This is a genomic window from Agromyces intestinalis (genome assembly GCF_008365295.1).
In the GTDB taxonomy this organism is placed as follows: Bacteria; Actinomycetota; Actinomycetes; order Actinomycetales; family Microbacteriaceae; genus Agromyces; species Agromyces intestinalis.
Genome location: NZ_CP043505.1, coordinates 3640353 through 3698023, shown reverse-complemented (window position 1 = coordinate 3698023; position 57671 = coordinate 3640353). Strand labels below are relative to the sequence as shown.

At 71.4% G+C, this 57671-nt stretch carries 54 protein-coding genes (2 of these 54 cut by a window edge); 3 read left to right on the top strand and 51 right to left on the bottom strand.

Annotation, left to right across the window (positions count from 1 at the left end; all coding sequences use genetic code 11):
* The 43 genes from pyk to FLP10_RS16660 form a co-directional block, all read right to left on the bottom strand.
* On the bottom strand, positions 1-58 hold the 5' end (the start) of the coding sequence (gene pyk, locus FLP10_RS16870; RefSeq protein WP_149161915.1) for a pyruvate kinase. The gene continues 1358 nt to the left of window position 1, outside the view; only the first 58 of its 1416 coding nucleotides appear in the window; the start codon lies at positions 56-58; its stop codon lies beyond the left edge, outside the window.
* Positions 59-129: 71 nt separating this feature from the next.
* Entirely contained in the window at positions 130-1587 is a 1458-nt protein-coding gene (locus FLP10_RS16865) for a glutamate synthase subunit beta (RefSeq protein ID WP_149161914.1), read from the bottom strand.
* A complete protein-coding gene (gene gltB, locus FLP10_RS16860; protein WP_149161913.1) occupies positions 1580-6157 on the bottom strand; it encodes a glutamate synthase large subunit in 4578 nt (1525 codons plus the stop codon). The genes FLP10_RS16865 and gltB overlap by 8 nt, the downstream gene beginning before the upstream one ends.
* A gap of 109 nt (positions 6158-6266) precedes the next feature.
* The gene (gene lgt, locus FLP10_RS16855; RefSeq protein ID WP_425457621.1) at positions 6267-7277 is read right to left on the bottom strand and encodes a prolipoprotein diacylglyceryl transferase; all 1011 of its coding nucleotides are present in this window, start codon (positions 7275-7277) and stop codon (positions 6267-6269) included.
* Positions 7278-7333: 56 nt separating this feature from the next.
* On the bottom strand, positions 7334-8116 hold the full coding sequence (gene trpA, locus FLP10_RS16850) for a tryptophan synthase subunit alpha (protein ID WP_149161912.1): 783 nt from the start codon (positions 8114-8116) through the stop codon (positions 7334-7336).
* A complete protein-coding gene (trpB, locus tag FLP10_RS16845; protein WP_149161911.1) occupies positions 8113-9324 on the bottom strand; it encodes a tryptophan synthase subunit beta in 1212 nt (403 codons plus the stop codon). The genes trpA and trpB overlap by 4 nt, the downstream gene beginning before the upstream one ends.
* A complete protein-coding gene (gene trpC, locus FLP10_RS16840) occupies positions 9324-10097 on the bottom strand; it encodes an indole-3-glycerol phosphate synthase TrpC (protein ID WP_149161910.1) in 774 nt (257 codons plus the stop codon). Before trpC ends, trpB begins: the two co-directional genes overlap by 1 nt.
* A gap of 2 nt (positions 10098-10099) precedes the next feature.
* Positions 10100-10333: a DUF6704 family protein gene (locus FLP10_RS16835; protein WP_149161909.1), complete on the bottom strand. Its 234-nt coding sequence runs from the start codon at positions 10331-10333 to the stop codon at positions 10100-10102.
* Between the two features lie 73 nt (positions 10334-10406).
* Positions 10407-11120 (bottom strand): Trp biosynthesis-associated membrane protein, encoded by a 714-nt coding sequence (locus FLP10_RS16830; RefSeq protein ID WP_149161908.1) that lies wholly within the window; start codon positions 11118-11120, stop codon positions 10407-10409.
* Positions 11117-12640 carry an anthranilate synthase component I gene (locus tag FLP10_RS16825; protein ID WP_149161907.1) on the bottom strand — a complete coding sequence of 508 codons (1524 nt, stop codon included), beginning with the start codon at positions 12638-12640 and terminating at the stop codon, positions 11117-11119. Before FLP10_RS16825 ends, FLP10_RS16830 begins: the two co-directional genes overlap by 4 nt.
* Entirely contained in the window at positions 12637-13038 is a 402-nt protein-coding gene (gene hisI / locus FLP10_RS16820; RefSeq protein ID WP_149161906.1) for a phosphoribosyl-AMP cyclohydrolase, read from the bottom strand. The genes FLP10_RS16825 and hisI overlap by 4 nt, the downstream gene beginning before the upstream one ends.
* A complete protein-coding gene (gene hisF, locus FLP10_RS16815) occupies positions 13035-13796 on the bottom strand; it encodes an imidazole glycerol phosphate synthase subunit HisF (protein ID WP_149161905.1) in 762 nt (253 codons plus the stop codon). The genes hisI and hisF overlap by 4 nt, the downstream gene beginning before the upstream one ends.
* Before the next feature lie 10 nt (positions 13797-13806).
* Entirely contained in the window at positions 13807-14646 is an 840-nt protein-coding gene (gene hisG / locus FLP10_RS16810; protein ID WP_149161904.1) for an ATP phosphoribosyltransferase, read from the bottom strand.
* Positions 14647-14695: 49 nt separating this feature from the next.
* Positions 14696-14959 (bottom strand): phosphoribosyl-ATP diphosphatase, encoded by a 264-nt coding sequence (locus FLP10_RS16805; protein ID WP_149161903.1) that lies wholly within the window; start codon positions 14957-14959, stop codon positions 14696-14698.
* Entirely contained in the window at positions 14956-15648 is a 693-nt protein-coding gene (gene rpe, locus FLP10_RS16800; protein WP_149161902.1) for a ribulose-phosphate 3-epimerase, read from the bottom strand. Before rpe ends, FLP10_RS16805 begins: the two co-directional genes overlap by 4 nt.
* 10 nt (positions 15649-15658) lie before the next feature.
* The gene (locus FLP10_RS16795) at positions 15659-17167 is read right to left on the bottom strand and encodes an RsmB/NOP family class I SAM-dependent RNA methyltransferase (protein WP_149161901.1); all 1509 of its coding nucleotides are present in this window, start codon (positions 17165-17167) and stop codon (positions 15659-15661) included.
* Positions 17164-18090: a methionyl-tRNA formyltransferase gene (gene fmt / locus FLP10_RS16790; protein ID WP_149161900.1), complete on the bottom strand. Its 927-nt coding sequence runs from the start codon at positions 18088-18090 to the stop codon at positions 17164-17166. The genes FLP10_RS16795 and fmt overlap by 4 nt, the downstream gene beginning before the upstream one ends.
* Before the next feature lie 29 nt (positions 18091-18119).
* Positions 18120-20078, bottom strand: coding sequence for a primosomal protein N' family DNA-binding protein (locus tag FLP10_RS16785; protein WP_149161899.1), 1959 nt, complete (start codon positions 20076-20078; stop codon positions 18120-18122).
* Position 20079: 1 nt separating this feature from the next.
* A complete protein-coding gene (metK, locus tag FLP10_RS16780) occupies positions 20080-21273 on the bottom strand; it encodes a methionine adenosyltransferase (RefSeq protein WP_149161898.1) in 1194 nt (397 codons plus the stop codon).
* A gap of 46 nt (positions 21274-21319) precedes the next feature.
* Positions 21320-22576, bottom strand: a complete 1257-nt coding sequence (gene coaBC, locus FLP10_RS16775) for a bifunctional phosphopantothenoylcysteine decarboxylase/phosphopantothenate--cysteine ligase CoaBC (protein ID WP_149161897.1) — start codon at positions 22574-22576, stop codon at positions 21320-21322.
* Positions 22577-22590: 14 nt separating this feature from the next.
* Positions 22591-22848, bottom strand: coding sequence for a DNA-directed RNA polymerase subunit omega (gene rpoZ / locus FLP10_RS16770; protein ID WP_149161896.1), 258 nt, complete (start codon positions 22846-22848; stop codon positions 22591-22593).
* Between the two features lie 49 nt (positions 22849-22897).
* The gene (gene gmk, locus FLP10_RS16765; protein WP_149161895.1) at positions 22898-23827 is read right to left on the bottom strand and encodes a guanylate kinase; all 930 of its coding nucleotides are present in this window, start codon (positions 23825-23827) and stop codon (positions 22898-22900) included.
* Positions 23820-24692, bottom strand: a complete 873-nt coding sequence (gene pyrF, locus FLP10_RS16760; RefSeq protein WP_149161894.1) for an orotidine-5'-phosphate decarboxylase — start codon at positions 24690-24692, stop codon at positions 23820-23822. The genes gmk and pyrF overlap by 8 nt, the downstream gene beginning before the upstream one ends.
* Positions 24689-27979 (bottom strand): carbamoyl-phosphate synthase large subunit, encoded by a 3291-nt coding sequence (carB, locus tag FLP10_RS16755; protein WP_149161893.1) that lies wholly within the window; start codon positions 27977-27979, stop codon positions 24689-24691. The genes pyrF and carB overlap by 4 nt, the downstream gene beginning before the upstream one ends.
* Positions 27979-29136: a glutamine-hydrolyzing carbamoyl-phosphate synthase small subunit gene (carA, locus tag FLP10_RS16750; RefSeq protein WP_210418436.1), complete on the bottom strand. Its 1158-nt coding sequence runs from the start codon at positions 29134-29136 to the stop codon at positions 27979-27981. The genes carB and carA overlap by 1 nt, the downstream gene beginning before the upstream one ends.
* A complete protein-coding gene (locus FLP10_RS16745; protein WP_210418435.1) occupies positions 29133-29684 on the bottom strand; it encodes a PH-like domain-containing protein in 552 nt (183 codons plus the stop codon). Before FLP10_RS16745 ends, carA begins: the two co-directional genes overlap by 4 nt.
* Complete coding sequence (locus tag FLP10_RS16740; RefSeq protein WP_149161892.1) at positions 29684-31042, bottom strand: dihydroorotase; 1359 nt, start codon at positions 31040-31042, stop codon at positions 29684-29686. The genes FLP10_RS16745 and FLP10_RS16740 overlap by 1 nt, the downstream gene beginning before the upstream one ends.
* Positions 31039-31992 (bottom strand): aspartate carbamoyltransferase catalytic subunit, encoded by a 954-nt coding sequence (locus FLP10_RS16735; protein WP_149161891.1) that lies wholly within the window; start codon positions 31990-31992, stop codon positions 31039-31041. Before FLP10_RS16735 ends, FLP10_RS16740 begins: the two co-directional genes overlap by 4 nt.
* Positions 31992-32531, bottom strand: coding sequence for a bifunctional pyr operon transcriptional regulator/uracil phosphoribosyltransferase PyrR (gene pyrR, locus FLP10_RS16730; RefSeq protein WP_281286441.1), 540 nt, complete (start codon positions 32529-32531; stop codon positions 31992-31994). The genes FLP10_RS16735 and pyrR overlap by 1 nt, the downstream gene beginning before the upstream one ends.
* A 164-nt stretch (positions 32532-32695) precedes the next feature.
* On the bottom strand, positions 32696-33208 hold the full coding sequence (locus tag FLP10_RS16725; protein ID WP_210418434.1) for a DoxX family membrane protein: 513 nt from the start codon (positions 33206-33208) through the stop codon (positions 32696-32698).
* A 241-nt stretch (positions 33209-33449) separates the two neighbouring features.
* Positions 33450-33863, bottom strand: a complete 414-nt coding sequence (gene nusB, locus FLP10_RS16720; protein ID WP_149161889.1) for a transcription antitermination factor NusB — start codon at positions 33861-33863, stop codon at positions 33450-33452.
* Positions 33863-34426: an elongation factor P gene (gene efp, locus FLP10_RS16715; RefSeq protein WP_149161888.1), complete on the bottom strand. Its 564-nt coding sequence runs from the start codon at positions 34424-34426 to the stop codon at positions 33863-33865. Before efp ends, nusB begins: the two co-directional genes overlap by 1 nt.
* Before the next feature lie 75 nt (positions 34427-34501).
* Positions 34502-34942, bottom strand: coding sequence for a type II 3-dehydroquinate dehydratase (locus FLP10_RS16710; protein ID WP_149161887.1), 441 nt, complete (start codon positions 34940-34942; stop codon positions 34502-34504).
* A 35-nt stretch (positions 34943-34977) separates the two neighbouring features.
* The gene (gene aroB, locus FLP10_RS16705; protein ID WP_149161886.1) at positions 34978-36057 is read right to left on the bottom strand and encodes a 3-dehydroquinate synthase; all 1080 of its coding nucleotides are present in this window, start codon (positions 36055-36057) and stop codon (positions 34978-34980) included.
* Complete coding sequence (locus tag FLP10_RS16700) at positions 36054-36563, bottom strand: shikimate kinase (protein ID WP_342780547.1); 510 nt, start codon at positions 36561-36563, stop codon at positions 36054-36056. The genes aroB and FLP10_RS16700 overlap by 4 nt, the downstream gene beginning before the upstream one ends.
* Before the next feature lies 1 nt (position 36564).
* Complete coding sequence (aroC, locus tag FLP10_RS16695; protein ID WP_149161885.1) at positions 36565-37785, bottom strand: chorismate synthase; 1221 nt, start codon at positions 37783-37785, stop codon at positions 36565-36567.
* Between the two features lie 67 nt (positions 37786-37852).
* Complete coding sequence (locus FLP10_RS16690; RefSeq protein WP_149161884.1) at positions 37853-38707, bottom strand: shikimate dehydrogenase; 855 nt, start codon at positions 38705-38707, stop codon at positions 37853-37855.
* On the bottom strand, positions 38697-40151 hold the full coding sequence (gene mltG, locus FLP10_RS16685) for an endolytic transglycosylase MltG (RefSeq protein WP_168209226.1): 1455 nt from the start codon (positions 40149-40151) through the stop codon (positions 38697-38699). Before mltG ends, FLP10_RS16690 begins: the two co-directional genes overlap by 11 nt.
* A 347-nt stretch (positions 40152-40498) precedes the next feature.
* On the bottom strand, positions 40499-40990 hold the full coding sequence (gene ruvX / locus FLP10_RS16680; RefSeq protein ID WP_149161882.1) for a Holliday junction resolvase RuvX: 492 nt from the start codon (positions 40988-40990) through the stop codon (positions 40499-40501).
* Between the two features lie 15 nt (positions 40991-41005).
* Complete coding sequence (alaS, locus tag FLP10_RS16675) at positions 41006-43663, bottom strand: alanine--tRNA ligase (RefSeq protein WP_149161881.1); 2658 nt, start codon at positions 43661-43663, stop codon at positions 41006-41008.
* 76 nt (positions 43664-43739) lie between these two features.
* Positions 43740-43934 (bottom strand): hypothetical protein, encoded by a 195-nt coding sequence (locus FLP10_RS16670; RefSeq protein WP_149161880.1) that lies wholly within the window; start codon positions 43932-43934, stop codon positions 43740-43742.
* 150 nt (positions 43935-44084) lie between these two features.
* A complete protein-coding gene (gene rpsD, locus FLP10_RS16665; protein ID WP_149161879.1) occupies positions 44085-44708 on the bottom strand; it encodes a 30S ribosomal protein S4 in 624 nt (207 codons plus the stop codon).
* A 196-nt stretch (positions 44709-44904) separates the two neighbouring features.
* Entirely contained in the window at positions 44905-46389 is a 1485-nt protein-coding gene (locus tag FLP10_RS16660; protein WP_149161878.1) for a replication-associated recombination protein A, read from the bottom strand.
* Positions 46390-46515: 126 nt separating this feature from the next.
* Here FLP10_RS16660 and FLP10_RS16655 point away from each other — a divergent pair, with 126 nt between their 5' ends.
* The 3 genes from FLP10_RS16655 (at position 46516) to FLP10_RS16645 (ending at position 49330) form a co-directional block, all read left to right on the top strand.
* The gene (locus FLP10_RS16655) at positions 46516-47304 is read left to right on the top strand and encodes a peptidylprolyl isomerase (RefSeq protein WP_149161877.1); all 789 of its coding nucleotides are present in this window, start codon (positions 46516-46518) and stop codon (positions 47302-47304) included.
* Between the two features lie 114 nt (positions 47305-47418).
* Positions 47419-48651, top strand: coding sequence for a DUF349 domain-containing protein (locus FLP10_RS16650; RefSeq protein WP_149161876.1), 1233 nt, complete (start codon positions 47419-47421; stop codon positions 48649-48651).
* A 91-nt stretch (positions 48652-48742) separates the two neighbouring features.
* Positions 48743-49330 (top strand): hypothetical protein, encoded by a 588-nt coding sequence (locus FLP10_RS16645; protein ID WP_168209225.1) that lies wholly within the window; start codon positions 48743-48745, stop codon positions 49328-49330.
* Here the strand turns inward: FLP10_RS16645 and FLP10_RS16640 are convergent.
* The 8 genes from FLP10_RS16640 to FLP10_RS16605 form a co-directional block, all read right to left on the bottom strand.
* Complete coding sequence (locus FLP10_RS16640) at positions 49309-51564, bottom strand: RelA/SpoT family protein (protein ID WP_149161874.1); 2256 nt, start codon at positions 51562-51564, stop codon at positions 49309-49311. The two genes, FLP10_RS16645 and FLP10_RS16640, sit on opposite strands and share 22 nt — an antisense overlap.
* Positions 51565-51645: 81 nt before the next feature.
* Positions 51646-52662, bottom strand: coding sequence for a protein translocase subunit SecF (secF, locus tag FLP10_RS16635; RefSeq protein ID WP_149161873.1), 1017 nt, complete (start codon positions 52660-52662; stop codon positions 51646-51648).
* Positions 52662-54386, bottom strand: coding sequence for a protein translocase subunit SecD (secD, locus tag FLP10_RS16630; protein ID WP_246150065.1), 1725 nt, complete (start codon positions 54384-54386; stop codon positions 52662-52664). The genes secF and secD overlap by 1 nt, the downstream gene beginning before the upstream one ends.
* Positions 54387-54451: 65 nt before the next feature.
* Positions 54452-54802: a preprotein translocase subunit YajC gene (gene yajC / locus FLP10_RS16625; protein ID WP_246150064.1), complete on the bottom strand. Its 351-nt coding sequence runs from the start codon at positions 54800-54802 to the stop codon at positions 54452-54454.
* Between the two features lie 97 nt (positions 54803-54899).
* Entirely contained in the window at positions 54900-55970 is a 1071-nt protein-coding gene (gene ruvB / locus FLP10_RS16620) for a Holliday junction branch migration DNA helicase RuvB (RefSeq protein ID WP_149161871.1), read from the bottom strand.
* Positions 55967-56590 carry a Holliday junction branch migration protein RuvA gene (gene ruvA, locus FLP10_RS16615; RefSeq protein ID WP_149161870.1) on the bottom strand — a complete coding sequence of 208 codons (624 nt, stop codon included), beginning with the start codon at positions 56588-56590 and terminating at the stop codon, positions 55967-55969. The genes ruvB and ruvA overlap by 4 nt, the downstream gene beginning before the upstream one ends.
* Positions 56587-57204, bottom strand: coding sequence for a crossover junction endodeoxyribonuclease RuvC (gene ruvC, locus FLP10_RS16610; RefSeq protein ID WP_210418433.1), 618 nt, complete (start codon positions 57202-57204; stop codon positions 56587-56589). The genes ruvA and ruvC overlap by 4 nt, the downstream gene beginning before the upstream one ends.
* A 10-nt stretch (positions 57205-57214) precedes the next feature.
* Positions 57215-57671, bottom strand: partial view of a YebC/PmpR family DNA-binding transcriptional regulator gene (locus FLP10_RS16605; protein WP_149161868.1) — the 3' portion only. The gene runs 299 nt beyond the window's last position; the window shows 457 of its 756 coding nt (coding positions 300-756); its start codon lies off the right edge, out of view — the gene reads right to left on this strand; it ends in the stop codon at positions 57215-57217.

Here is a 57671-nt window from a genome sequence, read left to right as displayed (position 1 = left end):
TCTGTTCATAGCTCGATGTCGCCGGCCCGAGGGTGGCGACGATCTTCGCTCGTCTCATGTGGTGTGTACTCCCAGGGTGTTCCGCCCGCAGTCTCGCGGGTCGGGGGTTCAGGTGGACGCCTGCGGGCGTCAGATCGCGAACGCGCGGGCGGTCGCGGGAATGGGACTCGGAAGGCGTGTCTCGCCTTCAAGGTACCGGTCGACGGCCGCGGCCGCAGCCCGGCCCTCGGCGATGGCCCAGACGATGAGGGACTGCCCGCGGCCGGCGTCGCCGGCGACGAACACGCCCGGCTGGGCCGTGGCGTAGTCGGCGTCGCGGTCGAATGCACCCCGTGCGGTCACGCCGACCTCGAGCTGCGGCTCGATCGTGTCGGTCTCGGGCCCGGTGAATCCGAGCGCGAGCAGCACGAGGTCGGCGGGGATCTCGCGCTCGGTGCCCGCCTTCGGCACGCGGCGGCCGTCAAGGTACTCGGTCTCGGCGACCCGGATGCCACGGACCTCGCCGTCCTCGTTGGCGATGAACTCGACCGTCGAGGCGAGGTACTCGCGCTTGCCGCCCTCTTCGTGGGCCGACTGCACCTCGAACAGCGTCGGATGCATCGGCCAGGGCTGGTCGGCCGTGCGCTCGGCGCTCGGCTGCTTGCCGATGGCGAGGTTCGTCACGGTGAGCGCGCCCTGACGGTGGGCGGTGCCGATGCAGTCGGCACCGGTGTCGCCGCCGCCGAGGACGACGACGTGCTTGCCCTCGGCGGTGATCTGGTCGAAGACCTCGTCGCCGGCGAGCTGGCGGTTCGACTGCGTGAGGTACTCCATCGCGAAGTGCACGCCCGCCAGGTCGCGGCCCGGGATCGGCAGGTCGCGCGGCACCATCGCGCCGGTGGCCACGACCACGGCGTCGTACCGTGCGCGCAGTTGGTCCCAGGTGATGTCGGTGCCGATGTCGACGCCGGCACGGAACCGCGTGCCCTCGGCGGTCATCTGAGCGAGCCGCTGGTCGAGGTGGCGCTTCTCCATCTTGAAGTCGGGGATGCCGTACCGCAGCAGGCCGCCGATGCGGTCGTCGCGCTCGAACACCGCGACGGTGTGGCCGGCGCGCGTGAGCTGCTGCGCGGCGGCAAGCCCCGCGGGCCCGGAGCCGACCACAGCGACCGTCTTGCCGGTGAGCCGCGCGGGCGGCTGCGGCTGCACCCAGCCGTTGCCGAACGCCTGGTCGATGATCGAGACCTCGACCTGCTTGATCGTCACGGCGGGCTGGTTGATGCCGAGCACGCACGCCGACTCGCACGGGGCCGGGCACAGCCGGCCGGTGAACTCGGGGAAGTTGTTCGTCGCGTGGAGACGCTCGATCGCGGCACGGCCCTCGCCGCGCCACATCAGGTCGTTCCACTCGGGGATCAGGTTGCCGAGGGGGCATCCCTGATGGCAGAACGGCACGCCGCAGTCCATGCAGCGGCCGGCCTGTCGGCGCAGCTGCGCCGGATCGCCCTGCTCGTAGACCTCTTTCCAGTCCATGAGCCGAACCGGAACGGGGCGACGCTTGGGCAGCTCCCGCTCGGTGACCTTGAGAAATCCCTTCGGGTCAGCCACCCGTCACCTCCATGATGCGTCCCCACACGACATCGCCGTCGGGGTCCAGTCCTTCTTCGACCGCGCTCTGGCGGGTGCGGAGCACCGCCGCGTAATCGCGCGGCAGCACCTTCGTGAACCGATCGAACGCGGCGTCGCCCTCGTCGAGCAAGCGTGCGGCCACGGCCGATCCGGTCTGGGCGACATGCTGTTCGAGCAGGTCCCGGACGATCTCGCGGTCGGCGCCGCCGAGGCCGAGCAGTTCGAGCTCGCCGCCCGCGAGCGACTCGCGGTTGATGCGCGACTCGCGCAGTCCGAGGACGTACGCCGTGCCGCCGGACATCCCGGCGCCCAGGTTCCGGCCGGTCTCGCCGAGGATCAGCGCGAGCCCGCCCGTCATGTACTCGAGGGCGTGGTCGCCGACGCCCTCGACGACGGCGGTCGCACCCGAGTTGCGCACCAGGAAACGCTCGCCCACGATGCCGCGGATGAACATCGAGCCGCTCGTGGCGCCGTACCCGATGACGTTGCCGGCGATCACGTTCTGCTCGGCGACGAACCCGGCGGACTCGACCGGGCGCACGATGATCTGTCCGCCCGAGAGACCCTTGCCGACGTAGTCGTTCGCGTCGCCCGACAGCCGCAGCGTCACGCCCGACGGCAGGAACGCGCCGAGCGACTGCCCGGCCGACCCGGTCAGGGCGACGTCGATCGACCCAGCGGGCAGGCCCTGCTCGCCGTGGCGCAGCGTGACCTCGTGCCCGAGCATCGTGCCCACCGCCCGCTCGGTGTTGCGGATCGGCAGCTCGACCTCGACGCGACCGCCGTGGTCCAGCACCTGGCGCGCGCGACGGATGAGCTCGTTGTCGAAGTGCTCCTGCAGCTCGTGGTCCTGCGCGCGGGCGTTGCGTCGCGGTTCGGCGTCCGAGAAGTCGGGGCCGACGAGCACGGGCGCCAGGTCGAGGCCGTCGGCCTTCCAGTGCGAGACTGCGCGGTCGACGTCGAGCAGCTCGCGACGGCCGATGACCTCGTCGAGCGAGCGGAAGCCGAGCTCGGCGAGGTACTCCCGCACCTCCTGCGCGATGAACTCGAAGAAGTTCACCACGAACTCGGGCTTGCCGGTGAAGCGCTTGCGCAGCTCGGGGTTCTGCGTGGCGACCCCCACTGGGCACGTGTCGAGATGGCAGACACGCATCATGACGCATCCCTCGACCACGAGCGGAGCGGTCGCGAAGCCGAACTCCTCGGCGCCGAGCAGGGCGCCGATGATCACGTCGCGGCCGGTCTTCAACTGGCCGTCGACCTGCACGACCACCCGATCGCGCATGCCGTTCAGCATGAGCGTCTGCTGCGTCTCGGCCAGGCCGAGCTCCCAGGGCGTGCCGGCGTGCTTGAGCGAGTTCAGCGGGCTTGCGCCGGTGCCGCCGTCATGGCCCGACACCAGGATGACGTCCGCGAGCGCCTTGGCCGTGCCCGCCGCGACGGCGCCGATGCCCGACTGGCTCACCAGCTTCACGTGCACCCGGGCGCCCGGGTTGGCGCGCTTCAGATCGAAGATGAGCTGCTTGAGGTCTTCGATCGAGTAGATGTCGTGGTGCGGGGGCGGCGAGATGAGCCCGACGCCGGCGGTCGCGTGCCGCGTGCGCGCCACCCACGGATAGACCTTCGCGGGCGGCAACTGCCCGCCCTCGCCGGGCTTGGCGCCCTGCGCGAGCTTGATCTGGATGTCATCGGCGTGCGTGAGGTACATGCTCGTCACTCCGAACCGACCGGAGGCGACCTGCTTGATCGCGCTGCGACGTTCGGGGTCGAGCAGGCGGTCGAGATCCTCGCCGCCCTCGCCCGTGTTCGACTTGGCGCCGAGCCGGTTCATCGCGATGGCGAGGGTCTCGTGCGCCTCCTTCGAGATCGAGCCGTAGCTCATCGCGCCGGTCGAGAACCGCTTCACGATCGATGCGACCGACTCGACCTCGTCGATCGGCACCGGCGGTCGAGTGCCGGTGCGCAGCGTGAACAGGCCGCGGAGCGTCATCAGCTGCTCGGCCTGGTCGTCCACGAGCTTCGTGTACTCGCGGAAGACGTCGTATCGGCGGTTGCGCGTCGAGTGCTGCAGCCGGAACACCGTCTCGGGGTTGAACAGGTGCGGCGAGCCGTCGCGACGCCATTGGTACTCGCCGCCGGTCGCGAGCCGCTCGTGCGCGCGCACCGCGACGTCGGCCGGGTACGCCGAGGCGTGGCGCTCGAGGTTCTCGGTCGCGATGACGTCGAGTCCGACGCCGCCCAGCTTCGAGGTGGTACCGGTGAAGTACTCGTCGATGAAGTCCTGCGCCAGACCGACGGCCTCGAACGCCTGTGCGCCGCCGTACGACGAGATCGTCGAGATGCCCATCTTCGACATGATCTTGAGCACGCCCTTGCCGAGCGCCTTGATCACGTTGTGCACGGCCTGCTCGGGGGTGATGCCGGTGATCACCCCCGAACGCACGAGGTCCTCGCAGGTCTCCATCGCGAGGTAGGGGTTCACGGCGGATGCCCCGTAGCCGACGAGCAGGGCCACGTGGTGCACCTCGCGCACGTCGCCCGCCTCGACGATCAGCCCGACCTTCATGCGGTTCTCGGTGCGGATCAGGTGGTGGTGCACCGTCGAGAGCATGAGCAGCGACGGGATCGGAGCGAGGTCCTTGTCGGAGTCGCGGTCGCTCAGCACGATGAAGGCGACGCCCGCCTCGATCGCTTCGTCGACCTCGTCGCAGATCGCCCGGAGGCGGTTGCGCATCGCGTCGCGCCCCTCGTCGAACCGGTACAGGCCGCGGATCGTCGCGGTGGTGCGCGAGCCCGAGCTCGGGTCGATGTGGACGATCTTCGCGAGCTCGTCGTTATCGATGACCGGGAAGTCGAGCGCGACCTGGCGGGCGTGCTCGGGACCCGCCGAGAGCAGGTTGCGCTCGGGCCCGAGCGACGTGCCGAGCGAGGTGACGACCTGCTCGCGGATCGAGTCGAGCGGCGGGTTCGTCACCTGCGCGAACTGCTGGGTGAAGTAGTCGAACAGCAGGCGCGGGCGCTGCGACAGCACCGCGACCGGCGTGTCGGACCCCATCGCGCCGATCGGCTCCTGACCGGTCTTCGCCATCGGGGTGAGGAGGATCTTCACTTCTTCCTCGGTGTAGCCGAACGTGCGCTGGCGACGGTTCACCGACAGCGGCGGGTGCACGATGTGCTCGCGCTCGGGCAGCTCGCCGAGCCGGATTCGACCCTGCTCGAGCCAGTCCGCGTACGGCGCCTGGGCGGCGAGGTCGGCCTTGATCTCGTCGTCCTCGATGAGTCGACCGGCCTCGGTGTCGACGAGGAACATCCGCCCGGGCTGCAGCCGCCCCTTGCGCACGATGCGCGACTGGTCGATGTCGAGCACCCCGATCTCGCTCGCGAGCACGACGAGTCCGTCGTCGGTGACCAGGTAGCGCCCCGGACGCAGTCCGTTGCGGTCGAGCGTCGCGCCGACGAGCGACCCGTCGGTGAACACGATCGCCGCGGGGCCGTCCCACGGCTCCATGAGCATGGAGTGGTACTCGTAGAACGCGCGACGGGCGGGGTCGATCTCGGTCTGGTTCTCCCACGCCTCGGGAACCATCATCATGATCGCGTGCGGCAGGCTGCGCCCGGCGAGGGTCAGCAGCTCGACCACCTCGTCGAACGACGCCGAGTCGCTCGCGCCCGGCGTGACGATCGGCAGGATCGGCGCGAGGTCGCCGAGCAGCTCGCTCTCGAGCTGCGACTGGCGCGCGCGCATCCAGTTGCGGTTGCCCTGGATGGTGTTGATCTCGCCGTTGTGGGCGATCATGCGGAACGGCTGGGCGAGCGGCCACGACGGGAAGGTGTTGGTCGAGTACCGCGAGTGCACGAGCGCGAGCTTGGACGCGAAGCGCTCGTCGGACAGGTCGGGATAGAACGGCTCGAGCTGAAGCGTCGTGACCATGCCCTTGTAGACCATGGTGCGGCTCGACAGCGAGGCGAAGTAGAGGTCGAGCTCGCGCTCGGCTCGCTTGCGCAGCCGGAACGTCAGGCGGTCGAGCTCGATGCCGGCGGCCGAACGCCCTTCGTCGTCGACCGACGTCGCACGCACGTACAGCTGGTGCACGGCCGGCATCGCCGCGCGCGCGAGGGTGCCGAGCTCGTCGGGGCGCACCGGCACCTCGCGCCACCCGAGCACCGTGAGGCCCTCGGCCGCGGCGATCGCCTGCAGCTGCTGCTTCACCGCGCTGCGCGCGGTGGGGTCGATCGGCAGGAACGCGTTGCCGACCGCGTACGCGCCGGCCGCGGGCAGCGGGAACCCGACGACCTCGCGCAGGAATGCGTCGGGCACCTGCGTGATGATGCCCGCGCCGTCGCCCGTGCCCGCATCGGACCCGACCGCGCCGCGGTGCTCGAGGTGGCGCAGCGCGTCGAGGGCGTGCTGGATGATGTCATGGCCGGCGGTACCGCGCAGCGTCGCCACCATGGCGAGGCCGCACGCGTCCTTCTCGGCGGCAGGGTCGTAGAGTCCCTGAGCCTCGGGAACCGAGCTGAATCTCGCGAAGGGTGGGGTGGGCGACACGTGGACCGTCCTCGTCGTCTAGGTGGCAGCTTGGGGACGTCGTCGGCCCTGCGGAGGGGAAGTCGCGGCACGTGATGCGGTGCCGCGTCGGAGCGCGCGAAGCGGGAAGTTACTCGGAGACGGGACGACCTGGGCTTGTGGCTGCCGTCGCGCCTTCTGCGGGCTCGCCCTCGACGCCGTCGTCGAGAGAGTCTGAGTCGGACTCGGTGTCGTCCGAGTCTACCTCAGGGTCGGGGCGCACCCACTCGCGCCCCGGGACGTAGACGCTCGGCTCGAGCCCGGGGTGGCGATGACGCTGCACGAGGATCAGCACGATGCCGATCACGACCGCCGCCCACGCCGCCCAGACGTTGACCCGGATGCCGAGGAACATCTCGCTCGGATCGACCCGGATCGACTCGAAGAACGAGCGACCGAGGCCGTACCAGATCAGGTACACGCCGAACGCCTTGCCCCAGCGCAGGCTCATCCGACGCTCGAGCAGGATGATCACCGCCGCACCCGCGAGGTTCCAGATGAGCTCGTAGAGGAACGTCGGATGGAACAGCGTGCCCTCGGCCAGGCCCTGCGGCCATGCCGCGTTGTCCGAGGGGATCTCGAGCCCCCACGGCAGGTCGGTCGGGGCACCGAACAGCTCGTGGTTGAACCAGTTGCCGATCCGCCCGATCGCCTGCGCGACGAGCAGGCCGGGTGCGAGCGCGTCGGCGAACGACCAGAACCGCAGGCCCGTCAGCCGGCAGCCGATGAGCACGCCGACCGCACCGCCGATGAGCGAGCCGAAGATGGCGTTGCCGCCCTCCCAGATGTTCCAGATCGCGCCCGGCTGGAAGGGGTTCCAGATGTTCGCGCCTTCGTAGAAGTAGTCGGCGGGGTGGGTGAGGACGTGGTAGAGCCGCGCGCCGATGATGCCGAGCGGCACGGCCCAGAGCGCGATGTCGAGCACGACGCCGGGTTCGGCGCCGCGCCTGGTGAGTCGGCGCGACGTGATGACCACGGCCAGGATGATGCCCAGCAGGATGCACAGCGCGTACATGTGCAGGTTGATCTGCCACCCGAAGAGGTTGATCTCGAGGATCTGCCACGCCTCATCGGGGCTCGGAATGCTGAACGGTGCTGACACGCTCGGCTGCTGCCTTTCTCGTGGGATGCCCGTGAACGGGGCTCGATGAGCCTACTTCACGCGGCGCGGGTGCCGCGTGCGAGGTCGGACGCGAGCCGGCCGACCCCCTCGACCCCTCCGTCGCCGAGCGCCTTGACGAGCGCCGAGCCGACGATCGCGCCGTCGGCGTACTCGAGCACCTCGCGCACCTGGTCGGCGCTCGAGATGCCGACGCCGACGCAGGTGCTGTCGCAGCCGTGGGCGCGCAGGCGCTCGACCACGCCGCGGGCGGCCGCGTCGACGTCCTGGCGGGCGCCGGTGATGCCCATCGTCGACACGGCGTACACGAAGCCGCGGCTCTGCGCGACGACCCGTTCGAGACGCTCGCCGGTCGACGAGGGCGCGGCGAGGAAGACCCGGTCGAGCCCGGTGCGGTCGGAGGCCGTGATCCACTCGGATGCCTCGTCGGGGATGAGGTCGGGCGTGATGAGCCCGGAACCACCCGCGGCGAGCAGGTCGTCGGCGAACCGGTCGACGCCGTACTGCACGACGGGGTTCCAGTAGGTCATCATGAGGATCGGCACCTCGATCTGCGAGGTGATCTCGCGCACCGCGGTGAAGCCGTCGCGCAGTCGGAACCCGTTGCGCAGCGCCTGCTGCGTGGCGGCCTGGATAACCGCGCCGTCCATCACGGGGTCGGAGTACGGCAGGCCCAGCTCGATCGCGTCCACGCCGTTCGACGCGATCGCCACGGCGGCGTCGATCGACTCGGCGAGGGTCGGGAATCCGACCGGCAGGTAGCCGATCAGCGCGCCCGAACCGGCGTCGACCCGCGTGCGGATGGTGTCGCGCACGCTCATGCCTGCGTCGCCCCTTCGTCGATGAGGCCGAACCAGCGTCCGGCGGTCTCCATGTCCTTGTCGCCGCGGCCCGACAGGCTCACGAGGATGACTCCGTCGGGGCCGAGCTCGCGGCCCAGCTCGAGCGCGCCGGCCAGGGCGTGCGCCGACTCGATGGCGGGAATGATGCCCTCGGTGCGGCTGAGCAGCCGCAGCGCGTCCATCGCGGCCGCGTCGGTCACGGGCAGGTACGTCGCGCGACCGATCGAACTCAGCCAGGAGTGCTCGGGGCCGACTCCGGGGTAGTCGAGCCCCGCCGAGATCGAGTGCGAGTCGCGGGTCTGGCCGTCCTCGTCTTGCAGGAGGAAGCTCCGTGCGCCGTGCAGCACGCCGGGGCGGCCGAGTGTGATGGTCGCCGCGGTGCGGGGCGTCTCGTGCCCCTCTCCCCCGGCCTCGAACCCGTAGAGCGAGACATCCGCGTCGTCGAGGAACGCGTGGAAGATGCCGATCGCGTTGGATCCGCCGCCCACGCACGCCGCGACCGCGTCGGGAAGCCGACCGGTGAGGGCGAGCACCTGCTCGCGAGCCTCTTCGCCGATGATCTTCTGGAAGTCGCGCACCATGGCCGGGAACGGGTGCGGCCCCGCCGCCGTGCCGAAGATGTAGTTGGTGTGCTCGACGTTCGTGACCCAATCGCGCAGCGCCTCGTTGATCGCGTCCTTCAGCGTGGCCGTGCCGTGCTCGACCGCGATCACCTCGGCGCCGAGCAGGCGCATTCGGGCGACGTTCAGCGCCTGGCGCTGGGTGTCGACCTTGCCCATGTAGATGGTGCAGTCGAGCCCGAACAACGCTGCCGCGGTGGCGGTGGCGACACCGTGCTGGCCGGCGCCGGTCTCGGCGATGACGCGCGACTTGCCGATCCGCTTGGTGAGGATCGCCTGGCCGAGCACGTTGTTGATCTTGTGCGAGCCGGTGTGGTTCAGGTCTTCGCGCTTCAGGATGATCCGGGCGCCGCCGGCGTGCTCCGCGAACCGCGGCACCTCGGTGATGATCGACGGCCGACCGGCGTAGTTCACGAGCAGGTCGGTGAGTTCGCGCGCGAACTCGGGGTCCTGCTTCGCGAGCTGGTAGGCGTCGGAGAGTTCGTCGAGCGCGGCGATGAGCGACTCGGGAACGAACCGGCCGCCGAAGTCGCCGAAGTACGGTCCGGCTTCGGTGCGCAGGGACATCAGGCCTCCAGGAATCGTCGGAGGGTGGACTCGGGGTCGCCGTCGGTGACGAGCGCCTCGCCGACGAGCACCACGTCGGCGCCGGCGTCGCGGTAGTGGGCGACGTCGGCGGCATGCTTCACCGCGGACTCGGCGACGCGGATGGCGTCGGCCGGGATGCGTCCGGCGAGACGGCCGAACAGGTCGGCGTCGAGCTCGAACGTCGTGAGGTCGCGGGCGTTCACGCCGATGAGCTTCGCGCCGAGGTCGGCCGCACGCTCGACCTCGTCGGCCGAGTGGGTCTCGACGAGCGGGGTCATCCCGAGCTCGAGGATCAGCGCGTGGAGCTCGGCGAGCACCGGCTGGTCGAGCGCGGCGACGATGAGCAGCACGAGGTCGGCACCGGCAGCACGGGCCTCGAAGACCTGGTACGGCGTGGCGATGAAGTCCTTGCGCAGCACCGGCAGCGAGACCGTTTCGCGCACGAGTTCGAGGTCGGCCAGCGACCCGCCGAACTTGCGCCCCTCGGTGAGCACGCTGATCGCGCTGGCACCGCCCAGCTCGTAGCTGCGAGCGAGCGCGGCCGGGTCGGCGATCGCCGCGAGCGACCCGCGCGACGGGCTGGAGCGCTTGATCTCGGCGATGATCCTCACCCGATCGGCGGGCGCGAGCGCAGCGAGCGCATCGATCGCCGCGGGCCGTGCGAGCGCCGCGCGCTCGACCTCGGCGATCGGGCGGCCGACCTCACGGGCGCGCGCGTCCGAGACGGCGTTCGCCGTCAAGTCGGCGAGCACGCTCAGTGGACCTTCGGGGGCGCGACCTTGGCACCGCCGACACCGTAGCCGGCGCGCGCCAGCACCCAGCCGACGAGCAGGCCGACGACGAGCAGGCCCGCCGACGCCCAGACGAGCCAGGGCAGTTCGAAGAAGAACGCGACCGTGCCGATGACGAACGCGATGAGCATGATGGTGACGGCGGTCCACGCCGCGGGCGAGTGTCCGTGGCCGGGGTCTGCGGTCTCAGTGCTCATGATGCTCCTTCATAGCGGGGGTCGGGTGCCAGTCTAGCGGGCGGGTTCAGGTCGGAACTGCGGGTCAGGCGGGTCAGGCGGTCGGGTCGTCGCCGCGGCTGAGTTCGTCCCAGTCGTCGATCGCGCGATCGCGCGCCGGGCGCGAGTCGGGTGGCCCTTCGGGCGAGGTCGCGTCGGATGCCTCGGCCTCGGGGTCGTCCGCGCGCGAATCCAGCTCGTCGGCGAGTGCGCGCTCGGCGTTCGGCTCGTCGGCCGGGTCGGTCGTCGGCGCGAGCCGGCCGCCGCCGCCGTATCGCCGCGAGCCGCCGGGCCAACGATGCCCCGTCGCGAGCACCAGCGCGCCGGCTGCGGCGACCACGATGCCACCGGCCAGCCCGACCCAGGGCCAGGCGGTCGCTGCGGCATCGTCGAGCAGGGCGGCGACGGGCTCGGTACCGGTCACGCCGGTGGCGTCGGTCACGGCGGGAGCGACCGAACCGACGACATCGCCCAGGCTCGTCGAGACCGCGAGCACGAGGCATCCGCCCAGCACGACCGCGAGGATGCCCAGCAGCACCCGGATGCCGGGGCCGGCGATGGCGAGCGCACCCGCCAGCGCGAGGCCGGCGAGCGCGAGCGCGGCGAGCGCCGGGCTGGCGACGTCGCCGCCGACCGCGAGCGGCGCGCCGGTGCCGGCGCCGGCCTGCAGCCGCACCTCGAACCAGGGCTGGCTCCACGACAGCAGGGCCAGGCCCGAGCCGGCGATGACCGCGAGGATCGCCGGCAGCTTCATGCGTTCGGGCGTCATCGGTCGACCCGACGCAGCGCGTTGGCGATGGCGACCGCGCGCAACGGGGCGGCCGCCTTGTTCTGGGATTCGTCGAACTCGCTGTCGGGGTCGGAGTCGGCGACGAGTCCGGCCCCGGCCTGCACGTGCGCGACGCCGCCCGCGATGGTGGCGGTGCGGATGGCGATCGCCAGGTCGGCGTCGCCGCCGAAGCCGAAGTAGCCGACCACTCCCCCGTAGACGCCGCGCTGAGCTGGCTCGAGCTCGTCGATGATCTCGAGCGCGCGCGGCTTGGGTGCACCCGAGAGGGTTCCGGCCGGGAACGTCGCCCGGAACACGTCGACCGCGTTGCGGCCGGGCGCGAGATCGCCCTCGACGCTCGAGACGAGGTGCATGATGTGACTGAACCGCTCGACGCGCATGAACTCGGTCACCTCGACCGTGCCTGCGGTGCACACCTTCGCGAGGTCGTTGCGGGCGAGGTCGACGAGCATGAGGTGCTCGGCTTGCTCCTTCGGGTCGGCGATCAGGGCCGACTCGAGGTCGGCGTCGTCTTCGGGGGTCGCTCCGCGCGGCTTCGAGCCGGCGATGGGGTGGGTGTACACCCGGCCGTCCTCGACCTTGACGAGCGCCTCGGGCGACGACCCGACGATGAAGTACGGTTCGGCGCCCGGGGTCTCGAGGTGCAGCAGGTACATGTAGGGGCTCGGATTGAGCGTGCGGAGCACCCGGTAGACGTCGATGGGGTCGGCCGTGGCGGGCTGCTCGAACCGCTGCGAGAGCACGACCTGGAAGATGTCGCCGTCGCGGATGTACTCCTTCGACCGCTCGACGGCGGCGAGGAAGTCGGCGCGGTCGGTGCGGTGCACGGGCGTCGGCACCGCGGACAGGTCGATCTCGGCGAGGTGCGCGTCGGCCGGCCGGGCGAGCGCGGCCTGGAGGCGGTCGAGCCTCGACTGCGCGTCGGCCCACATCTCGCCCGGTTCGACGTCGCCGTCGTTCAGCACCGAGGCGATGAGCTGCACCGTGCCGGTGCGATGGTCGACGACGGCGAGCTCGGACACGAACGCGAACGCCTGGCCGGGCAGGTCGATCTCGGCGGGTGGCCGGTTCGGCAGGTGCTCGATCTGACGGATCGCCTCCCAGCCGATGAATCCGACCAGACCTCCGGTGAGCGGCGGCGCGCCGGGCACGTCCTCGGTGGCCCAGCGGCGGTGCAGCGCTTCGAGGGCGGCGAGGGGGGCGAGATCGGATGCCTCGCCGAGGGCGCGCTCGGCCGACACGCCGTGATCCTGCCACTCGACCACTCCGTCGCGGTCGGTCAGCACGCCGTAGCATCCGGCGCCGACGAACGAATAGCGCGACCAGATACCGCCCTGCTCGGCCGACTCCAGCAGGAAGGTGCCCGGCCGGCCGGCCGCGAGCTTGCGGTAGATGCCGACCGGCGTCTCGCCGTCGGCGAACAGTTCACGTACGACCGGCACGACACGCCTGCCCGGCAGCAGTGCGGCGAACGCGTCGAAGCCGGTGGTCGCGCTCATCCGCGTTCCCCGGCGACGACGGCGAGCGGGTCGCCGTCGAAACACGTTCGGGTGCCGGTGTGGCAGGCCGCGCCCACCTGGTCGACGCGCACGAGCAGCGCATCGGCGTCGCAATCGAGCGCGGCCGACTTCACGTACTGCACGTGGCCCGACGTATCGCCCTTGCGCCAGTACTCCTGCCGCGAGCGCGACCAGAAGGTGACCCGGCCCTCGGTGAGGGTGCGCCGCATCGCCTCGCGATCCATCCAGCCGAGCATCAGCACCTCGCCGGTGTCGTGCTGCTGGATGATCGCCGGCAGCAGCCCGTCGGCGTTGAACGCGGCGCGGGCGAGCGGGTCGCCGTCGGGAGCCCACGGCTCGTCGTCGCGTTCGAGCTCTTCGTCGCCCGGCTCGCTCATCGCACGATCCTCCCGTCTGCCCGCAGGGCCTGCTTGACCTCGCCCACCGTCAGTTCGCCGTTGTGGAACACGGATGCCGCGAGCACGGCGTCGGCGCCCGCCGCCACTGCCGGGGGGAAGTGCTCGACCGCGCCGGCACCGCCCGACGCGATGACCGGCACGTGCGACAGCTCGTGCATGAGGGCGACGAGTTCGAGGTCGAAGCCCTGCTTGGTGCCGTCGGCGTCGATCGAGTTCACGAGCAGCTCGCCGGCACCGAGCTCGATGCCCCGCCTCGCCCACTCGAGCGCGTCGAGGTCGGTCTCGGTGCGCCCGCCGTGGGTGGTCACGACGAAGCCCGACTCGGTGCGGTTCGAGCGCTTCACGTCGAGCGAGAGCACCAGCACCTGCGCGCCGAAGCGGTCGGCGATCTCGGCGATCAGCTCGGGGCGCGCGATCGCCGCGCTGTTCACGCCGGCCTTGTCGGCACCGTGACCGAGGAGCCGGGCGACGTCCTCGGGCGAGCGGACTCCCCCGCCGACGGTCAACGGGATGAACACCTGCTCGGCGACGCGCTGCACCATGTCGTAGGTGGTCGCGCGGTCGTCGACGGTCGCGGTCACGTCGAGGAAGGTGAGCTCGTCGGCGCCCTGCGCGGCGTAGCGCGCGGCGAGTTCGACCGGGTCGCCGGCGTCGCGCAGGTTCAGGAAGTTGACGCCCTTGACCACGCGGCCGGCGGCCACGTCGAGGCATGGGATGACACGGACTGCGAGGCTCATCGCCGGCCCCCTACAGTCGTGCCGCGTGGATGGCGCTGACGAGGATGGCACGGGCGCCGAGCTCGTACAGCGTGTCCATGATCTGGTTCATGCCGATGCGCGGGATCATCACGCGCACCGCAGCCCACTCGGGGTCGTGCAGCGGCGAGACCGTCGGCGACTCGAAGCCGGGCGCGGCAGCCGTGGCCGCGTCGAGCTTGTCGACCGGCACGTCGTAGTCGAGCAGCACGTAGCGGCGCGCGAGCAGCACACCCTGCAGGCGTCGCAGCAGCGTCTGCGTGCCGGGCCGCTCGACACCAGACCCGATGAACACCGCCTCGGACTCGAGGATCACCGGGCCGAACATCTCGAGGCCGGCCTGGCGCAGCGTCGTGCCGGTCGACACGACGTCGGCCACCGCGTCGGCGACGCCGAGGCGAACCGCCGACTCCACGGCGCCGTCGAGCTTGACGAGGTGCGCGGTCACGCCGTGCTGGGCGAGGAAGTCGCCCACGAGCCCGGGGTAGCTCGTCGCGACACGCACGCCCTCGAGGTCGGCGAGCTCGGCGTACGCGCCCGGAGGGCCGGCGAAGCGGAAGGTGGAGTCGCCGAAGCCGAGCGCGGCGATCTCGGTGGCCTCGGACCCGGAGTCGAGCAGCAGGTCGCGACCCGTGATGCCGACATCGAGGGCGCCCGAGCCGACGTAGGTCGCGATGTCGCGCGGGCGGAGGTAGAAGAACTCGACGCCGTTGCGCGGGTCGGAGACGAAGAGCTCCTTGGCGTCCCGGCGGCCGGTGTACCCGGCCTCGTACAGCATCTCGGCGGCGATTTCTGCGAGCGAGCCCTTGTTGGGCACGGCGATACGGAGCATTCCCTGGCTTTCGTGTCGACGGAACTGATCGGTCATGGCGGAGGCGCGATCAGAGATGTCGGTACACGTCGGCGGGCGTGAGCCCCTTGGCGAGCATGAGCACCTGGAGGTGGTACAGCAATTGCGAGATCTCTTCGGCCGTCTCGTCGTCGCTCTGGTACTCGGCGGCCATCCAGACCTCGGCCGCCTCTTCGACGATCTTCTTGCCGATGGCGTGCACGCCGGCGTCGAGCTGGCGCACGGTGCCGCTGCCCTCTGGGCGGGTGCGGGCTTTGTCGCTGAGCTCGACGAAGAGGTCGTCGAAGGTCTTCACCCTAGAAGCCTACCGGTGCGCGGCGCGTCGTCGTGGCGGTGGGCGGCCACCGCCGCCCGCAGCGCCGCGATCTGCTCGGCGGGTTCGCCGCGGAACACCGCGGAGCCCGCGACGAACGTGTCGGCGCCGGCGTCCGCGGCGATGCCGATGGTGTCGACGGTGATGCCGCCGTCGACCTGCAGCCACACGTCGACGCCGCGGGCGGCGACCGCGTCGGCCACCCGCCGCAGCTTCGGCATGGTCTCGGGCATGAACGACTGCCCGCCGAACCCCGGTTCGACCGTCATCACGAGCACCTGGTCGAACTCGTCGAGCAGATCGAGGTAGGCCGTGGCATCCGTGCCCGGCTTCAGGGCGATGCCCGCCCGCGTACCGATCTCGCGAAGCCGACGAGCCAGCCGCACCGGGTCGGCGGCGGCCTCGACATGGAACGTCACACTCGCCGCACCGGCCTCGGCGTAGCCGGGCGCCCAGCGGTCGGGGTCGTCGATCATGAGGTGCACGTCCAGCGGCACCGGACTGACCTGCACGAGCCGTTCGACCATCGGCAGGCCGAACGTGAGGTTGGGCACGAAGTGGTTGTCCATGATGTCGACATGCACCAGGTCAGCGGTCGCGATGCGCCCGAGCTCGTGCTCGAGGTTGGCGAAGTCGGCGGCGAGGATACTCGGGTTGATGCGCGTCGTCATGGGCGGCAGCCTATCGAGCGGCGGCCGCGCGCTCGGCGACGGATTCGGCCCCGCGCCGCCTGCGCACGAGCGCGATGAACATCGCGTCGGTGCCGTGCCGGTGCGGCCAGAGCTGCACGGTACGTCCGTCGCCGCCGAGGTCGAGCGGGCGGGCGGCGATGCCCCGCACGACCGCTGCGGTGTCGAGCTGCTCGGCCGCCTCGCCCCAGCGCTTGAGCGCGGCGGCGATCGTGCCGTGCGTCTCGGCGGTGTGCGGCGAGCAGGTCACGTACGCGAGGATGCCGCCCGGCGCGAGCGCCGCGAACGCGGCATCGACGAGCCGCGCCTGCACCGCCGTGAGCTCGGCGACATCGGCCGGCTGTTTGCGCCACCTCGCCTCGGGCCGGCGCCGCAGCGCGCCGAGGCCCGTGCACGGGGCATCGAGCAGGATGCGGTCGAAGCCGTCCGGCGCACCCAGCTCGGCGGGGTCGAGCTCGGTGCCGTCGCCCACGCGCACGTGCACGTCGAGCGGCACCGCGGCGATCGCGCGTCGCACGAGCTCGGCACGAGCCGGCACGAGTTCGTTCGCGACGAGCACGGCGCCGCCGGCGAGCGCTTCGGCGGCCAGCAGCGCGGTCTTGCCGCCCGGCCCGGCGCACAGGTCGAGCCAGCGCTCGCCAGGCTCGATCGGCCGCGCGCGGCTGAGCGCCAGGGCGGCGAGCTGCGAGCCCTCGTCCTGCACGCGGACGCGGCCCTCGTGCGCCGCGACCAGGGCGAGCGGATGCTCCGCCGTGAAGCCGACCGGCGAGTACGCATCGGGGGCGCCGAGCGAGGCGGGCTCGGCGTCGCCGAGACCGGGCAGCGCGATCAGGTTGACGACCGGCGAGACGTTGTCGGCCTCGAGCAGCGCGTCGAGCTCGCCGACGCGCCCCTCGTGCTCGAGGGCGGCGCGTAGCGCCCGCACGATCCAGGCCGGATGCGACCGGGTGACCGCGAGCCGATCGGTGTCGTCACGGGCGGCATCGGCGAGGCGGCGCACCCACTCGTCGGCATCGGTGCGCGAGACCTGCCGCAGCACCGCGTTCACGAAGCCGGCCGCGGCGGGCGCGACCCGATGGGCGAGCGCGACGGTCTCGTTCACGGCCGCGTGCGTGGGCACGCGGGTCGCGAGCAGCTGGTGGGTTCCGAGTCGCAGCAGGTCGAGCACCGGCGGGTCGATGCGGTCGGTCGGTCGGCCCGCCGCCTCGGCGATCACCGCATCCCACGTTCCGAGCCGGCGCAGCGTGCCGTAGGTCAGCTCGGTCGCAAGACCCGCGTCGGCGCCCTCGAGCCCGGCCCGTTCGATGCGGGCGGGCAGCAGCAGGTTGGCGTACGAGTCACTCGTGCGCACCGCCTCGAGCACGTCGTAGGCGACCGCCCGGGCGGCTGAGACCGACCGGTCGCGGCGGGTGTCGCGCCAGCCGCGCGACGCTGCGCCACGCGAGCCTCCCCCGCTCGAACGGGATGCACGCCGGTTCGGGCCGCCGTCGTTGCCGCTCATCGGGCGACCGCCTCGTCGACACCCAGGCCCCGCCACCAGTCGGCGGCCGCCATCGAGGTGCGCCCGGCCGGCTGCACGCGCACGAGTCGCAGGGCACCGTCGGCGGTCCCGACGAGCACGCGCTTGCCCACGAGCGCCACGCGGCCCGCCGGCAGGTCCGGCGCGTCGGCCACTGGCTCGGCGTCGAGCACCTTCAGGCGCACGCCGGCGACCTCGGTGAACGCGCCGGGTTCGGGGGTGACGCCGCGTCGGCGGGCGTCGACCTCGGCGGTGGGCCGGGTGAAGTCGAGCCTGGCGTCGTCGATGGTCAACTTCGGCGCGAACGTCGGCTCGCCGTGCTGCGTGGTTGCGACGGCGGTGCCGCCGGCGACGCGGTCGACGACGTCGGCGAGCAGCCCGGCGCCCAGCTCGGCGAGTTCGTCGAGCAGGTCGCCGGCGGTGCGCCCCGGTGCGATCGGATGCCGCAGCTCGCCGTACACGTCGCCGGCATCGAGTTCGGGCACGAGCCGGAACACGGATGCCCCGGTCTCGGCGTCGCCCGCGATGATCGCGTGCTGCACGGGCGCGGCGCCACGCCAGGCAGGCAGCAGCGAGAAGTGCAGGTTGATCCACCCGTGCACGGGCGCCGACAGCAGCGGCTCGCGCACCAGCCCGCCGTACGCAACGATCACGCCGAGGTCGGGCCGCAGGGAGGCGATCCGCTCCCCCGCGTCTGCGTCGAGCCGGGCCGCCTCGATGACCGGCAACCCGAGCTCGCCGGCGGCCAGGGCGACCGGCGACGGCGTGAGCACGCGCTTGCGCCCGAGGGGCGCGGCCGGTCGCGTGACGACGGCCGCGATCTCGTGCGGGCCGCGGGCGAGCCGCTGCAGGGCGGGCACGGCGGCGGCTGGGGTTCCGGCGAAGACGAGGCGGAGGGCTGGCACACTCCATTCTCCCCCGGATCCTCACCGGATCAGGGCACCGACGGGTCGTCGAACCGCAGCCGCAGCACCGGGGGCCGCTGCGGGCGGCGCCCCGCGACGGGTTTCCGCCGTTCGGTCGCCGTGCGCACTGCCTCGGCCCGCAGTGCTCCGGCGACCGCCTTGCCGGCCGCGTAGTCGAATCGCACGATCGCCCGGTCGAGGCCGTCATCGAGGTGCACGGGGCCGAGCAGATCGACCCCGGGCGCGGCCCGCCGTGCCGCATCGCTGGCGGCGGCGACCCGGTCCGGCGCGGCGGTCACCGATGCGACCCGCACCGCCGGCGGGAACCGCAGCGCGCGGCGGGCCTCGAGCTCGGTCACCGCCCAGTCGGGCTGGCGCCAGGTCGCGAGCGCGGTGCCGAGCGCGCCGCCCACCCCGACGAGGTGCACCGGCGCACCGGGTGCCGCGAGCGCCGCCGCATTCGACCACCACCGCAGGCAGTCCTCCGCGACGCGCAGAGACTCGCGCAGCAGCATCCGCTCGCCGTCGAGGAGCAGCACCGCCCGGTAGCCGCCGTCGGCGACCGGTTCGGCACCGCGCGTCGCGATCACGAGCGCCGGGCCCGAACCGACCCGCATCACCTGGCGCTCGCCGTCGGCGAGCACGACCTTGGCGCGCGGGAACGCGCGACCCAATTCCTCCGCCGTGCGCGTGGCGCCGATGGTCGCGGCGCGCAGCGACGTGCCCTCGCAGACCGGGCAGCGCCAGCCCGACGTCGTCGTGCCGCAGAGCGTGCACGTGGCCGGGCCGCCGTCGGCGGGCACCGCGATGGTGCCCCCGCAGGCGGCGCAGTGCGCCGTCTCGCGGCACCGGGCGCAGGTCATCAAGGGCACGCGCCCGGGCCGGGCCACCTGCACGAGCACCGGCCCCTCGGCGACCGCCCGCTGGGCTTCGCGCCACGCCGTCGACGGGATGCGCGCCGAGCCCGGCTCGGCGGCCTCCTGTCGGCCGGTGAGCACGATGCGCGGACGCACGGGCCTGGCCGGCGCCAACTCGTGCACCCACCCGAGCTCGACGAGCCGCTGCACGTCGACGCTGCGGGTGTGCCCGGCGAACACGAGCGCGGCACCCGACTGCTCTCGGCGCACGAGCGCCGCGTCGCGTGCGTGCACCCCCGGCGCGAGGGGTTCGGCGTGCAGCGGATCGCCGTCGTCCCAGATCGCGATCAACCCGAGCCGCGAGGCCGGCGCATAGACGGTCGACCGGTTGCCCACGACGATGCGCGCCGCGTCGCCGGTCGCGTCGAGGAACGATCGGTACCGCTCGGCGCCCGACTGCCGGGCGTCGGCCCGCAGCACCCGCCGCGGATCGACCAGGTCGGCGAGTGCCGCCTCGACCTGCTCCTGATCGCGGTGGTCGGGCACCGCGATCAGGACCGAGCGGTCGGACGCGAGCACATTCACCGCCGCCTCGGCGAGGGTGGCCGCCCACGCGCCCACCCATGCGCCCGACGGGGTGCTGCGCATGCCGGGGTCGACGCGCAGCGCGATCCGCTCGCCGCGGGCGAGGGCCCCCTCGAGCAGTCCCGGTGCGAACCCCGAGATCGGCGGTGGCGCGGCCGGCAGGTCGCCCGTCTCGCCCGGTGCACTGCGCCACGACTTCTCGACGCGCACGTACCGCGGCGGGATCGCGAGCCGCAGCACGTCGCTGGCGTTGCCCGCCGCGCGGTCGGCGACCGCACGAGCGAGCGCCCACACGTCGGGGGTCAGCACGGGAACGGTGCTCACCGCGTCCTCGACCTCGCTCAGCGTGCCGGCGTAGTCGCTGCGATCGACGAGCTCGACGACCCATCCGTCGGCGATGCGACCGCCGGTGCGCAGCGGAACCCGCACCCTCGCACCGGCCTGCACCGCACCGGCGAGCCGATCGGGCACGCGATAGTCGAACAGGTGATCGAGCTGCGGCAGCGGCGAATCGACGAGCACCCGGGCGACGGCGCCGTCGACCATCTCAGACGCCGGCGGCCTGGCGCAGGTCGTCGACGCGGTCGAGCCGCTCCCACGTGAAGTCGGGCAGCTCGCGGCCGAAATGCCCGTAGGTGGCGGTCTGCGCGTAGATCGGGCGGAGCAGGTCGAGATCGCGGATGATCGCCGCCGGCCGCAGGTCGAACACCTCGCGGATGGCACGGATGATCTGGTCGTCGGGCAGCGCGCCGGTGCCGAACGTCTCGACGTAGAGTCCGACGGGCGAGGCCGCGCCGATGGCGTACGCGACCTGAAGCTCGAGCCGGTCGGCGAACCCCGCAGCGACCGCGTTCTTCGCCACCCAGCGCATCGCATACGCGGCCGACCGATCGACTTTGGACGGGTCCTTGCCGCTGAACGCGCCGCCGCCGTGCCGGCTGGCGCCGCCGTAGGTGTCGATGATGATCTTGCGGCCGGTGAGGCCCGCGTCACCCTGCGGGCCGCCGATCTCGAACCGCCCCGTCGGGTTGATGAGCACCTTCAGGTCGTCTCGGGTGAGCTCGACGGTGTCGAGCACGGGCCGGATCACGACCTCTTCGACCTCGGCGCGAAGCTGCTCGGTCGACACCTTCGGCGAGTGCTGCGTCGACAGCACGACCGTCTCGATCGTGCGCGGCGTCTGCCCGTCGTAGCCGACGGTGACCTGGGTCTTGCCGTCGGGGCGCAGGTAGTCGAGGTCGCCGGCCTTGCGCACGGCGGCGAGTCGCTCGCTGAGCCGGTGTGCGAGCCAGATCGGCACGGGCATGAGCTCGGGCGTCTCGCGGGTCGCGTAGCCGAACATGATGCCCTGGTCGCCCGCGCCCTGACGGTCGAGTTCATCGACGCTCGACCCCTCGCGGGTCTCGAACGCGTCGTCGACGCCCTGGGCGATATCGGGCGACTGGCCTCCGATCGAGATCGACACGCCGCAGCTGCGGCCGTCGAACCACACGTCGGACGAGTCGTAGCCGATCGAGGTGACGCGCTCGCGCACGATCGCGGGGATCTCGACGTAGCCCGAGGTCGTCACCTCGCCCGCCACGTGCACGAGGCCCGTGGTGACGAGCGTCTCGACGGCGACGCGCGAGTGCGGGTCGACCGCGAGCAGCGCGTCGAGGATCGAGTCGGAGACCTGGTCGCAGATCTTGTCGGGGTGGCCCTCGGTCACCGACTCGGAGGTGAAGAGTCGCAGGTCGCTCATGCTGGTTCGGGTTCCTCTCGGCAGGCGGACGGGCTCGACGGGGTCGTCACGGTGCGGACGACAGCTTCGAGACAACCACGTTCAGGATGCCGTGTGCCACCGACGATTTCGTTCCATGAAGCTCAGCGGCGATCGTGTCGTCGCCGTCGATCACGGTGACGGCGTTGTCGTCGGTCGCGAATCCGGATGCCCAGCCCACCCGGTTCACCGCGAGCAGGTCGGCGTTCTTCGCCCGCCGTTTCGCGCGACCCAGCTCGAGCAGGCGACCGGCGTCGGGCTCGGTCTCGGCGGCGAACCCGACGAGTAGCGTGCCGTCGTGGGCGGCATGCCCGAGTTCGGCGAGGATGTCGGGGTTGCGCACGAGTTCGAGGGTGAGGCCCTCGTCGGAGCCAGGATCTTTCTTGATCTTCGCCTCGCTCACCGTCGCCGGACGGTAGTCGGCGACGGCCGCGGCCATCACCACCACGTCGGCGCCCACCGCTGCCTCGCGCACGGCGTCGCGCAACTCGAGGGCGGTCGAGACGGTGCGCAGGTCGCAGCCCGCGGGGTCGGCGACCTCGAGGTTCGCGGCGATCAGGGTGACGGATGCACCGCGCTCGCGTGCGGCCTCGGCGATCGCGACGCCCTGCTTGCCGCTGGAGCGGTTGCCGAGGAACCGCACCGGGTCGAGCGGTTCGCGGGTGCCGCCGGCGGTCACCACGACGCGCCGCCCGGCGAGGTCGAGGACGGGAGACCCGGATGCCTCGCGGCCGACCTCGGCCGCGGCATCCGGTTCGCCCGCGACCGCGAGCGCGGCCGCGACGATGTCGTCGGGCTCGCTCATGCGGCCAGGGCCGCTGTCGGCGCCGGTGAGCTGGCCGACGGCCGGGCCGACCACGGTGACGCCGCGCTCGCGAAGCGTCGCGATGTTCGCCTGCGTCGCCGGATGGCGCCACATCTCGGTGTGCATCGCGGGCGCGATGACCAGCGGCGCCTCGCTCGCCAGCACGGTGTTGCCGAGGAGGTCGTCGGCCAACCCCGCCGCGAGCTTCGCGATCGTGTTCGCCGTCGCCGGGGCGACCACGATGAGATCGGCGGCCTGCCCGATCGCGACATGCCGTACCTCGGCGACGCCCTCGTAGAGGTCGACATGCACCGGGTTGCGCGAGATCGCCTCGAGCGTCGGGCGACCGACGAACCGCAGTGCGGCCTCAGTCGGCACGACGTGCACGTCGTGGCCCGCCAGCACGAGCGCGCGCACGACGCCGACCGCCTTGTACGCCGCGATGCCGCCGGCGATGCCGACGACCACGTTGAGCGGCATCGGGGCCGGCCCGGCTACTCGCCGATCGGGGTGAGGCGGAGCTTGTCCTCGTTGATCTCGTGCATCGCCACGGTGAGCGGCTTGTCGTCGATCGACGAGTCGACCAGCGGCCCGACGTTGTCGAACAGACTGCCCTCGTGCAGGTCTGCGTAGTAGTCGTTGATCTGACGTGCGCGCTTGGACGCGAAGATCACGAGCTGGTACTTCGAGTCGACCTTCGAGAGCAGGTCGTCGATGGGCGGGTCGATGATGCCGGACAGCTTCTCAGCCAAAGCGGAACTCCTTGTTCGAGCGATGCGCACCCGCGGTGCGCCGGAAAGATCAGGGGGCGGGGCGGCGAGGCCTGCCCCGACGAGGCCTCATCAATTCTACGACCTTCTCGGCCGCCTCGCCGACGTCGTGGTTCACGACCCGGTGATCGAACTCGTCGACGGCCGCCAGTTCGACCTTCGCGGTCTCGAGTCGGCGCTGCTGTTCGGCGGGGGTCTCGGTGCCGCGACCGACGAGTCTGCGCACGAGTTCGTCCCACGTCGGCGGCAGAAGGAACACCAGCGTCGCCTCGGGCATCGCTCGTCGCACCGAGCGCGCACCCTGGATGTCGATCTCGAGCAGCACGCTGTCGCCGGCGGCGATCGCCTGCTCGACCGGGCGTCGCGGTGTGCCGTAGCGGTGCGTGTTGTGCACGATCGCCCATTCGAGCAGTTCGCCGGCCTCGATCATGCGATCGAACTCGGCGTCGTCGACGAAGTAGTAGTGCTCGCCCTCGATCTCGCCGGGGCGAGGTGCGCGCGTGGTCGCCGACACCGAAAGTCGCACCTCGGGGTGGTGGTGACGGATGTACGCGGCCACGGTGCCCTTGCCCACCGCGGTCGGGCCGGCCAGCACGACGAGCCGATCGCCGATACCGCCGTGCGCGGCGATCCAGTCGGCCGTGAAGCGTCGCAGCCGCTGACGCTGAATGCGACCGAGGCCGCCGATGCGCTTCGACGGGGAGATGTCGAGCTCCGCCATGATGCGCTCGGTCTTGGTGCGCCCGATCGCTGGGATCGAGCCGAGGAACTCGGTCACCCGCAGGCGACCCTCGACCCCCTCGGGCTCCTCCAGGCCGGCGCGCAGCACATCGAGGGGGCTGCGCCGCGACTCGGCGATGTCGGCCTTCACCTCGGCGCGCGCACGCCGGGCGGCGACCGCCGCACGGGACGCGGCGACCCGGTCGACCTCGGGCGGCCGGTTGCGGTTCGGCTCAGCCACGTGCCGCCCCCACCAGGTCGAGTCGACGCAGGATCTCGTCGGCGATGCCGTCGGGGCCGGCCGCGAGCACCGAGCGCGACTCGCTCACGATCACACCCTCGGCCAGCGAGCCGAAGATGCGCCGGAAGTCGGCGGGCTCGGCGCCTTGATGCCCGAAGCCCGGGGCGAGCACGGGCAGCGCGGGGCCAGAGGCATCCGTCGCCGCCTCGATGCCCGCGGCGACCAGGTCGACCGTCGCGCCGATCACGACGCCCATCGACCCGATTCCCGACGGCGCCGCCGTCTCGCGGTTCCAGGCGGAAACGCCCGACACGATCGCCCCGGCCACGGTCGCCCCGGCACGGCTCGACTCCTGCAGCACGGCGCCCTGGATCGGGCGGGCCTCGGGGTTCGACGTCGCCGCGAGCACGAGCAGGCCCTTGCCCGCCGCCTCCGCCTGCCGACGGACGGGCTCGATCGAACCGAGCCCCTGGTACGCGCTGATCGTCATCGCATCGGCCTCGAGCGGCGAGCCGGGCGTGAGCCACGCCTCGCCGTAGGCGGCCACGCTCGTGCCGATGTCGCCGCGCTTCGCATCGGCGATGACCACGAGCTGCGCGTCGCGCGCCTCGGCGAGCACCCGCTCGAGCGCGGCGTAGCCGGCAGCACCGTGCCGCTCGTAGAACGCGACCTGCGGCTTCACGATGCCCGCGCGGCCCGCGGCGGCACCCACGACCCGAAGCCCGAACTCGCGTGCGCCCTCGGCGGTGTCGGGCAGCCCCCACCGCTCGAGCAGCTCGGCGTGCGGGTCGATGCCGACGCACAACCGACCGCGTTCGGCGAACGCCGTCGCGAGCCGCTCGCCGAATCCGGCGCGCTCGGTCATGCCGACACCTCCCGGCGGCGCTGGTACTCCTGCAGACTGGTCACCTCGAACCCGCCGCGCACCGCGTCGAGCGAGGCCACCGCGGCGCTCAGCTCGGCGATGGTGGTGAACAGCGGGATGTCCGCGGCTACCGCTGCGGCGCGGATCTCGTACCCGTCGGCGCGGGCCGAGCGGCCGCTCGGCGTGTTCACCACGATGTCGACCTCACCGCGGTGGATGAGCTCGACCACCGAGACCGAGTCGGCCGTCGGCTTCTGGCTGAACTTGCCCACCTCGCTGGCACGAATGCCGTTGCGGCGCAGCACCTCGGCGGTGCCCGACGTCGCGGCGATCTCGAATCCCGCCTGCTGCAAGCGCAGCACCGGCAGGATGATCGCGCGCTTGTCGCGGTCGGAGACCGACACGAAGACCGTGCCGCCGAGGGGCATGCCGCCGTAGGCGGCGGTCTGGCTCTTCGCGAACGCGGTCGGGAAGTCGCGGTCGATGCCCATGACCTCGCCGGTCGAGCGCATCTCGGGGCCGAGCACGGAGTCGACCATGGTGCCCTCGCGGGTTCGGAAGCGGTGGAACGGGAGCACCGCCTCCTTCACCGCCACCGGCGCGTCGAGCGGCACGTGCGAGCCGTCGAGCTCGGGCAGCAGGCCCTCGGCGACGAGCTCGCGGATCGTGGTGCCGACCATGATGCGGCTCGCGGCCTTGGCGAGCGGAATGCCGAGCGCCTTCGACACGAACGGCACCGTACGGCTCGCCCGCGGGTTCGCCTCGAGCACGTAGAGCACACCGGCGCCGATCGCGAACTGCACGTTCAGCAGGCCCCTGACCCCGACGCCTTCGGCGATCGCGAGGGTCGCCTCGCGCACCCGGTCGACCTGGGCACGGCCGAGGGTCACGGGCGGCAGGGTGCAGCTCGAGTCGCCCGAGTGCACGCCGGCCTCCTCGATGTGCTCCATGACGCCGCCGATGTACAGCTCGGTGCCGTCGTAGAGCGCGTCGACGTCGATCTCGATCGCGTCATCGAGGAACCGGTCGACCAGCAGCGGGTGGGTCGGCCCGACGATGCCCTGGTCGGCGATGCGGTCGAAGTAGTCCGCGAGCGACGCGGTGTCGTACACGATCTCCATGCCGCGGCCGCCGAGCACGAAGCTCGGGCGGACGAGCACCGGGTAGCCGATACCCTCGGCGACCTGGATCGCGCCGGCCAGGTCGGTCGCCGTGCCGTTCTTCGGTGCGAGCAGGCCGGCCTGGTCGAGAATGCCCGAGAACAGCCCGCGCTCCTCGGCGAGGTCGATCGCCTCAGGGGTGGTGCCGAGGATCGGGATGCCCGCCGCCTCGAGGCCCTTCGCGAGGCCGAGCGCGGTCTGGCCGCCGAGCTGCACGACGACGCCGACGAGCTCGCCCGACTGCGACTCGGCGTGGATGACCTCGAGCACGTCTTCCAGCGTGAGCGGCTCGAAGTAGAGCCGGTCGCTGGTGTCGTAGTCGGTCGAGACCGTCTCGGGGTTGCAGTTGATCATGATCGTCTCGAACCCGGCGTCGTGCAGCGCGAACGACGCGTGCACGCACGAGTAGTCGAACTCGACGCCCTGGCCGATGCGGTTCGGGCCCGATCCGAGGATGACCACCTTGCGGCGGTCGCTCGGGGCGACCTCGGTCTCGAGGTCGTAGCTCGAGTAGTGATACGGCGTGAGCGCCGGGAACTCGCCAGCGCAGGTGTCGACCGTCTTGTAGACGGGCCGGATGCCGAGGATGTGGCGCACCTCGCGGGCGTCCTGCTCGCTGCCGAAACCCCGCAGCTGCGCGATCTGCGCATCCGAGAACCCGTGGTCCTTCGCGAGCAGGATGGTGTCGGTGTCGAGTGTCTCGGCGGCGGCGACCCGATCGGCGACCTCGTTGATGAGCACGATCTGGTCGAGGAACCAGGGGTCGATCTTCGTCGCCTCGAACGCCTGCTCGATCGTGGCGCCCTTGCGCAGCGCCTGCTGCACCAGCACGATGCGCCCGTCGGTCGGGGTCTTCGCCTGCTCGAGCAACTCGTCGGCGGTGCGCGCCTCGTCGCCCCAGTGGAAGCTCGATCCGCGCTTCTCCAGCGACCGCAGCGCCTTCTGCAGGGCGGTCGCGTAGTTGCGGCCGATCGCCATCGCCTCGCCGACCGACTTCATGGTCGTGGTCAGCGTCGGGTCGGCGGCCGGGAACTTCTCGAACGCGAACCGCGGCACCTTCACGACCACGTAGTCGAGTGTCGGCTCGAACGACGCCGGCGTGACCCGGGTGATGTCGTTCGGGATCTCGTCGAGTCGGTAGCCGATCGCGAGCTTCGCGGCGATCTTGGCGATCGGGAACCCGGTCGCCTTCGACGCGAGCGCCGACGACCGCGACACCCGCGGGTTCATCTCGATGACGATGATGCGCCCGTTCTCGGGGTTGACCGCGAACTGGATGTTGCACCCGCCGGTGTCCACGCCGACGGCGCGGATGATGTCGATGCCGATGTCGCGCAGCTTCTGGAACTCGCGGTCGGTCAGCGTGAGCGCCGGGGCGACCGTGATCGAGTCGCCGGTGTGCACGCCGACCGGGTCGACGTTCTCGATCGAGCAGACCACGACCGTGTTGTCGGCCGTGTCGCGCATGAGCTCGAGCTCGTACTCCTTCCAGCCGAGGATCGACTCCTCGAGCAGCACCTCGGTCGTGGGCGAGTCGTGCAGCCCGGCGCCGGCGATGCGGCGCAGGTCGGCCTCGTCGTAGGCGAACCCCGAGCCGAGGCCGCCCATCGTGAACGACGGGCGCACCACGAGCGGGTACCCGAGGTCCTCGGCCGCGGCGAGCACCTCGTCCATCGTGTGCGCGATGTGCGAGCGCGCCGCCTCGGCACCGCACTCGACGACGAGCTCCTTGAAGAGCTGACGGTCTTCGCCCTTGCGGATCGCGTCGACCTTCGCGCCGATGAGCTCGACGCCGTGCTTGGCGAGGATGCCGGCTTCTTCGAGCTGGATCGCCGCGTTCAGCGCCGTCTGGCCGCCTAGGGTCGGCAGCACCGCGTCGGGCCGCTCCTTGATGATGATCGACTCGATCACGTCGGGGGTGATCGGCTCGATGTAGGTGGCGTCGGCGAAGCCGGGGTCGGTCATGATGGTCGCCGGATTCGGGTTGACCAGGATGACCCGCACGCCCTCGCTGCGCAGCACGCGGCAGGCCTGGGTGCCCGAGTAGTCGAACTCGGCCGCCTGACCGATGACGATCGGGCCGGACCCGATGACGAGGACGGAGTTGATGTCGTCGCGCTTGGGCATCAGGCCTTGGACTCCTTATTCGCGATCACCAGGTCGCGGAACCGATCGAAGAGGTAGTTCGCGTCGTGCGGGCCGGCCGCGGACTCGGGGTGGTACTGCACACTGAACGCGGGGATGTCGAGGCAGTTGAGCCCCTCGACGACGTTGTCGTTGAGGTCGTAGTGGCTCACCTCGACGCGCCCGAAGCCCTCGGCCGACTCGCTGATCTCGCCGATCGGCGCGTCGACGGCGAAGCCGTGGTTGTGCGCGGTGATCTCGACCCGACCGGTGGCGGTGTCGAGCACGGGCTGGTTGATGCCCCGGTGTCCGAACGGCAGCTTGTAGGTCTGATAGCCGAGGGCGCGGCCGAGCAGCTGGTTGCCGAAGCAGATGCCGAAGTAGGGCAGACCTGCTCGCAGCGACGTGCGCAGCAGTTCGACATGGCGGTCGGATGCCCCGGGGTCGCCAGGCCCGTTCGAGAAGAACAGCGCGTCGGGCTTCAGCGCGAGCACCTCCTCGGCGGTCACCGACTGCGGCAGCACGTGCACGTCGAGGCCGCGTTCGGCGAGGTAGTTGAGCGTCGACGTCTTGACGCCCAGGTCGAGCACGGCGACCGAGCCGATCCGCTCGCCGGTGGCCGGCAGCGTGTACTGCTCCTGCGTCGAGACCGTACCCGACAGGTTCTGCCCGGCCATCTCGGCGCCGCCGAGCACGAGGTCGAGCTGTTCTCCGTGGGTGAGCGAGGCATCCGCACCCGAGAAGATGCCGGCACGCATCGCGCCCGCCGAGCGGATGTGGCGGGTCACCGCGCGCGTGTCGATGCCCGAGATGCCGACGATGCCGGCCGCGGCGAGGTCGTCGTCGAGCGAGCGCTGCGCGCGGAAGTTCGACACCACCCGCGACGGGTCGCGCACGACGAACCCGGCGACCCAGATCTTCGCCGATTCCATGTCGTCGTCGTTCATGCCGGTGTTGCCGATGTGCGGCGCGGTCATGAGCACGATCTGGCCCGCGTACGACGGGTCGGTCAGCGTCTCCTGGTAGCCGGTCATGCCGGTCGCGAAGACGGCCTCGCCGAGCGTGCGGCCGGAGGCGCCGTAGGCGCGCCCGTCGTACCGGGTGCCGTCCTCGAGGACGAGCACGGCCGGCTCGTTCGCCGGTCGGGTCGGTGCGGTCATTCGGATGCCTCGCTCTCGTGCGTGTCCGCCGGCCGCGGTTCGGGCGCGGCGGCGATGTCGGTGACGGCCGCGATGATGCTGGCCGCGTCGCCCGGATACCGGGCGCGAAGGTAGCTGTCGACCCGGGTGGGGGTCGGCGCGGGTTCGGACTCGTTCGCGATCCACGTGATCGCGACGAGTCCCTCGGGCTCGACGCTGCGGTCGATGGCCCAGGTCGCCCGGGTCGCGCCCGCGATGCGGTCGGCGGGCAGGAATCCCGGCAACTCGCCGGCGACTCGCAGCACGACGCCCGCGGGCGTCACCTCGACGCGCCCGGCACCGCGGAATGCGAGCCCCAGCAACGCGAGCCGTTCGAGCGGCTCGCCCTCGGGCGTCGTGGCGACGTAGAGCACCTCGCACTCGATCGTCGGCGCGCCGAGTTCGGCCGGAACCGGGTACGCCGACAGTGCCGCGTCGCGTTCGGTGCGCCGACGCCACGACCTGGCCATGAGCCATCCGACCGCCCCGACCACCGCGGCCGCGATGCCGGCGCCGATCCAGTACCCCATCAGCGGGCACCACCCGTCGCCGCGACCTCGTCGACCGGGCGCACCACCCCGTCGAGCACGGTCGCCCGGCCCTGGTGGAACGTCGCGACGACGCGGCCGGGCAGGGTGCGCCCGAGGTAGGGCGAGTTCACGCTGCGGCCGACCAGATCGCCGGTGGCGAACTCCCGGCTCACGCTCGGGTCGAACAGGGTCAGCTCTGCGGGCGCGCCGACCTCGAGCGGCGTGCCGTGGCCGGCGAGCCGGCCGATGCCGGCCGGCGCCTCGCTCATGACGCGGGCGACCTCGGCCCAGCCGAGCAGCCCCGTGTCGACCATCGCGTGCTGCACCACCGACAGCGCGGACTCGAGTCCGACCATGCCGTTCGCGGCGGCGGCCCACTCGACCTCCTTCGCCTCGACGGGGTGCGGCGCGTGGTCGGTCGCCACGATGTCGATGGTGCCGTCGGCGAGCGCCTGGCGCACCGCCTCGACGTCGTCGCGGCTGCGCAGCGGCGGGTTCACCTTGAACCGCGAGTCGTAGCCCTGGCTGCGCTCGCCATCGTCGCCGTAGCCGGCGATCAGGTCTTCGGTGAGCAGCAGGTGGTGGGGGGTCACCTCGGCGGTGACGCGGATGCCGCGGGCCTTCGCCCAGCGGATCACCTCGACGCTGCCCGCGGTGGAGACGTGGCAGACGTGCAGCCGGCTGCCGACGTGCTCGGCCAGCAGCACGTCGCGCGCGATGATCGCCTCTTCGGCGACGGCGGGCCATCCGGCCAGTCCGAGCTCGCCCGAGAGCGCACCCTCGTTCATCTGCGCGCCCTCGGTGAGGCGCGGCTCCTGCGCGTGCTGCGCGATGACGCCGTCGAACGCCTTCACGTACTCGAGCGCGCGCCGCATGAGCAGCGGGTCGTGGACGCAGAAGCCGTCGTCGCTGAACACCCGCACGCGGGCCCGCGAGCGGGCCATCGCGCCGAGCTCGGCGAGCTGCTCGCCCTTCAGCCCGACCGTGACGGCGCCGATGGGCTGCACGGTCGCGTACCCGGCGGCCTCGCCGAGCGCGAGCTCCTGCTCGACGACGCCGGCGGTGTCGGCGACGGGCGAGGTGTTCGCCATCGCGAACACGGCGGTGTAGCCGCCCGCGGCGGCCGCGCGGGTGCCGGTCAGCACGGTCTCGCTCTGCTCGTACCCGGGCTCGCGCAGGTGGGTGTGCAGGTCGACCAGACCGGGCAGCGCGATGAGCCCGTCGGCGTCGATGCGCGTGGCATCCGCGGAGGTCAGGCCCCTGCCGATCTCGGTGATCGCCCCGTCGGCGAGCAGCAGGTCGGCACGCTCGCCGTTCGCCAGCGTCGCGCCTGTGATGAGGAAGGAGGCGGAGGTCATCGGGCGCCCTCCTCGCCGGCGAGCAGCAGGTAGAGGGCGGCCATTCTCACGGAGACTCCATTCGCAACCTGCTCGAGCACGCTCGACTGCGCGGAGTCGGCGGCGGCGGCAGAGATCTCGAGCCCGCGATTCATCGGGCCGGGGTGCATGACCATCGTATCCGCTGGTAGACGGCGGAATCGCTCGTCGTCCAGGCCCCACGCGCGGGCGTACTCGCGACTGTTCGGGAAGAACCCGCCGTGCATCCGCTCCTGCTGGATGCGCAGCATCATGACCGCATCGGGCGCCGAGTCGACGGCCTCGTCGAGGTCGTAGCCGATGCGCGCCGGCCACGCGCTCGTGTCGACCGGCAGCAGCGTGGGCGGTGCGACGAGGTCGACCTTCGCTCCGAGCGTGTGGAGCAACCACACGTTCGATCGGGCGACCCGCGAGTGCAGCACGTCGCCGACGATGACGACCCGCACGCCGTCGAGGTCTCGGCCGCGTGACGCACCCGCGCCGTGGATGCGCCGGCGCAGGGTGAAGGCGTCGAGCAGCGCCTGCGTCGGGTGCTCGTGGGTGCCGTCGCCGGCGTTGATCACGCCCGCGTCGATCCATCCGCTGTGGGCGAGCACCTGCGGCGCGCCCGACGCGCCGTGCCGGATGACGACGCCGTCGGCGCCGATCGCGGCGAGCGTCTGCGCGGTGTCCTTCAGGCTCTCGCCCTTCGAGACGCTCGAGCCCTTGGCGCTGAAGTTGATGACGTCGGCCGAGAGGCGCTTGGCGGCCGCCTCGAACGAGATTCTGGTTCGCGTCGAGTCCTCGAAGAACAGGTTCACGACGGTCTTGCCGCGCAAGGTCGGCAGCTTCTTGACCTCGCGATCCTGCACGCGGGCCATGTCCTCGGCGATGTCGAGCAGTTCGATCGCCTCGTCGCGGGCGAGCTCGCGGGTCGACAGCAGGTGGCGCATCAGTCGTCGCCTCCCTCGATGACCACGGCGTCCTCGCCGTCGGTCTCGACGAGGCGCACCGAGATGCGCTCGGTCTTCGAGCTGGGCAGGTTCTTGCCGACGAAGTCGGCGCGGATCGGGAATTCGCGGTGCCCGCGGTCGACGAGGACGGCGAGCCGGACGGCGCGGGCCCGGCCGAGGTCGTTGAGTGCGTCGAAGGCGGCGCGGATGGTTCGGCCCGAGTAGAGCACGTCGTCGACGAGCACGACCGTCTTGCCGTCGATGCCCTCGTCGGGCACCTCGGTCGGCGCGGGGGTCCGCGTGCGAGTGCGCCCGAGGTCGTCGCGGTACATCGTCACATCGAGGGCGCCTGCGGGCGCGGATGCCCCGGGCTCGATGCGCGCGATCTGCTGCGCGATGCGGGAGGCCAATGCCACGCCCCGCGTCGGGATGCCGAGGATGATGAGATCCGAACTGCCCTTGTTGGACTCGAGGATCTCGTGCGAGATACGGGTCAACGCCCGCTGGATGTCAGCCTGACCGAGCACGACGCGTGCCAAATTCAGACTCCCTTCTCCGCCTCACCGGACGGTCTTCAAGGTTGTCGATACCGGCAAGCCTACCAGCGGGACGGGCTGCGAACGCGACGGCCCGCGCGGAGGGCGCGGGCCGTCGGTCGATCGGGGCGATCGTCGGGGCGATGGCCTCGGCGATGGTCTCGGCCTCAGCGGTCGATCGAGCGCTTCAGCGCCTTGGCGGCGATCACCATCGCGGCGCCGACCAGCACGACGTCCTTCAGGATGTACTGCGCGGTGAGGGTCGGTCCGGCGGCCGTGAACAGCTCGCCGGCGAAGAACACGAGCGGCGAGAAGATCCCGACGAACGTGACCGCGAGCGCGGCGAGGCCGACCCGCACGAACACGCCGGTCACGAACGTGAGGCCGACGAAGACCTCGAGCGTCGCGGTCGCGACCATCGCCCACGGAGCGCCGACGATGCCGAAGGTCAGCGACTCCCAGGTGCGGGTGACGAGGCCCTCGACCGGGCTCACGCCCGGGAAGAGCTTCAGGAAGCCGAACACGAGGAACACCAGGCCGAGCGCGACCTGGAGGGTGGGAGCCGCGGTGCGTTCGAAGAAGCGCTGCAGCACGGACTGGGCCCGGTTGGCACGGTCGAGGACGGCGTCGAGGCCTCCGGCCGAAGTGCCGCGGCCGCTGACGAGGGTGGTGCTGGACATGGGTGATCCTTCCGAGATCTGGTGGGAAACCGGCAGCCGGATGCGGCGGCGAGAGCCATCTCATCGGAGGATCGGATCCAGATCGTCAGGAGCAGCGCTGAACCGCGCTCGGGAGGCACGCTGATCCACCGCCCGGAGGGGCGCTGAGCCGAAGTCAGGCCCAGCACTGAGCGCGGTGCGTCGCCCGGGCAGCACGAAGGCCCGCACGATCGCCGATCGTGCGGGCCTGCAGCGGGTCGATTCAGCCCTTCGCGTGCGAGACCGCGGCGAGCAGCCCGTTCACGAACCCGGCCGAGTCATCCGTCGAGAGCACGGTGGCGGCCTCGACGGCCTCGGAGATCGCGACCGGGTCGGGCACCTCGTCGTTGTAGACGATCTCCCAGACGCCGATGCGCAGCAGGGCGCGATCGACGGCGGGCATGCGCTCGAGCGTCCAGCCGCGCGAGTGCGTGGCGATGAGCTCATCGATCTCGTCGCGATGGTCGACGATGCCGTCGACGATCTCGCGCGCATACAACCACGACGCCTGTCGTTCGGGCTCGCTCACCGCGCGCTCGGCCTCGACCGCGAGCAGCTGCTCGACCGGCACCTGGCGCATGTCGGCCGAGTACAGCAGGTCGAGGGCGCGCTTGCGCGCCTTGGTGCGGGCGCTCACTAGTCGTTCACGCGGCCGAGGTAGTCGCCCGACCGGGTGTCGACCTTGACCTTGGTGCCCGTCTCGAGGAACAGCGGCACCTGGATCTCGTAGCCGGTCTCGACGGTGGCGGGCTTGGTGCCGCCCGTCGAGCGGTCGCCCTGCAGGCCCGGCTCGGTGTAGGTGATCTCGAGCACGACCGACGCGGGCAGGTCGACGTAGAGCGGGTTGCCGTTGTTCAGGGCGATGGTGACGGCCTGGTTCTCGAGCATGAAGTTCGCGGCGTCGCCGACGGTGGCGGCGGGCACGTTGATCTGGTCGTAGTCGACCGCGTCCATGAAGACGAAGTTCTCGCCGTCGTTGTAGAGGTAGGTGAAGTCGCGGCGGTCGACGTTCTCGATGTCGACCTTCGCGCCGGCGTTGTACGTGCGGTCGACGACCTTGCCCGTCACGACGTTCTTCAGCTTGGTGCGCACGAACGCGCCGCCCTTGCCGGGCTTCACGTGCTGGAACTCGATGACGCTCCAGAGCTGACCGTCGATGCTGAGCACGACGCCGTTCTTGATGTCTGCGGTCGATGCCATGGAGGGATCACTCCGATCGGTTGGGGAAGTCTGCGGGCACGCCGAACGGCGTGCGACTGATCGAGTGTAGTCGACTCAGCCGAGTGACCGCTGGATCCAGTCGACCGCCAGCCGGTACGACTCGGCGCCGAATCCGGCGATCACGCCCGTCGCGACGCCCGAGATGACGCTCGAGTGGCGGAACGTCTCACGGGTGTGCGGATTCGACAGGTGCACCTCGACGAGCGGCACGCCGGCCTGCTTCAACTGCGCGGCCGCGTCGCGCAGCGCGTAGCTGTAGTGGGTGAAGGCGGCCGGGTTGAGCACGACGGGCAGCCTCCGGTCGACGGCCTCGTGGATCCACGAGATGAGCTCGGCCTCGTCGTCGGTCTGGCGCAGGTCGATCGTCAGCTCGGGTGCGGATGCCTCGAGCTGCGCTCCGATGTCGGCGAGGGTCTCGGCCCCGTAGACCTCGGGCTCGCGGGTGCCGAGTCGGCCGAGGTTCGGTCCGTTCAGGACGAGGATCGTCTGGGTCACGGCCACAGCCTAGCCGCGAGGTATCCGGCCTCGGATCAGGAGGCGATCTCCTGGTACGCGGCGAACAGCAGCGACTGATCGGGCGCGTGCATCACCGTCGGCTTGGCGAGGTCGTCGAGCACGATGAACCGCAACTGCCCGGCACGCGCCTTCTTGTCGCGCTGCATCGTGGCCAGCAGGGTGTTCCACCGCCCCGCCGGGTAGCTCGTCGGCAGGCTGAGCAGGTCGAGCACGCGCTTATGCCGGTCGGCGACCTCGTCGCTGAGCCGGCCGCTCAACCGGCCGAGCTCGGCGGCGAACGCCATGCCGACCGCGACCGCGGCGCCGTGCCGCCACTGGTACCGCTCGGCGTGCTCGACCGCGTGGCCGAGCGTATGCCCGTAGTTGAGGATCTCGCGCAGGCCCGCCTCACGGAAGTCCTCGGACACGACGTCGGCCTTCATGCGGATCGCCAACTCGACGCACCTGCGGAACTCGGGCGTCGACGGGTCGGTGGCCCGGTCGGGATCGGCCTCGACCAGGTCGAGGATCTCGGGGTAGCGGATGAAGCCGGCCTTCACGACCTCGGCGAACCCGGCGAGGATCTCGTTGCGCGGCAGCGTGTCGAGCAGGTCGAGGTCGCACAGCACCGCGGCGGGCGGCCAGAACGCCCCGACCAGGTTCTTGCCCTCATTCGTGTTGATGCCGGTCTTGCCGCCGACCGCCGCGTCGACCATGCCGAGCACCGTGGTGGGTACCTGCACGACGCGCACGCCGCGCAGCCAGGTCGCCGCCACGAACCCGGCGACGTCGGTCACCGCTCCCCCGCCGAACCCGACGATCGCGTCGGTGCGCGTGAAGTCGGCCTGCCCGAGGATCTGCCAGCAGAACGCCGCCACCTCGACGCGCTTGCCCGACTCGGCGTCGGGGATCTCGGCGAGCAGCACCTCATAGCGGTCGAGCAGCGACTCGCGCAGTTCGGCCGCGCGGGCGCCGAGCGTCGGCGGGTGCACGAGCAGCACCTTGCGCGCCGCCGGGCCGAGCGCGTCGGCGAGGTCGTGGAGCACACCGCGGCCCACGATCACGTCGTAGCCGTCGTCGGCCCCCACCCGGATGGTCGTGCGCTCGTCGCTCATTCGTGGTCTCCGAACCGCCCGGTGATGTCGGCGACGATCCGCGCGACCGAGCGGCGCGAGGTGTCGATCGTGAGGTCGGCGAGCGAGGCGTAGACCGGTTCGCGCTCGGCGTTGATGCGCCGCCACGCTTCGATGCCGCCGTCGACGAGCAGCGGGCGCCCGCCGCCCGCCAGGCGAGAGGCCACCGCCTGCGGCGTGACCCGCAGCCAGACCACGGGAAGCTCGGCGAGATCACGACGGGTGTCGAGGTCGAGCACGGCGCCGCCGCCGAGCGAGACGACCGCGTCTTCGTGCAGCGCCTCGGCGACGACCTCGCGCTCGAGCTCGCGGAACCCCGGTTCGCCGCGCTCGGCGAAGATCTCGGGGATCGGGCCGTACCGTTCGACGATGCGCGCATCGGTGTCGATGAACGACGCGCCGACCGACGCGGCGAGCCGCATGCCGACCCGAGTCTTGCCGGCGCCCATCGGCCCGATGAGCACGACCGGCAGGCTCAGCCGCGCCACGTCAGGCCAGGCCGACGACCGCCGCGTCGGCGGTGCCGGCGGTCGCGAGCGACTCGGGAATCGCGGCGAGGTAGGTCGCGAGGTTGCGGCGGGTCTCGGTCACCGAGTCGCCGCCGAACTTCTCGAGCACCGCATCGGCGAGCACGAGCGCGACCATCGCCTCGGCGACGACGCCGGCCGCGGGGACGGCGCAGACGTCGGAGCGCTGATGGTGCGCAGGGGCCGGCTCGCCGGTCGCGACATCGATGGTGGGCAGCGCGTGCGGAACCGTCGCGATCGGCTTCATGCCGGCGCGCACCCGAAGCACGGTGCCGGTCGACATGCCGCCCTCGGTGCCGCCTGCCCGGTCGGACCCGCGCACGATGCGACCGTCGGCCAGGTGCAGTTCGTCGTGGGCGACCGAACCGCGGCGTCGCGTGGTCTCGAATCCGTCGCCGACCTCGACGCCCTTGATCGCCTGGATGCCCATGAGCGCGCCCGCGAGCCGCCCGTCGAGGCGGCGGTCCCAGTGGGTGTACGAGCCGAGCCCCGGCGGCAGACCGTAGGCGAGCACTTCGACGACGCCGCCGAGGGTGTCGCCGTCTTTGTGGGCGGCATCGACCTCGGCGACCATCAGCTCGCTCGTCGCCGGGTCGAAGCAGCGCAGCGGATCGGCGTCGAGTCGATCGACGTCGTCGGGCAGCGGCAGCGCCGCACCGTCGGGCACACGGACGGGCCCGATCGACAGTGTGTGCGCCACCGTGCGGATGCCGAGTTCGGCGAGGAACGCCTTCGCGACCGCGCCGAGCGCGACCCGGGCCGCGGTCTCGCGGGCGCTCGCGCGCTCGAGCACCGGGCGAGCCTCGTCGAATCCGTACTTCTGCATGCCGACGAGGTCGGCGTGCCCGGGTCGGGGCCGGGTGAGCGGGGCGCCGCGGCCGCGGCCGAGGGACTCGGGGTCGACGGGCTCGGGACTCATGACCTGCTGCCACTTCGGCCACTCGGTGTTGCCGACGCGCAGCGCGATCGGGCTGCCGAGGCTCACCCCGTGGCGCACGCCGCCCGAGATCGCCAGGTCGTCCTGCTCGAACTTCATGCGCGCACCCCGGCCGTAGCCGAGCTTGCGGCGCGCGAGATCGTCGCGGATCGCGTCGAGTGAGACGGGGGTGCCGGCGGGGAGACCCTCGAGGATCGCCACGAGCTCAGGGCCGTGGGACTCTCCGGCAGTGAGCCAACGGAGCATGTCGACCATCCTCCCACAGGCGCGGCGGCCGCCCCGCCGCGTGACGGCACGAGACGGTTCGGATGCCTCAGTCGAGTGCCGCGCGCATGGCCGCGAGCACCTCGGCCTCGCGGTCGAGCGGGGCATCGGGCGACCCGTTCGCGAACACCCGCACCTGCAGCAGGGCCTGGTGCAGCAGCATCCCGAGCCCGTCGGCCACCCGACCGCCCGACTCGAGCCACTGCGTTGCGATCGGCGTCGGCCAGTGTCCGTACACGACGTCGAGCAGGAACGCACCGCGCCTCAGGGCCTCGGAGACCGCGACTCCCGGATCCGTGCCGCCGGGCAGCGTCGCGACGACGAGCTGCGTCGGCCCCGAGGCATCCGACAGCGCCGTGATCGGACGCGCGGCCACCGCGACCCCCAGCCGCTCGCCGAGCGCGACCAGCGCGGCCGCCTTGCCGGGCGTGCGCAGGTACACGTCGACGGCACGGCCGCCGAGCCCGGCGATCGCGATGAGCGCCGATGCGGCCGTCGCCCCAGCGCCGACGATCGCGGCGCGCTCGACCGCGCCGACGCCCTGCTCGCGCAGCGAGTTCACGATGCCGCCGACATCGGTGTTGAAGCCGAGCCGGCGTCCGTCGTCGAACCGGACCGTGTTCGCCGCGGCCGCGAGCTGCGCGACCCGGTCGAGCTCGTCGACCAGCCCCAGCACCTCGTGCTTCAAGGGGAAGGTCAGCGACAGGCCGCGCCAGCTCGCGTCCCGCGTGTCGAGGAAGCGGGCGAGCCCCTGCTCGTCGACCTCGATCGCGGTGTACTCCCAATCGAGGCCGAGCTCGCGGTAGGCGGCGCCGTGCAGCAGCGGGCTCTTCGAGTGCGAGATCGGCGACCCCAGCACCGCGAGCCGCGTGCTGCCGCGCTCGGGCCTCGGGTCATTCGCCATAGTCGGGGTGATCCTCGAGCCACTGGTAGAACTGCTCGGCCGCCGCTTCGTGCTCCTCGATCGTGTTCGTGAAGATCGTCTCGCCGGTGTCGGGGTTCACGGTGACGAAGTAGAGCCACTCCCCCGGCTCGGGGTTCAGCGCGGCCTGGATCGCCGCCGTACCCGGGTTGCCGATCGGCCCCGGCGGCAGGCCGGCATGCACGTACGTGTTGTACGGGTTCGACGCGTCCTCGCGCTCAGCGTCGGTCGTCGTGACCACCGAGTCGTCGGCCGTGCCGTAGTGCACCGTCGAGTCGAACTGCAGCAGCATGCCCTGGTCGAGGCGGTTCTGGATGACCCGCGACACCTTGCCGAAGTCCTGCGGCAGGCCCTCGCGCTCGACGAGCGACGCGATGGTCGCCACCCGAAGCCGATCCTCGGGCGCGACCCCGGCCGCGTCGTACTCTTCGAGGGCGCGGTCGACCATGGTCTGCACGACGTCGTTCGCCGTGACATCCGGATCGAAGGTGTAGACCGCTGGGAACAGGAACCCCTCGACGCTCGTCGCCTCGGCAGGAAGGCCCAGCGCCTGCGGGTTCGCCGCCGCGGCCTCGAGCTCCTCGATCGGGATGTCGAGCACCGTGGAGGCTTCGGCGAGCACGTCGCGCGCCCACGCCCCCTCGCGGAACCGCACGGTGTTCTCCATTCGGTTCGCGTCGTCGAGGAGCGCGTCGAGTGCGGCCTGCGCGCTCATCTGCGACGCCATACGGTACACGCCGGGGTAGAAGGTCGGCGACTGGCCCTTCGCGGCGATCGCGTCGAGGAACGCCTCCTCGGACGCCACGATGTCCTCGTCGACCAGGCGCGCGCCGATCGACGACCCCGTGTCGCCGTCCTCGATCGAGAAGAGCACCTCTCCGGTGCCCTGCCCCGAGTAGTCGGCGGCGGGCTGGAATCGCTCGATGATCGCCGAGATCGGTTCCTGCAGCACGAAGAAGGCGCTGGCCCCGAGCGCGACGACCACGATCAGGGCGATCAGGCAGCCCAACGCGCCGCGGCGGCCGCGCTTCGGCGCGTGCGGCTCGTCGTGGTGCGCGTGCAGCTGCTCGATCGCCGCCATCTCGCGGCGTTCTGCGCGAGATGGGCGCCCGGTCGTCCGGGCAGGCGCCGTGGGCGCATGCTCGGGATCGCGGACGGGCTCCGACGTCGGGCGGTATCGGGTGTCGGACCCGATGAGGTCGGCGAAGGGGTCCGCGTCGGCGGTCGGTCGCTCGGCGGGCACGACACCGAGCGGCGCGGTCGGTGCAGTGGGGACCGCGGGCGCCGTCGCGGGCGCGGTGACGGTGAGGGCGGGCGCCGTGGCGTTCAGCCCGGATTCGTCGTGCTCCGCGCCCTGCAGCTCGGCCTCGCGCTGACGTTCGGCCTCGCGCTGACGTTCGGCCTCGCGAGCCTCGCGCCGAGTCATCGGCCGACCGCTCTGCGGGCGCGCAGGGGGCGGCCCGGCGGGCGCGCCCTCTGGCGCGGCAGGGTTCGGCACCGGAACGGCCGTGGGCGGGGCCGTCGGCGGACGCCGGCCCGGGTCGTTTCCGTTCCGCGAACCGGCACCACCGGGTCGCGGCGCCCGGGGAGTGCCGAGCGTTCCGTCGCCCGGCCCGGCATTCGATGACGCGGCATTCGCGGGCATGCTCGACGAACCGGTTCCCGCTGGCCTGCCACCCGGCGGGCGCTGCGGTGGTGCTCCGCCCGCGAGCAACGCCTGCCAGTCAGCGGCGGCGCCGTCGCCGGCCGCGTCGGAGTCGGGGGGAAGGTGGGTCACGTGGGTGGGGGCCCTTCGTCGGCCGGGACCAGCCGGCCCGGTGCGTCGCCCGACGCGCGCTCGGCGTCGATGGCATGTTGCAAAATGATAACGGCCGCAGCCTGATCGACGACGGAACGCTGCCGCTTGGCGGGTCGCCCCGCTGCCCGCAGGTCACGCTGGGCGCTCACCGTCGACAGGCGTTCGTCGACGAGGCGGACGGGCAGGTCGGATGCCGCGGCGAGCCGCCCGGCGAAGGCCACCGCGTCGTGGGTCGACGCCGTCGACTGCCCCGACAGCGAGAGCGGGTTGCCGACCACGAGCTCGAACGCGTCGTGCTCATCGGCGATCTCGAGGATCCGCTGCACATCGGCGCCCGCTTGCACGGCACCGTCGGCGACCCGGGCGACCGTCTCGACCGGGACGGCCAGGATCGCGCCGGCATCGCTTCGTGCGACGCCGATACGCGCCCGCCCGACATCGATGCCGAGCCTCACTCCGTGGCGCATCGCATCGGCTCCGACTCAGTGCCCGAGCTCGCCGCGCACCGCCTCGAGCGCGGCGGGCACTGCGGACACGTCGGTGCCGCCGCCCTGCGCCAGATCGGGCTTGCCGCCGCCTCCGCCGCCGAGCACGCCGGCCATGCGCTTGGCGAGCGATCCCGCGTTCGCGCCGGCATCGCGCGCGGCGGGCGAGGTCGCGACGATCGCGAGCGGCTTGCCGCCGACCTCGGCCGTGAGCGCAACGACGGATGCGACGTCGCCGAGCCGTGCGCGCACGGCGGTCGCGAGCGAGCGCAGGTCGTCGCCCGAGCCCAGCGCGCCGACGTGCTCGGCGACGAGCAGCACCTCGCCGACCCGAGCCGCGTTCGCCGCGAGCGCCGGAACGCGGTCGCTCAGCGCGCGCGCCTCGAAGGCCTGGATCTTCTTCTCGGCGGCCTTCAGGCCCTGCACGAGGTCGCCGACACGCTCGACGAGCTGGTCGGGACGCGTCTTCAGGTTCTGCGTGAGCTGCTGCACGAGCGCACGCTCGGCGGCGAACTGACGGAACGCCTCGAGGCCGACGAGCGACTCGACACGGCGGTTCGACGCGCCGACCGACGACTCGCCGATGATGTTGATCATGCCCACCTCGGCGCTCGTCGAGACATGGGTGCCGGCGCACAGCTCGCGCGACCAGGGGCCGCCGATGTCGACCACGCGCACGACGTCGCCGTACTTCTCGCCGAACAACGCCATCGCACCGAGCTCGCGCGCCTCGTCGAGCGGCATCTCGCGGGTGACGACCTCGAGATTGTCGCGGATCGCGTTGTTCGAGATCTCCTCGATCTCGCTGCGCGTCTCGGGCGAGAGCGTCTTGTTCCAGCCGTAGTCGAGGCGCAGGTACCCGGCCTTGTTGAACGACCCCGACTGGTGCGCGTTCGGACCGAGCACCTGGCGCAGCGCGGCGTGCACGAGGTGCGTGCCCGAGTGCGCCTGGGTCGCCCCGCGGCGGTAGTCGGCATCGACGACGGTGGTCGCCGCAGTCCCCACGCCGACCTCGCCGCGCACGACCTTCACGGTGTGCGAGATGAGCCCTGCGACGGGCTTTTGCACGTCGAGCACCTCGAGTTCGAATCCGTCGCCGACGATCGCGCCCTGATCGGGCGCCTGACCGCCGGACTCGGCGTAGAGCGAGGTCTCGGCGAGGATCACCTCGGCCGTCTGCCCGGCGACCGCCCGCTGAGCGGGCGCACCCTCGACGAGGATGCCGAGCACCGACGTCTCAGTGGTGAGATCCGTGTAGCCCGTGAAGATCGTCTCGCCCTTGGCGCGGAACTCGCCGTAGACCGACAGGTCGGCGAGCACCTTCTTCTTCGACTTCGCATCGGCCTTCGCGCGAGCGCGCTGATCGGACATCAGCGAGTCGAACGCCGCCCGGTCGACCGCGAGGCCCGCCTCGTCGGCCATCTCGAGCGTGAGTTCGATCGGGAACCCGTAGGTGTCGTGCAGGAGGAACGCGGTGTCGCCCGCCAGTTCGCCGCGACCCGCCGCCTTCGTCTTCTGCACCGCGACATCGAGGATGGTGGTGCCACCCGCGAGCGTGCGCAGGAACGTCTCCTCCTCGCCGAGCGCGAGCTGCTCGATGTGCGCGTAGCCGCGGTCGACCTCGGGGTACGCGACCTTCATCGCGTCGCGTGAGGCGGCGAAGAGGTCGTGGAACGTCGGCCCGTCGACGCCGAGCAGTCGCATCGCACGGATGCTCCGGCGCAGGAGTCGGCGCAGGATGTACCCGCGGCCCTCGTTCGACGGCGTCACGCCGTCGCTCATCAGCATCAGCGACGAGCGCACGTGGTCGGCGATGATGCGCATGCGCACGTCGTCTTCGTGCTCGGCGCCGTAGCGGCGCCCCGACAGCTCGGACGCGCGGTCGAGTACCGGGCGCACCTGGTCGATCTCGTACATGTTCTCGACGCCCTGCTTGATGAACGCGACGCGCTCGAGCCCCATGCCGGTGTCGATGTTCTTCTTGGGCAACGGGCCCACCACGTCGAAGTCGACCTTCGAGGTGACGTTCGCGATGAGCTCCTGCATGAACACGAGGTTCCAGATCTCGGTGAACCGGTCGTCGTCGACGGCGGGCCCGCCGTCGCGGCCGTACTTGGGCCCGCGGTCGAAGTAGATCTCGGAGCACGGCCCGCCCGGGCCGGGCTGGCCGGTGTGCCAGTAGTTGTCCTCTTTGCCGAGACGCTGGATCCGCTCGGCGGGCAGCCCGGCGATCTTCTGCCAGAGCGCCGCCGCCTCGTCGTCGGTCTCGTAGACCGTGACCCAGAGATCGCGCTCGGCGAAGCCGAGGCCACCGGATGACTCGGGGCTCGTGAGCAGCTCCCAGGCGTACTCGATCGCGCCTTCCTTGAAGTAGTCGCCGAACGACCAGTTGCCGAGCATCTGGAAGAACGTGCCGTGGCGGGCGGTCTTGCCGACCTCTTCGATGTCGTTGGTGCGGATGCACTTCTGCACGTCGGCGGCGCGCGGGAACGGCGCCGGCACGGTGCCGGTGAGGTACGGCACGAACGGCACCATGCCGGCAACCGTGAACAGCAGCGTCGGGTCATCGGAGACGAGCGGCGCCGATGGCACGATGGTGTGGCCGCGCTGGGCGAAGAAGTCGAGGTAGCGGCGGCTGATCTCGGCGGTCTGCATGGTTCCGTTCCGGGGTTCGGCGCCCGACCGGGCGCGGATGGTTCTGGGCCGACGCGGTGGGTCGGCGGGTGTGGCGTCAGTGCGGGGCGGGCCCGTCGGCGCGCAGCTCTGCGTCGCGCTCGTGGTACCCCTCGGCGATCGCCTTGCCGAACGCCCTGGCCTTCGCATCGACCGACGAGAAGAACTCGCGACCGCTCGAGGTGCGGTTGACCTGGTGGGCGACGACGAAGCCGGCGGCGACACCGGCGATGAACCACAGCACGCTCTTCACGGAAGCTCCCTGATCGATCACGCCCGGCGTCGGCACGGGCCTCGGGTCAGTCTAGTCGCGCCGGGGGGGCGTCGCCCCGACCGACCTCGCCCGCAGACGAGACAGGGGCCACGGGCGGAACCCGTGACCCCTGCGCGCGACGCGAATGCGTTATCGAGCGGCGTAGTACTCGACGACCAGCTGCACGTCACAGGTCACGGGGACCTCGGCGCGCTTCGGGCGACGCACGAGGGTCGCCTGCAGCTTGTCGAGCTCGACCTCGAGGTAGCCCGGGGTCTTGGGAAGCACGTCGACGTGACCGCCGGCGGCAGCCACCTGGAAGGGCTCGGTGCCCTCGGAGCGCTGCTTGACGCCGATGTGCTGACCCGGCTTCACGCGGAACGAGGGGCGGTCGACGATCTTGCCGTCGACGAGGATGTGGCGGTGCACGACGAACTGACGCGCCTGCGAGATGGTGCGGGCGAAGCCGGCACGCAGCACGAGGGCGTCGAGACGCATCTCGAGCAGCTCGACCAGGTTCTCACCCGTCTGGCCGTCGACGCGCTTGGCCTCGTTGTAGGCGATGCGGAGCTGCTTCTCACCGATGTTGTACTGGGCGCGGAGGCGCTGCTTCTCGCGGAGGCGGACGGCGTAGTCGCTGTCGGCCTTGCGCTTGGTGCGGCCGTGCTCGCCGGGGCCGTACGGGCGCTTCTCCATGATGCGGGCGGCCTTCGGGGTGAGGGCCACGCCGAGGGCGCGGGAGAGGCGGGTCTTGCTACGTGCGCGGTTCGACACGAATGTCCTTTCGGAAGAATCTCAAGTGGAACTTCGGCGCGTGGCGCGCCGGAAGTCTGTGTCAGAGGGATTCGCCAAGGGCCGATCGGCTACAGATCGCACCCATTCGCCGTCGAACCCGCGCAGCCGCACGCGGGATTCTGGCTTCAGGCCAGCGACGATCATATCATGCTCCCCCGCGCTGCCAGGGCCGTGTTCAGTCGCGACCGCGCACGATGCGGCGCAGCTTCGCGAGCCGCGCGGAGATCTCGCGTTCGTTGCCGTGTTCGGTGGGCTCGTAGTAGACCGCGTCGCGCAGCGGATCGGGCAGGTACTGCTGGGGCACCACCCCGATCGCGTCGTCGTGGGGGTAGCGGTACCCCTTGCCGTGGCCGAGCCGCTTGGCGCCAGGGTAGTGGGCGTCGCGCAGGTGCTTGGGCACTCGGCCGAGCCGCCCCTCGCGCACGTCGGCGATCGCCCGGTCGATGCCGAGGTACGCGGCGTTCGACTTCGGTGCCGTCGCGAGATGCACGACGGCCTGGGCGAGCGGGATGCGCCCCTCCGGCATGCCGATGAGCTGCACCGCCTGCGCGGCCGCTACCGCGACGCCGAGCGCCGCCGGGTCGGCCATGCCGATGTCTTCGGAGGCGAGCACGATGATGCGCCGAGCGATGAACCGCGGGTCTTCGCCGGCCTCGATCATGCGCGCGAGGTAGTGCAGCGCGGCGTCGACGTCGCTGCCCCGCACGCTCTTGATGAACGCGCTGATCACGTCGTAGTGCTCGTCGCCGTCGCGGTCGTACCGCAGCAGCGCGCGGTCGACCGCGCGTGCGACGGTCTCGGGCGTGATCAGCGGCCGGGCCGGCTCGGCCGCGGCGGCGTGGGCCGCGGCATCCGCGTCGTCCGGTGCATCCGAAGCGGCGGCGTCATGCGAGGCATCCGTCTCTGCCGTGGCATCCGTCTCTGCCGTGGCATCCGTCTCTGCCGTGACATCCGCATCCACCGGCGACGCGGCTGCCGCCTCGCCGGCCGCCGACACCGCCGCGGCCTCGAGCGCGGTGAGCGCCCGGCGCGCGTCGCCCGACGCCAGGCGCACGATCGCACGCCGCGCCTCGGGGTCGAGTTCGACCGAGTCGGCGAGCCCTCTCGGATCGACCAGCGCGCGGTCGACGAGCATGCCGAGGTCGTCGTCGGAGAGCGGCTCGAGCGTCAGCAGCAGCGACCGCGAAAGCAGCGGCGAGATCACCGAGAACGACGGGTTCTCGGTCGTGGCCGCGACCAGGATCACCCAGCCGTTCTCGACGCCCGGCAGCAGAGCGTCTTGCTGGGCCTTCGTGAACCGGTGGATCTCGTCGAGGAACAGCACCGTCGACAGCCCGTAGAGGTCTCGGGAGGCCTGCGCCTCCTCCATGACCTGCCGGACATCGCGGACTCCTGCGCTCACGGCGGACAGCTCGACGAACTTGCGGCCCGACGACCTCGCGATCGCCTGCGCGAGCGTGGTCTTGCCGGTGCCCGGCGGCCCCCAGAGGATCACCGACACCGACCCGCTCGTGCCCGCGCGATCGCCCGCGAGTGCGACGAGCGGCGAGCCCGGGCCGAGCAGGTGCCGTTGACCGGCCACCTCGTCGAGGCTGGTGGGACGCATCCGCACGGCGAGCGGGGTCGCGCCCGAGCGCAGCCCCTGACCGTGCTGAACCATGCCACCAAGCGTAACCGGGGCCGCCGACATCACCCCGCCGACCGAGGTCGCACCACGACGCGCGATTGGCCCGGCGGGCGGCGCTTAAGTAGAGTCTGCTGGCAGGATTCCGCGAGAAGGAGCACCGTGGCACAGAGCGACCGGCAGGCCCGTGAAGAACGAGCGCGCCTGCGCACCTATCAGGCCCGTCAAGAGGTGCACGCTCGCAAGCAGCGCCGTCGGGTGCGTGACAACCTGATCGCCGGCGGAGTGCTCGTCGTGGTGCTGGTCATCGCCGTCGCCGCGCAGCTGTTCTACTTCAACGGCGGACCGGGCACGCCGGAGGCCGAGCCCAGCACGCCGCCCACCACCGAGCCCACCGAGGCCCCCGAGCCCGAGGGCGAGAACCAGGGCGACGTCCCCTCGGCCGACATCGCCGAGGGGCGCACCTGGACGGGCACGCTCACGCTCAACGACATCCCGCTCGGCATCGAGCTCGACGGTGCAGCCGCACCGCAGGCGGTCTCCAGCGAGATCTCGCTCGCCCAGTCGGGCTTCTACGACGGCGTCAGCTGCCACCGGCTGACGACCGACGGCATCTTCGTGCTGCAGTGCGGCGACCCGGCGGGCGACGGCTCGGGCGGCCCCGGGTACTCGTACGGGCCGGTCGAGAACGCCCCGGCCGACGGCGTCTACCCCGCCGGCACGATCGCCATGGCGCGCGCCGCCAGCCAATACAGCCAGGGCAGCCAGTTCTTCATCGTGTACCAGGACTCGACCCTGCCCACCGACAGCGGGGGGTACTCGGTCATCGGCCACGTCACGAGCGGGCTCGACCAGCTCATCAGCGGCATCGTCGCGGGCGGCACGGCCGATGGAGCCGCCGACGGCGCGCCGGCGACCGAGGTGCGCATCACGGGCTTCACCGTCGAGTGAGCCAGCCCCGCGTCGGGCGCGAATGCCCGCCCGATCCGCGTTCGACCGTGCAATAGGCTGGTCGAGCACACGCCGCCGCGATGATCGCGGCACCGACCACGACAGGGTGAAGCCGTGACCGATTCAGACCAGCAACCGTGGGGCCGCGTCGACGAGACGGGCACCGTCTTCGTGCGCACGAGCGACGGCGAACGCGAGGTCGGCCAGTTCCCCGACGGCTCGGCAGACGAGGCGCTCGCCTACTTCCAGCGCAAGTACGCCGACCTCGCCGGTCAGGTGAGCCTGCTCGAACAGCGCGTGCGTCGCGGCGCACCCGCCGCTGACGTCGCCAAGGCCGTCGCCCACCTGCAGACCGCCGTCGCCGGCGCCAACGCGGTCGGCGACCTCGATGCCCTCGCCCGCCGACTCGAGTCGCTGTCAGGCACCACGGCCGAGCTCACCGAGCAGCAGCAGGCCGAAGCCAAGGCGGCCGTGGCCGAGGCGCTCGCCGAACGCACGGCGATCGTCGAGGCCGCCGAGGCGCTCGCCGCGCAAGACCCCGCGAAGACCCAGTGGAAGCAGACGTCGGCGCAGCTCGACGAGCTGTTCACGCGGTGGCAGCGCCACCAGCAGGACGGCCCGCGCCTGCCCAAGGGCGACGCGAACGAGCTGTGGAAGCGGTTCCGTGCTGCACGCTCGACCATCGAGCACCACCGCAAGGCGTTCTTCGCCGAGCTCGACGCCGCCCACCGCGACGTTCGGGCTCGCAAGCAGCGGCTCATCGAGCGTGCCGAGGCGCTCGCCCCGCGCGGGGCGGACGCGGTCGCCGAGTACCGTGCGCTGCTCGACGAGTGGAAGCTTGCCGGCCGGGCCGGCAAGAAGCTCGACGACGCGCTGTGGGCGAAGTTCAAGGCCGCCGGCGACGTGCTGTTCCAGGCCAAGGCCGAGGCCGACGCCATCGAGGACGAGGCGTACCGGGCCAACCTCGAGCAGAAGCTCGCGCTGCTCGACGATGCCGAGCCGCTGTTGAAGCAGACCGACCCGAAGGCCGCTCGCGCCGCACTCACCCGCGTTCAAGACCGGTGGGACGAGATCGGGCGTGTTCCCCGCGACCAGGTCAGGGTCGTCGAAGATCGGCTGCGCAAGATCGAGGCCCACGTCCGCGGCCTCGAGGACGCCCGCTGGGAGCGCGAGGATCCCGAGAAGAAGGCGCGATCCGAGGGCATGCTCGGGCAGCTCCACGACGCGATCGCCAAGCTCGAGGCCGACCTGGCTGATGCCGAATCGCGCGGCGACGCGAAGGCAGTGGCCGAGGCTCGCGAGGCGCTCGAGGCCCGGCGTGCCTGGCTCAAGGCCGTCGGCGGCTGAGCACTCCTCCACCACTCTGACGATGCGGGCCGCCATCCACAGGCGGCCCGCATCGTCGTTCGGCGCGCACAACGTGCCCCACGATGGGGTGATGGCCCGACTTCCCGCCGTCCTCGGCGTCTCCGACCTGCCGCTTCCCGAGCTCTGCGCGGCCCGCATCGACGGCGAGCTCGTGCAGCTCGGCGGCGGGTGGGTGCCGATCGACGAGCCCGACCTCGCCGCCCTGCGTGCAGAGATCCTCGCCCGGCGCGCCGACCGCGACCTCATCGCCGAGCGCCGCTCCGCGGCCTGGGTCCTCGGGGCGCTCATCGCGCCAGTCGAGCCGCCCCAGTTCTGCGTGCCGATGCACGCCCGTGTGGCGCAGCGCGCCGGCCACGAGTACTCGCTTCGCGAAGTGGTCATCGACGACCACGACATCGTCACGGTCGCCGGGCGCATCCGCTGCACGAGCCCGGTTCGCACGGTGCTCGACCTCGTGCGCGAGGCCGGCCCCGACGAGCGTGGGGCGATGCAGGCGGCAGCCGCCCTGCTGGCGAACGACCTCGACCTCGCCGACGAGGCCGAGCAGCGCCTTCGGTCGGCTTTTCGTCTGCCGGGCAAGCTCCGCGCACTCCAGCGACTCGCGACCGCGCGGGCGATCGCGGTCACCGGGCAGGCTCAGCCGTCCGAGACGCGGTAGACGTCGTACACGGCGTCGATCCGACGCACGGCGTTGAGCACCCGGTCGAGGTGGGTGGTGTCACCCATCTCGAAGACGAAGCGGCTGAGCGCGAGGCGGTCAGTCGATGTCGAGACGTTCGCCGACAGGATGTTGACGTGGTGCTCGCTGAGCACCCGTGTCACGTCCGACAGCAGGCCCGAGCGGTCGAGCGCCTCGATCTGAATCTGCACGAGGAACACGCTCTTCGAGCTCGGCGCCCACTCGACGTCGATCATGCGCTCGGGTTCGCGCATGAGCGACTGCACATTGTGGCATCCGGCCTGGTGCACCGACACCCCCGAGCCACGGGTGATGAAGCCGACGATCTCGTCGCCGGGAACCGGGGTGCAGCACCTGGCGAGCTTGACGAGGATGTCGGGAGCCCCGCGCACCAGCACGCCCGAGTCGCTCGTGCGAGGCAGCGCGCGAGCCCGCGTCGGCAGGTTGATCTCGGGCTCGTCGGTCTCGTCGACGTCGCGCACGAGCGCCACGACCTTCTCGAGCACCGACTGCGTCGAGACGTGCCCCTCGCCGACCGCCGCGTACAGCGACGAGACGTCGTCGTAGCGCAGCTGCGCGGCGACCTCGGCGAACGACTCCTGGCTCATCAGCTTCTGCAGCGGCAGGTTCTGCTTGCGCATCGCGCGGGCGATCGCATCACGGCCGTGCTCGATGGCCTCGTCGCGCCGTTCCTTCGTGAACCACTGGCGGATCTTATTGCGAGCGCGCGGGCTCTTGACGAACGTGAGCCAGTCCTGGCTGGGCCCCGAGTCGGGGTTCTTCGAGGTGAACACCTCGACGACGTCGCCGCTGGTCAACTCGCTCTCGAGCGGCACGAGCCTGCCGTTGACCTTCGCTCCCATCGTGCGGTGGCCGACCTCGGTGTGCACCGCATAGGCGAAGTCCACCGGGGTCGCACCGGCGGGCAGCCCGATGACCCGACCCTTCGGCGTGAAGACGTAGACCTCCTTCGCGCCGATCTCGAAGCGCAGCGAGTCGAGGAACTCGCCCGGATCGCTCGTCTCGGCCTGCCAGTCGGAGATGTGCGCGAGCCACGCCATGTCGGTCTCGGTCGCGGCCGAACGGTCGTCGGTGCGGCCGTTGTTCACGCGCTCTTTGTACTTCCAGTGCGCGGCGACACCGTACTCGGCCCGCTGGTGCATGTCGTGGGTGCGGATCTGGATCTCGACCGCGCGCCCCTTCGGGCCGATCACCGTCGTGTGCAGCGACTGGTAGAGGTTGAACTTCGGCGTGGCGATGTAGTCCTTGAACCGGCCGGGAACCGGGGTCCAGCGGGCGTGGATCGCGCCGAGCACGGCATAGCAGTCGCGCACCGAGTTCACGAGCACACGGATGCCGACGAGATCGTAGATCTCGTCGAACTCGCGCCCGCGCACGATCATCTTCTGGTAGATCGAGTAGTACTGCTTCGGGCGCCCGACGACCTTGCCGCGGATCTTCGCCTGCTTGAGATCGTCGCCGACCAGGTCGATCACCGACTGCACGTACTCTTCGCGCTGCGGCGTGCGCTGTTTGACGAGGCTCTCGATCTCGGCGTAGAGCTTCGGGTAGAGCACGGCGAACGAGAGGTCTTCGAGCTCCCACTTGATGGTCTGGATACCGAGCCGGTGTGCGAGCGGCGCGTAGATCTCGAGGGTCTCGGTCGCCTTGCGTGCCGCGTTCGCTGCGGGCACGAACCCCCAGGTACGGGCGTTGTGCAGTCGATCCGCGAGCTTGATGATGAGCACGCGGATGTCTTTCGACATCGCGACGATCATCTTGCGGACGGTCTCGGCCTGGGTCGAGTCGCCGTACTTGACCTTGTCGAGCTTGGTCACGCCGTCGACGAGCATCGCGATCTCGTCGCCGAAGTCGGCGCGCAACTGGTCGAGCGTGTACTCGGTGTCTTCGACGGTGTCGTGCAGCAGCGCCGCGGCCACCGTCTTCGAGCCGATGCCGAGGTCGGCGAGGATCTGCGCGACCGCGATGGGGTGCGTGATGTAGGGCTCGCCGCTCTTGCGCGTCTGGCCGGCGTGCGCCCGATCGGCGACCTGATACGCCCGTTCGACGAGCGCGAGATCAGCCTTCGGATGATGCATCCGAACGGTTCGCAGCAGCGTGTCGACCGCGCCAGACGGCTGTGCCTTGGAGAAGATCCGCGGCACGAGGCGGCGCAGCGACGCCGTCTGGTTGATCCCCGTGGTCTCGGTCACTCGCTGCACCTCCCGCGTTCCATTATCGCCGCTCCTGACGGAGGGCCGATCTCAGGCGACGGGAGGCGCAGCGTGCCGAGGTCATCCGACGGCGACCGCCTCGCGGGCCTCCGCTGCGGTGGCGCGCTCGCGCTCCTTCAGGACCTTCTCGTCGTGGCGACGGATCTTCGGCTCGCCCTCGCGGAACTGCGAGTACATCGGCGCCGCGATGAACACCGTCGACCAGGTGCCGACGAGGATGCCGATCAGCAGCGCGAGCGAGATGTCGCGCAGCGTGTCGGCCCCGAGCGCACCGGCGCCGATGAAGAGGATCGCCGCGACCGGCAGCGCCGCCACGACGCTCGTGTTGATCGAACGCACGAGGGTCTGATTCACCGCGAGGTTGACCGACTCGGCGAACGTGCGTCGCGACTCCTCACCGTCTTCGGCCGTGTTCTCGCGGATCTTGTCGAAGACCACGACCGTGTCGTACAGCGAGTAACTGAGGATGGTCAGGATGCCGATCATCGCCGCAGGCGAGATCTCGAATCCGACGCTCGCGTAGATGCCGATCGTGACGACGAGGTCCCCGAGCAGCGCGATGATCGCCGCGAGCGACATCTTCCAGGTGCGGAAGTACAACGCCATGACGAGGGCGGCCAGCAGCACGAACGCGATGAGGCCCACGATGGCCTGACGCGTGACGTCGGCGCCCCAGCTCGGGCCGATGAAGGTCGAGGTGACCTCGGAGACCGGCACGTCGTACGCCTCGGCGAGGGCGGAGCTCACCTCGTGCGACTCGCTCTGCTCGAGCTGGTCGGTCTGCACGCGCACCCCGTCGCCGCCGACGATGGCGACGCGCACCTCGGTGTCGGGGACGACTGAGTGCACCGCGTCGATCGCGGGCTGCGACTCCGCGTTCTCGACGCCGGCGATCTGGAACTGCGAACCGCCGCGGAACTCGATGCTGAAGTTCACGCCCCGCACGAGCGGGATGGCGATGGTCACGATGATGATCGCGATCGCGATCGCGTACCACTTCTTGCGCCCGCCGACGAAGTTGAACGAGCGCTTGCCCGTGTAGAGGTCGTTGCCGAATTGGGTGAGGCGGCTTGCCATCAGGACTCCTTGCCCTCGTCGGAGCCGGCACCGACAGCGGCGGCCGCCTTCCACTCGGCGATCGTCTGGCGCTTCTGCGCCTCCTTCGAGCTCGATGCGACCTTGCGGGCCGGCACCGTGCTCGGCTTGCGGAACTCCGCGCGCCCGCGGTACACGGCGCCCAGCGCGTTCGGGTCGAGACCCGACCACGGGTTGCCACTGGAGAAGAACCGCGTCTGGGCGAGCAACTGCAGCATCGGGTGGGTGAAGAGGATCACGACCACCACGTCGATGACGGTGGTGAGACCGAGGGTGTAGGCGAAGCCCTTCACGCTGCCGACGGCGAGGATGAACAGCACGATCGCCGCGAGCAGGTTCACGCCCTTCGAGGCGAGCACCGTGCGGAAGGCCCGCTTCCAGCCGGCCTCGACCGCGCCGACCAGTGGTCGACCGTCGCGCAACTCGTCTCTCACGCGTTCGAAGTAGATGATGAACGAGTCGGCCGTGAAGCCGATCGCGACGATGAGGCCCGCGACGCCCGCGAGCGAGAGCCGGTACCCCTCGCGCCACGACAGGATCGTGATCATCAAGTAGGTGATGACGCCGGCGATGATCAGCGACGCGATCGTCACCGAGGCGAGCGCGCGGTACTGGAACACCGTGTAGATCACGACGAGGATCAGGCCGATGAGACCCGCGATGAGGCCTGCCTGCAGCTGCGCGGTACCGAGCGTCGGGGCGATGGTGTCGGAGGACTGCACCGTGAAGCTGATCGGCAGCGCGCCGAACTTCAGCTGGTCGGCGAGCGCCTTGGACGTGTCCTGGTCGAAGCTGCCCGTGATCTGGGGCCGACCGTCGGTGATGACGCCGTTCATCGACGGCGCCGACAGGACCGCGCCGTCGAGCACGAACGCGAACTGGTCGCGCGGCGCCTCGCCCTTCAGACCGTAGAGACGGGTCGAGACCTTCGCGAAGTCCTGTGTGCCCTCGTCGTCGAAGACGATGTTGACCGCCCACTGGCCAGTCGAGGCGCCCGTGGAGGTCTGGACGGTGCCGTTGGTCGCGTCGACGATGTTCGCCCCGCTCACCTCGACGGGGCCGAGCAGGTACTTGATCGAGCCCGTACGGTCGCAGGTCACGAGCGGCTGGTCGGCGGGCGCAGCACTCGCGTCGCCCTCGTCGATGCTCGAGCAGTCGAAGGTGTCGAACTCGTTCTGCAGTGCGGGCGTGATCCAGTTGGGGTCGCTGCCGTCGGTCGGCTCGACGGTCGGGGTCGACTCGAGCTCCTCCTCTGCGGCGGGGGTCTCGGTCGGCGCGACGGTCGCACTCGTCGCGCCGGTGGCCAGCAGCACCGGGCGCAGTTCGAGCTTCGACGACTGCTCGATGCGGCTGCGGGTCTGGTCGTCGAGCTCACCGGGGATGCGGACGACGACGTTCGATCCCTCGGTGTTGATCTCGGATTCGGCGACACCCGACGCGTCGACGCGCTGGCGGATGATCGATACGGCCTGGTCGAGCTGCTCCTGCGAGGCGGACTGGCCGTCCTCCAGCTTCGGAGCGAGGATGATCTCGGTGCCGCCCTCGAGGTCGAGCGCGAGCTTCGGAGTCCACGATCCGCCGCCCCAGATCACGCCGGCGGCGTTGATCGCGAAGAGGCCGACGATGATCACGCCGAGCCAGGTGAGGGAACGCCAGGCCTTGCGGACCGGCGTCGGTCGGGACGACCGCTTCTTGGGTGCAGCCACGGTTCTGCTTTCTCTGCAGGAGCCCGCGCGTCATCGCGCGGGCGGAGCGTCGATGGGTGGGGGGCTTAGTCGTCCGACTTCTTGGCTTCGGGCGCGTCGTCGGCGGGGGTCTGCTCGACGCGCTCACCGAACTCGGGCTCGCTCTCGAGGTCGGCCACCGGCTCGTCTTCGGTGTCGGCGGGCTCGACCACGCGCGCCACGGTCTGGCGGTGCACCGTGAGCACGGTGCCGGGGGTCGTCTCGACGAGCACCTGGTTCTCTTCCTCGTCCATCGAGAGGATGGTGCCGAACACGCCGAAGTTGGTCATCACCTTCGCACCCGGCTGCACCTTCGACTGCAGGTCGCGCGCCTCGGCCTGGCGCTTGCGCGAGTTGCGGAACATGAAGAAGATCAGCACCGCCAGCACAGCGAGCATGATGATTTCAAAGGGGCCGAACGTCATGAGGGAAGACCTTCCGATGTGCGCGCTCGCGCACGGAGTTGAAAGCGGGACGGGCCGGAGCCTCTACGGATTATAGGTCATCGAGCGGAAGGGCGGCTTCGACTTCGGATGCCTCGGGCTGGCGCCCGAAGTGCCGCCACGCGGCGGGGGTCGCGACACGGCCGCGCGGAGTGCGTGTCAGCAGGCCGATGCGCACCAGGAACGGCTCGACGACCGCCTCGATCGTCTCGGCCTCTTCGCCCACCGATACCGCCAGTGTGTTGAGCCCGACCGGACCACCGCCGAAGCGGGTCAGGATCGTCTCCATGACCGCCCGGTCGAGCCGGTCGAGGCCCAGCGCGTCGACGTCGTACAGGTCGAGTGCCGCCCGCACCCTCTCGAGATCGGCCCGCGCGCGCTCGGACCCGCCCGAATGCACGAGCGTGTAGTCGCGCACGCGACGCAGCAGCCGGTTGGCGATGCGCGGCGTGCCGCGGCAGCGACCGGCGATCTCGGCGACCGCGTCGCCGTCGATCGCAAGCCCGAGCATGCCCGCCGCCCGCGTGAGCACGTGCTCGAGCTCTGCCTCGTCGTAGAACTCGAGGTGCGCGGTGAACCCGAACCGGTCGCGCAGCGGGTTGGGCAGCAGGCCGGCCCGCGTGGTCGCCCCGACGAGCGTGAACGGTGCGAGGTCGAGCGGAACGCTCGTCGCACCGGCGCCCTTGCCCACCATGATGTCGATGCGGAAGTCTTCCATCGCGAGGTACAGCATCTCTTCGGCCGAGCGCGCCATGCGGTGGATCTCGTCGATGAACAGCACCTCGCCCGGCACGAGCGACGACAGGATGGCGGCGAGGTCGCCGGCGTGCTGGATCGCCGGCCCGCTCGACATGCGCAGCGGCCGCCCGCCCTCGTGCGCCACGATCATCGCGAGGGTGGTCTTGCCGAGGCCGGGCGGGCCGGCGAGCAGGATGTGATCGGGTGTGCGCTGCTGCAGCGCTGCCGCCGACAGCAGCAGCTGCAGCTGCCCCCGCACGCGGGACTGCCCGACGAACTCGGCGAGCGAGCGCGGTCGCAGCGCGCCCTCGAACGCGAGCTCGGCCTCGGAGGCGAGCACCGGGTCGGTGAGGTCGAGATCGAGGTCGTCGGCGCCGTCGGTCATCGCACCCTCCCGGTGGCCTGGGCCGGGCCGAGCCGGCCGAGTGCGAGCCGAAGCAGGGCGGGTACGGACGCCGCGTCGGCCTCGGATGCCTCGGCCAGCGTCTGCTCGACCGCATCGGCGGCGAGCTTCTCGCTCCAGCCGAGCCCGGTGAGCGCGGCGAGCACGCTGTCGGCGACGCCCCCGGTCGCAACCGGTGCGGCGGCGGGACGGGACGCGGTGGGCGGGGCGAGCTTGCCCGCGAGCGACAGCACGATGAGCTTGGCCGTCTTCGGGCCGATGCCGCTGACCTTGCGGAACGCCGCATCGTGCTCGGCGTGCACGGCCTCGGCGACCTGGTCGGGCGAGAGCGCCGACAGCACGCCGAGCGCGGATTTCGGACCGACGCCCGTGACGCCGATGAGCAGCTCGAAGACGCCGAGCTCGTCGCGGCCGGCGAACCCGAACAGCGTGAGCGAGTCGTCGCGCACGACGAGCGACGTGTGCACCGTGAGCTCGGCGCCCTCGCGGCTCGCGAGCGCGAGCGCCGGCGTGGTGTTGACGTGGAAGCCGACGCCGCCGACGTCGATGACGACGGAACTGCCGGCCGCGGCGAGGACGCGCCCGCGAAGGGAGGAGATCACTCCTTCACCCTACGGGCGGCCCCCGACACCGCCGCGGACCGCTCGGCGGCGATCCATGCGCGCTGCGCCGGCGTCAGGCCAGGGGCATCCGCATCGACGCGGCCGGCCGAGGCCGCATCCCGCACCGCCGCGCCCGCGACGCCGCCGGTGCGCCAGGCGTGGCAGATCGCGAGCGCCAGCGCGTCCGCCGCGTCGGCCGGCTTCGGCATGGCGTCGAGGCCGAGGATGCGGGCGACCATCGTGCCGACCTGCTTCTTGTCGGCGCGGCCGTACCCGGTGATCGCCGCCTTCACCTCGCTCGGCGTATGGAGTGCGACGGGCAGTTCGCGTCGCGCGGCGATGAGCATGGCCACCCCCGAGATCTGCGCGGTGCCCATAATGGTCGAGACATCCGACCGCGCGAAGACGCGCTCGAGCGCGACCGCCTGCGGGCGATGCTCGTCGAAGACCGCCTCGAGGCCGTCGGCGATGCGCCGAAGCCGGCGCTCGATCGACAGGTCGGTCGGCGACCGCAGCACGACCACGTCGACGAGCGTCGCCGTGCGGTCGGGGGCGACGTCGACCACGCCGACACCGCAGCGGGTGAGCCCGGGATCCACGCCCAGCACCCGCACGGCGATCGGCCTACTCCGCCTCGAGTTCGGCCTGCACCTCGGGGCTCAGGTCGAAGTTCGAGTACACGTTCTGCACGTCGTCGCTGTCTTCGAGCGCATCGATGAGCCGGAACACCTTGCGGGCCGTGTCGGCGTCGATCTCGACCTTCAGGTTCGGCACGAACTCGATGTCGGCCGACTCGTAGTCGAGCCCGGCCTCCTGCAGCGCCTTGCGTACCGGGACCAGGTCGGAGGGGTCGGTGACGACCTCGAACCCGAGCGCGTGCGGCTCGATCTCTTCGGCGCCGGCTTCGAGCGCCGCCATCATGACGTCGTCTTCAGTAGTGCCCTCGCCCGAGACCACGATCACGCCCTTGCGGGTGAAGTTGTAGGCGACCGAGCCCGGGTCGGCGAGCGTGCCGCCGTTGCGGCTGAGGCCCGTGCGCACCTCGGCGGCGGCGCGGTTCTTGTTGTCGGTGAGCACCTCG

Bases quoted from the DNA above. Each gene is read 5' to 3' on its own strand.
- trpA (WP_149161912.1), bottom strand. From the start codon at position 8,116: ATGAGCGTGCGCGACACCATCCGCACGCGGGTCGACGCCGGTTCGGGC.
- trpB (WP_149161911.1), bottom strand. From the start codon at position 9,324: ATGTCCCTGCGCACCGAAGCCGGACCGTACTTCGGCGACTTCGGCGGC.
- FLP10_RS16835 (WP_149161909.1), bottom strand. From the start codon at position 10,333: ATGAGCACTGAGACCGCAGACCCCGGCCACGGACACTCGCCCGCGGCG.
- FLP10_RS16830 (WP_149161908.1), bottom strand. From the start codon at position 11,120: ATGACGCCCGAACGCATGAAGCTGCCGGCGATCCTCGCGGTCATCGCC.
- FLP10_RS16825 (WP_149161907.1), bottom strand. From the start codon at position 12,640: ATGAGCGCGACCACCGGCTTCGACGCGTTCGCCGCACTGCTGCCGGGC.
- hisI (WP_149161906.1), bottom strand. From the start codon at position 13,038: ATGAGCGAGCCGGGCGACGAAGAGCTCGAACGCGACGACGAGCCGTGG.
- hisF (WP_149161905.1), bottom strand. From the start codon at position 13,796: ATGAGCCTCGCAGTCCGTGTCATCCCATGCCTCGACGTGGCCGCCGGC.
- hisG (WP_149161904.1), bottom strand. From the start codon at position 14,646: ATGCTCCGTATCGCCGTGCCCAACAAGGGCTCGCTCGCAGAAATCGCC.
- rpe (WP_149161902.1), bottom strand. From the start codon at position 15,648: ATGACGACGCGCATCAACCCGAGTATCCTCGCCGCCGACTTCGCCAAC.
- FLP10_RS16795 (WP_149161901.1), bottom strand. From the start codon at position 17,167: ATGAGCGGCAACGACGGCGGCCCGAACCGGCGTGCATCCCGTTCGAGC.
- FLP10_RS16785 (WP_149161899.1), bottom strand. From the start codon at position 20,078: ATGGTCGACGGCGCCGTCGCCCGGGTGCTCGTCGATTCGCCGCTGCCG.
- metK (WP_149161898.1), bottom strand. From the start codon at position 21,273: ATGAGCGACCTGCGACTCTTCACCTCCGAGTCGGTGACCGAGGGCCAC.
- coaBC (WP_149161897.1), bottom strand. From the start codon at position 22,576: ATGCCGCTCAACGTGGTCGTCGGCATCGCCGGCGGCATCGCGGCGTAC.
- pyrF (WP_149161894.1), bottom strand. From the start codon at position 24,692: ATGACCGAGCGCGCCGGATTCGGCGAGCGGCTCGCGACGGCGTTCGCC.
- carB (WP_149161893.1), bottom strand. From the start codon at position 27,979: ATGCCCAAGCGCGACGACATCAACTCCGTCCTCGTCATCGGGTCCGGC.
- carA (WP_210418436.1), bottom strand. From the start codon at position 29,136: ATGACCGCACCGACCCGACCGGCGAACGAGCCGGCCGTGCTCGTCCTC.
- FLP10_RS16745 (WP_210418435.1), bottom strand. From the start codon at position 29,684: ATGGGGTACTGGATCGGCGCCGGCATCGCGGCCGCGGTGGTCGGGGCG.
- FLP10_RS16740 (WP_149161892.1), bottom strand. From the start codon at position 31,042: ATGACCTCCGCCTCCTTCCTCATCACAGGCGCGACGCTGGCGAACGGC.
- FLP10_RS16735 (WP_149161891.1), bottom strand. From the start codon at position 31,992: ATGCGCCACCTGCTGTCGACCCGCGAGCTCGCCCGCGACGAGGCGATC.
- FLP10_RS16725 (WP_210418434.1), bottom strand. From the start codon at position 33,208: ATGTCCAGCACCACCCTCGTCAGCGGCCGCGGCACTTCGGCCGGAGGC.
- efp (WP_149161888.1), bottom strand. From the start codon at position 34,426: ATGGCATCGACCGCAGACATCAAGAACGGCGTCGTGCTCAGCATCGAC.
- aroB (WP_149161886.1), bottom strand. From the start codon at position 36,057: ATGAGCGACGAGCGCACGACCATCCGGGTGGGGGCCGACGACGGCTAC.
- aroC (WP_149161885.1), bottom strand. From the start codon at position 37,785: ATGCTCCGTTGGCTCACTGCCGGAGAGTCCCACGGCCCTGAGCTCGTG.
- FLP10_RS16690 (WP_149161884.1), bottom strand. From the start codon at position 38,707: ATGGCGAATGACCCGAGGCCCGAGCGCGGCAGCACGCGGCTCGCGGTG.
- mltG (WP_168209226.1), bottom strand. From the start codon at position 40,151: ATGACTCGGCGCGAGGCTCGCGAGGCCGAACGTCAGCGCGAGGCCGAA.
- ruvX (WP_149161882.1), bottom strand. From the start codon at position 40,990: ATGCGCCACGGAGTGAGGCTCGGCATCGATGTCGGGCGGGCGCGTATC.
- alaS (WP_149161881.1), bottom strand. From the start codon at position 43,663: ATGCAGACCGCCGAGATCAGCCGCCGCTACCTCGACTTCTTCGCCCAG.
- FLP10_RS16660 (WP_149161878.1), bottom strand. From the start codon at position 46,389: ATGGTTCAGCACGGTCAGGGGCTGCGCTCGGGCGCGACCCCGCTCGCC.
- FLP10_RS16645 (WP_168209225.1), top strand. From the start codon at position 48,743: ATGGCCCGACTTCCCGCCGTCCTCGGCGTCTCCGACCTGCCGCTTCCC.
- secF (WP_149161873.1), bottom strand. From the start codon at position 52,662: ATGGCAAGCCGCCTCACCCAATTCGGCAACGACCTCTACACGGGCAAG.
- yajC (WP_246150064.1), bottom strand. From the start codon at position 54,802: ATGCTCGCTGTGCTGGCGGTGCTGATCTTCTTCATGTTCCGCAACTCG.
- ruvB (WP_149161871.1), bottom strand. From the start codon at position 55,970: ATGACCGACGGCGCCGACGACCTCGATCTCGACCTCACCGACCCGGTG.